49 protein-coding genes and 1 tRNA gene are annotated in these 54,710 nt (G+C 65.6%); 22 read left to right on the top strand and 28 right to left on the bottom strand.

The window, feature by feature from the left end:
• Positions 1-758, bottom strand: a 758-nt coding sequence (locus CHB74_RS16865) for an amidohydrolase family protein (RefSeq protein ID WP_144033834.1), incomplete at its 3' end; no start/stop codon positions are given.
• 128 nt (positions 759-886) lie between these two features.
• Here CHB74_RS16865 and CHB74_RS16860 point away from each other — a divergent pair.
• The 4 genes from CHB74_RS16860 to CHB74_RS16845 all read left to right on the top strand — a co-directional run bounded on the left by CHB74_RS16860 (position 887) and on the right by CHB74_RS16845 (position 7,051).
• Entirely contained in the window at positions 887-1,567 is a 681-nt protein-coding gene (locus CHB74_RS16860; protein WP_245842990.1) for a TetR/AcrR family transcriptional regulator, read from the top strand.
• Between the two features lie 99 nt (positions 1,568-1,666).
• Positions 1,667-2,857 carry a molybdopterin molybdotransferase MoeA gene (locus CHB74_RS16855; protein ID WP_089220768.1) on the top strand — a complete coding sequence of 397 codons (1,191 nt, stop codon included), beginning with the start codon at positions 1,667-1,669 and terminating at the stop codon, positions 2,855-2,857.
• A gap of 57 nt (positions 2,858-2,914) precedes the next feature.
• A complete protein-coding gene (lexA, locus tag CHB74_RS16850) occupies positions 2,915-3,595 on the top strand; it encodes a transcriptional repressor LexA (protein WP_089220767.1) in 681 nt (226 codons plus the stop codon).
• Between the two features lie 447 nt (positions 3,596-4,042).
• Complete coding sequence (locus CHB74_RS16845; RefSeq protein ID WP_089220766.1) at positions 4,043-7,051, top strand: TonB-dependent receptor plug domain-containing protein; 3,009 nt, start codon at positions 4,043-4,045, stop codon at positions 7,049-7,051.
• 47 nt (positions 7,052-7,098) lie between these two features.
• Here CHB74_RS16845 and CHB74_RS16840 read toward each other — a convergent pair whose 3' ends face one another.
• On the bottom strand, positions 7,099-8,019 hold the full coding sequence (locus CHB74_RS16840; RefSeq protein ID WP_089220765.1) for a LysR substrate-binding domain-containing protein: 921 nt from the start codon (positions 8,017-8,019) through the stop codon (positions 7,099-7,101).
• A gap of 115 nt (positions 8,020-8,134) precedes the next feature.
• Here CHB74_RS16840 and CHB74_RS16835 point away from each other — a divergent pair, with 115 nt between their 5' ends.
• The 8 genes from CHB74_RS16835 (at position 8,135) to CHB74_RS16800 (ending at position 17,550) form a co-directional block, all read left to right on the top strand.
• Positions 8,135-9,001 carry a pirin family protein gene (locus CHB74_RS16835; protein WP_089220764.1) on the top strand — a complete coding sequence of 289 codons (867 nt, stop codon included), beginning with the start codon at positions 8,135-8,137 and terminating at the stop codon, positions 8,999-9,001.
• 108 nt (positions 9,002-9,109) lie between these two features.
• Complete coding sequence (locus tag CHB74_RS16830) at positions 9,110-9,751, top strand: hydrolase (RefSeq protein WP_089220763.1); 642 nt, start codon at positions 9,110-9,112, stop codon at positions 9,749-9,751.
• 1,041 nt (positions 9,752-10,792) lie between these two features.
• On the top strand, positions 10,793-11,410 hold the full coding sequence (locus CHB74_RS16825) for a LuxR C-terminal-related transcriptional regulator (protein ID WP_245842989.1): 618 nt from the start codon (positions 10,793-10,795) through the stop codon (positions 11,408-11,410).
• A gap of 246 nt (positions 11,411-11,656) precedes the next feature.
• The gene (locus tag CHB74_RS16820) at positions 11,657-12,658 is read left to right on the top strand and encodes an esterase-like activity of phytase family protein (protein ID WP_089220761.1); all 1,002 of its coding nucleotides are present in this window, start codon (positions 11,657-11,659) and stop codon (positions 12,656-12,658) included.
• Positions 12,651-13,946, top strand: coding sequence for a hypothetical protein (locus tag CHB74_RS16815; RefSeq protein ID WP_144033833.1), 1,296 nt, complete (start codon positions 12,651-12,653; stop codon positions 13,944-13,946). The genes CHB74_RS16820 and CHB74_RS16815 overlap by 8 nt, the downstream gene beginning before the upstream one ends.
• A gap of 58 nt (positions 13,947-14,004) precedes the next feature.
• Positions 14,005-15,510 carry a lipopolysaccharide biosynthesis protein gene (locus CHB74_RS16810; protein WP_089220759.1) on the top strand — a complete coding sequence of 502 codons (1,506 nt, stop codon included), beginning with the start codon at positions 14,005-14,007 and terminating at the stop codon, positions 15,508-15,510.
• Positions 15,511-15,601: 91 nt separating this feature from the next.
• Positions 15,602-16,690, top strand: coding sequence for a GNAT family N-acetyltransferase (locus CHB74_RS16805; protein ID WP_089220758.1), 1,089 nt, complete (start codon positions 15,602-15,604; stop codon positions 16,688-16,690).
• Positions 16,687-17,550 carry a hypothetical protein gene (locus tag CHB74_RS16800; protein ID WP_089220757.1) on the top strand — a complete coding sequence of 288 codons (864 nt, stop codon included), beginning with the start codon at positions 16,687-16,689 and terminating at the stop codon, positions 17,548-17,550. Before CHB74_RS16805 ends, CHB74_RS16800 begins: the two co-directional genes overlap by 4 nt.
• Here CHB74_RS16800 and CHB74_RS16795 read toward each other — a convergent pair.
• The 7 genes from CHB74_RS16795 to CHB74_RS16765 all read right to left on the bottom strand — a co-directional run bounded on the left by CHB74_RS16795 (position 17,543) and on the right by CHB74_RS16765 (position 25,376).
• Complete coding sequence (locus CHB74_RS16795) at positions 17,543-18,652, bottom strand: glycosyltransferase family 8 protein (RefSeq protein ID WP_089220756.1); 1,110 nt, start codon at positions 18,650-18,652, stop codon at positions 17,543-17,545. The genes CHB74_RS16800 and CHB74_RS16795 overlap by 8 nt on opposite strands.
• Positions 18,649-19,746, bottom strand: coding sequence for a glycosyltransferase family 4 protein (locus CHB74_RS16790; RefSeq protein ID WP_089220755.1), 1,098 nt, complete (start codon positions 19,744-19,746; stop codon positions 18,649-18,651). The genes CHB74_RS16795 and CHB74_RS16790 overlap by 4 nt, the downstream gene beginning before the upstream one ends.
• Entirely contained in the window at positions 19,743-20,606 is an 864-nt protein-coding gene (locus CHB74_RS16785) for a glycosyltransferase family 2 protein (protein ID WP_089220754.1), read from the bottom strand. Before CHB74_RS16785 ends, CHB74_RS16790 begins: the two co-directional genes overlap by 4 nt.
• Complete coding sequence (locus tag CHB74_RS16780) at positions 20,606-21,907, bottom strand: glycosyltransferase family 4 protein (RefSeq protein ID WP_089220753.1); 1,302 nt, start codon at positions 21,905-21,907, stop codon at positions 20,606-20,608. The genes CHB74_RS16785 and CHB74_RS16780 overlap by 1 nt, the downstream gene beginning before the upstream one ends.
• 117 nt (positions 21,908-22,024) lie before the next feature.
• A complete protein-coding gene (locus CHB74_RS16775) occupies positions 22,025-23,113 on the bottom strand; it encodes a GNAT family N-acetyltransferase (protein WP_089220752.1) in 1,089 nt (362 codons plus the stop codon).
• Positions 23,110-24,690 carry a glucosamine inositolphosphorylceramide transferase family protein gene (locus tag CHB74_RS16770; RefSeq protein ID WP_089220751.1) on the bottom strand — a complete coding sequence of 527 codons (1,581 nt, stop codon included), beginning with the start codon at positions 24,688-24,690 and terminating at the stop codon, positions 23,110-23,112. The genes CHB74_RS16775 and CHB74_RS16770 overlap by 4 nt, the downstream gene beginning before the upstream one ends.
• 77 nt (positions 24,691-24,767) lie before the next feature.
• A complete protein-coding gene (locus CHB74_RS16765; protein ID WP_089220750.1) occupies positions 24,768-25,376 on the bottom strand; it encodes a polysaccharide biosynthesis/export family protein in 609 nt (202 codons plus the stop codon).
• Positions 25,377-25,685: 309 nt separating this feature from the next.
• Here CHB74_RS16765 and CHB74_RS16760 point away from each other — a divergent pair, with 309 nt between their 5' ends.
• Complete coding sequence (locus CHB74_RS16760; RefSeq protein ID WP_245842988.1) at positions 25,686-26,432, top strand: sugar transferase; 747 nt, start codon at positions 25,686-25,688, stop codon at positions 26,430-26,432.
• Positions 26,433-26,453: 21 nt separating this feature from the next.
• Here CHB74_RS16760 and CHB74_RS22075 read toward each other — a convergent pair whose 3' ends face one another.
• The gene (locus CHB74_RS22075; protein WP_218821453.1) at positions 26,454-26,612 is read right to left on the bottom strand and encodes a hypothetical protein; all 159 of its coding nucleotides are present in this window, start codon (positions 26,610-26,612) and stop codon (positions 26,454-26,456) included.
• 166 nt (positions 26,613-26,778) lie between these two features.
• On the opposite strand from CHB74_RS22075, the gene CHB74_RS16755 reads away from it, so the two are divergent.
• From CHB74_RS16755 to CHB74_RS16740, 4 genes are all read left to right on the top strand, one after another.
• Entirely contained in the window at positions 26,779-27,984 is a 1,206-nt protein-coding gene (locus CHB74_RS16755; RefSeq protein ID WP_179220885.1) for an outer membrane beta-barrel protein, read from the top strand.
• A gap of 5 nt (positions 27,985-27,989) precedes the next feature.
• A complete protein-coding gene (locus tag CHB74_RS16750; protein WP_179220884.1) occupies positions 27,990-30,119 on the top strand; it encodes a GumC family protein in 2,130 nt (709 codons plus the stop codon).
• A 92-nt stretch (positions 30,120-30,211) separates the two neighbouring features.
• Entirely contained in the window at positions 30,212-31,252 is a 1,041-nt protein-coding gene (locus tag CHB74_RS16745) for a glycosyltransferase (RefSeq protein WP_089220773.1), read from the top strand.
• Between the two features lie 67 nt (positions 31,253-31,319).
• Complete coding sequence (locus CHB74_RS16740) at positions 31,320-32,789, top strand: hypothetical protein (protein ID WP_089220747.1); 1,470 nt, start codon at positions 31,320-31,322, stop codon at positions 32,787-32,789.
• Here the strand turns inward: CHB74_RS16740 and CHB74_RS16735 are convergent.
• Genes CHB74_RS16735 through CHB74_RS16710 form a run of 6 tightly spaced genes read right to left on the bottom strand, consistent with a single transcriptional unit; the run spans position 32,767 to position 39,259 of the window.
• Positions 32,767-33,936, bottom strand: a complete 1,170-nt coding sequence (locus CHB74_RS16735; RefSeq protein WP_144033832.1) for a glycosyltransferase family 4 protein — start codon at positions 33,934-33,936, stop codon at positions 32,767-32,769. The two genes, CHB74_RS16740 and CHB74_RS16735, sit on opposite strands and share 23 nt — an antisense overlap.
• Before the next feature lie 21 nt (positions 33,937-33,957).
• Positions 33,958-35,187: a class I SAM-dependent methyltransferase gene (locus tag CHB74_RS16730; protein ID WP_089220745.1), complete on the bottom strand. Its 1,230-nt coding sequence runs from the start codon at positions 35,185-35,187 to the stop codon at positions 33,958-33,960.
• A complete protein-coding gene (locus CHB74_RS16725) occupies positions 35,184-36,449 on the bottom strand; it encodes a class I SAM-dependent methyltransferase (protein WP_089220744.1) in 1,266 nt (421 codons plus the stop codon). Before CHB74_RS16725 ends, CHB74_RS16730 begins: the two co-directional genes overlap by 4 nt.
• A gap of 10 nt (positions 36,450-36,459) precedes the next feature.
• The gene (locus tag CHB74_RS16720) at positions 36,460-37,515 is read right to left on the bottom strand and encodes an NAD-dependent epimerase/dehydratase family protein (protein ID WP_089220743.1); all 1,056 of its coding nucleotides are present in this window, start codon (positions 37,513-37,515) and stop codon (positions 36,460-36,462) included.
• Positions 37,439-38,317, bottom strand: a complete 879-nt coding sequence (gene rfbF / locus CHB74_RS16715; RefSeq protein ID WP_089220742.1) for a glucose-1-phosphate cytidylyltransferase — start codon at positions 38,315-38,317, stop codon at positions 37,439-37,441. The genes CHB74_RS16720 and rfbF overlap by 77 nt, the downstream gene beginning before the upstream one ends.
• A gap of 3 nt (positions 38,318-38,320) precedes the next feature.
• Complete coding sequence (locus tag CHB74_RS16710) at positions 38,321-39,259, bottom strand: glycosyltransferase family 2 protein (protein WP_089220741.1); 939 nt, start codon at positions 39,257-39,259, stop codon at positions 38,321-38,323.
• Positions 39,260-39,486: 227 nt separating this feature from the next.
• Between CHB74_RS16710 and CHB74_RS16705 the strand changes: the two genes are divergently transcribed.
• Positions 39,487-40,602: an NAD(P)/FAD-dependent oxidoreductase gene (locus CHB74_RS16705; protein ID WP_089220740.1), complete on the top strand. Its 1,116-nt coding sequence runs from the start codon at positions 39,487-39,489 to the stop codon at positions 40,600-40,602.
• A gap of 63 nt (positions 40,603-40,665) precedes the next feature.
• Here CHB74_RS16705 and CHB74_RS16700 read toward each other — a convergent pair.
• The 5 genes from CHB74_RS16700 to CHB74_RS16680 form a co-directional block, all read right to left on the bottom strand.
• Positions 40,666-40,742: transfer RNA gene (locus tag CHB74_RS16700), tRNA-Arg, on the bottom strand.
• An 85-nt stretch (positions 40,743-40,827) separates the two neighbouring features.
• A complete protein-coding gene (locus tag CHB74_RS16695; protein WP_179220883.1) occupies positions 40,828-41,217 on the bottom strand; it encodes a hypothetical protein in 390 nt (129 codons plus the stop codon).
• Positions 41,218-41,268: 51 nt separating this feature from the next.
• Positions 41,269-41,928, bottom strand: a complete 660-nt coding sequence (nth, locus tag CHB74_RS16690; RefSeq protein ID WP_089220739.1) for an endonuclease III — start codon at positions 41,926-41,928, stop codon at positions 41,269-41,271.
• A gap of 7 nt (positions 41,929-41,935) precedes the next feature.
• Positions 41,936-42,703, bottom strand: a complete 768-nt coding sequence (dapB, locus tag CHB74_RS16685) for a 4-hydroxy-tetrahydrodipicolinate reductase (protein ID WP_089220738.1) — start codon at positions 42,701-42,703, stop codon at positions 41,936-41,938.
• A 92-nt stretch (positions 42,704-42,795) separates the two neighbouring features.
• Positions 42,796-44,934, bottom strand: a complete 2,139-nt coding sequence (locus CHB74_RS16680) for a ComEC/Rec2 family competence protein (protein ID WP_245842987.1) — start codon at positions 44,932-44,934, stop codon at positions 42,796-42,798.
• Between the two features lie 27 nt (positions 44,935-44,961).
• On the opposite strand from CHB74_RS16680, the gene gltX reads away from it, so the two are divergent.
• On the top strand, positions 44,962-46,410 hold the full coding sequence (gene gltX, locus CHB74_RS16675) for a glutamate--tRNA ligase (protein WP_089220770.1): 1,449 nt from the start codon (positions 44,962-44,964) through the stop codon (positions 46,408-46,410).
• A gap of 22 nt (positions 46,411-46,432) precedes the next feature.
• On the top strand, positions 46,433-47,719 hold the full coding sequence (gene gltA / locus CHB74_RS16670; RefSeq protein WP_089220737.1) for a citrate synthase: 1,287 nt from the start codon (positions 46,433-46,435) through the stop codon (positions 47,717-47,719).
• A gap of 57 nt (positions 47,720-47,776) precedes the next feature.
• Here the strand turns inward: gltA and CHB74_RS16665 are convergent, their stop codons facing one another.
• The 6 genes from CHB74_RS16665 to ctrA form a co-directional block, all read right to left on the bottom strand.
• A complete protein-coding gene (locus tag CHB74_RS16665) occupies positions 47,777-48,532 on the bottom strand; it encodes a proteasome-type protease (protein ID WP_089220736.1) in 756 nt (251 codons plus the stop codon).
• Between the two features lie 78 nt (positions 48,533-48,610).
• Positions 48,611-49,432, bottom strand: a complete 822-nt coding sequence (locus CHB74_RS16660) for a transglutaminase family protein (RefSeq protein WP_089220735.1) — start codon at positions 49,430-49,432, stop codon at positions 48,611-48,613.
• A gap of 1 nt (position 49,433) precedes the next feature.
• Entirely contained in the window at positions 49,434-50,369 is a 936-nt protein-coding gene (locus tag CHB74_RS16655) for an alpha-E domain-containing protein (RefSeq protein WP_089220734.1), read from the bottom strand.
• Positions 50,369-51,817, bottom strand: coding sequence for a circularly permuted type 2 ATP-grasp protein (locus CHB74_RS16650; protein WP_089220733.1), 1,449 nt, complete (start codon positions 51,815-51,817; stop codon positions 50,369-50,371). The genes CHB74_RS16655 and CHB74_RS16650 overlap by 1 nt, the downstream gene beginning before the upstream one ends.
• Positions 51,818-51,907: 90 nt before the next feature.
• A complete protein-coding gene (locus CHB74_RS16645) occupies positions 51,908-52,333 on the bottom strand; it encodes a hypothetical protein (protein ID WP_089220732.1) in 426 nt (141 codons plus the stop codon).
• Positions 52,334-52,459: 126 nt separating this feature from the next.
• Positions 52,460-53,161, bottom strand: coding sequence for a response regulator transcription factor CtrA (ctrA, locus tag CHB74_RS16640; RefSeq protein WP_089220731.1), 702 nt, complete (start codon positions 53,159-53,161; stop codon positions 52,460-52,462).
• A 205-nt stretch (positions 53,162-53,366) separates the two neighbouring features.
• Here ctrA and CHB74_RS22070 point away from each other — a divergent pair, with 205 nt between their 5' ends.
• Together CHB74_RS22070 and CHB74_RS16635 are read left to right on the top strand one after the other, a co-directional pair.
• On the top strand, positions 53,367-53,534 hold the full coding sequence (locus CHB74_RS22070; RefSeq protein ID WP_179220881.1) for a hypothetical protein: 168 nt from the start codon (positions 53,367-53,369) through the stop codon (positions 53,532-53,534).
• Between the two features lie 92 nt (positions 53,535-53,626).
• Positions 53,627-54,268 (top strand): PEPxxWA-CTERM sorting domain-containing protein, encoded by a 642-nt coding sequence (locus CHB74_RS16635; protein WP_245842986.1) that lies wholly within the window; start codon positions 53,627-53,629, stop codon positions 54,266-54,268.
• On the opposite strand, the gene CHB74_RS21705 is transcribed toward CHB74_RS16635, so the two are convergent.
• The gene (locus tag CHB74_RS21705; protein ID WP_144033831.1) at positions 54,228-54,593 is read right to left on the bottom strand and encodes a hypothetical protein; all 366 of its coding nucleotides are present in this window, start codon (positions 54,591-54,593) and stop codon (positions 54,228-54,230) included. The two genes, CHB74_RS16635 and CHB74_RS21705, sit on opposite strands and share 41 nt — an antisense overlap.
• Positions 54,594-54,710: the final 117 nt, after the last annotated feature.

Genomic DNA, 54,710 nt, shown 5'->3' with positions numbered 1-54,710 from the left:
CTTCGGGCTACGCCCTCACGCCACTCCCCCCGGCATGTAACACCGTGGCCTGGTTTTACGCCGCCGAATGGCCGACTTTTGCTCCGCCGTTGACATTCGGCATCGTCGGCAAGCTGCGTCGGCACGGGGCGATCGTCGCCGTCATGGTCGAGCAGGTTGGTCGAAAGGCCCAGTGCGCCGGCCTGGAGCGCATCCTCAAGCAGTTCGCACATCCGTTCGACTTCGAGCGGGGTCGCGGTGCGTTCCCACGCGTCGAGGCCCATGGCGGCCAGGCGGATCGCGATGTGGCCGACATAAGCGGCATAATTGAGCGGAATCTTCACCTTGGACGTCATCGACGCCTTATATTCGCTCCACTTGCGCCAATCCCAGGGAAGCTGGTTGACGAAGGGTTCCTCGGCGATGTCCTCGAAGAAGGAGAAGATCTTCACGACCTCGTGGTTGGCGGCCTTGTTGTCGGTGATCGGCGCGGTCGAAAAACCGCAATTGCCCATGATCAGCGTGGTCGCGCCATAGCCGGGCAGCGGGTTGAGGCCGTCGTCCCACCACATCGCCGCATCGAAATGGGTGTGCGCCTCGATGAAGCCGGGCGTGACATAGCAGCCCGATGCATCGACCACCCGCTCGTCAGCGCCGCGCGCGGCAAGATCGGCGCCGATTTCGGCGATCGTGTCGCCGGTCACGCGCACGTCCGCCTTATAGGCCGGCGTCAGCTTGCCATCGACGACGGTGCCGCCCTTGATCAGAAAATTCGCCATGGTCCTCTCCTCGATTGTCATCCCGCTCGTTGTCGCTTATCGCGGGGCCGAATCTTAGTTTCTGTTATTTAGTAATTGGCGTAAACTAACTCATGACAAGCAGCAAGGGGCGCAAGGGGATGGTGGCCATGGCGAATGAGGCGGCCGTTATCCCGGTCCGTGGCCGCCCGGCGGTGCTTTCGGCCGAAGCGATCGTCGAAGTCGCGCTGCGGCTGCTCGACGCGCATCCGACCGCGGAGCTTTCGATGGCGAAGATCGCGCGCGAACTTTCGGTCTCGCCGCCCGCGCTCTACCGCTATTTCCCGACACGCACGGCGCTGCTCAACGCCATGTCGGCCGAGATGTTCGCCGATTTCCCGGCCCTGCCCGCCGACCTGCCCTGGCGCGATCAGCTGATCCGCTGGCAGAATGATGTCGCCCATCTTTATGAACGCCACCATGGCGTGATGATGCTGATGGGCTGGGACGATCAGCTGGCCGGGCCATGGCTGCGCGTGCAGATGCCGGTGCTCTCGCTGTTCCACAGCCTTGGCTTCACCAAACTGGCGCTGGTGGAAACGACCAGTTGGTTCCTCGCTGCCACGGTCGGCCTGATCCGCACCTATCTGGCCACCGATTCCGAAGGGCTCAGCCGATCGGACATGATCGAATTCGGCGACGGGCTGGACCATCTGACCCCGGAACAGCGCGCGCTGACCGAGGAAACCCGCCAGTGGATCGCGCAGGGCGACGCCAACCGCATCCTCAATCTCGGCTTTGAGGCTCTGGTTGATGGGGTCGAGCGGGAACTGGCCCGGCTGAAGCGGTAATCCCGCCGCCGCATGATTGCGGGGCTTCAAATGGAGCGGCGGCGCTGCCATGCTGGTCGCCGTGAACCAGACCCCATCGATCGCCGAACATCGCCCCTGATGGCCGATCTCATCCCACTCTCGGAAGCGCAGGCCCGCCTGCTCGCACTGGGCGTGCCGCTGCCCGAGGAAAATGCGGCGCTGGCCGACGCGCTGGGCCGCTGGGCCGCGCGTGACATCAAGGCGATCCGCACCCAGCCCGCCGCCGATCTTTCGGCGATGGACGGCTATGCGATCCGTTTCGCCGAAATGCCGGGGCCGTGGCGCGTGGTCGGCGAAAGCGCCGCAGGATCGGGCAGCGCGCCGGCACTGGCGCCGCATGAGGCCGTCCGCATCTTCACCGGCGCGCCCGTGCCCGCCGGCGCCGACGCGATCCTTGTGCAGGAAGAGGCCGCCCGCGAAGGCGATCGGCTGGTGCTTGCCGGCGGGGGCCCGCCGCGCGTGGGCGCGCATATCCGCCGCGCCGGCGGAGATTTCACGACCGGCGACACGCTGATCCCGGCGGCGGCGCGGATCACGCCCGCACGGATCGCGCTTGCCGCCACCGGCGGCCATGGCGCCCTGCCGGTCCGGCGTCGCCCCCGGATCGCATTGCTATCCACCGGCGACGAACTGGTGCCCGCCGGCGCGGCCACGCCCGGTGTGTGCCTGCCATCCTCCAACGCGCCGATGCTGGCCGCGATGATCGCAGGCGAAACCCCCGCCATCGTCGAGGATCGTGGCATCGTGCCCGACGACCTTGCCGCCACCACCGCCGCCATCGCTGCAACGGCGGGCGTCGACATCCTCGTCACCACCGGCGGCGCTTCGGTCGGCGATCGCGATTTCGTGCGGCCTGCGCTGGAAGCCGCCGGCGCGGCGATCGATTTCTGGCGGGTCGCGCTCAAGCCCGGCAAGCCGATCATGGCCGGGCGGATCGGCGACACCATCGTGCTCGGCCTGCCCGGCAACCCCGTGTCCGCCTTCGTGACTGCCCGGCTGTTCCTGCTGCCGCTGATCCGCCACCTCGGCGGCGCGGGCACCCCCTTCGATCGCGCCCGGCCGATGCGACTGGCGGCCCCCCTGCCCGCCACCGGCAAGCGCGCCGAATATCTGCGCGGCCAGCGCGTTGGCGCACGCATCCGCCCGGTAGGTTCGCAAGACAGCGCGGCGCTCGCCGCGCTGGCGACGTCAGAAGCGCTGATCGTCCGCCCGCCGCATGCGCCGCCAGCCCAGCCGGGCGACGTCGTCATGATACTGCCCATCGCTTGACAAGAAGCGTTCCGTTTCCTACACGTTCCCCGTTCGTTCCTTGACCCGGGGTTCGCGATGCTGACGCGCAAGCAACATGAACTGCTCTCCTTCATCCATGATCGGCTGGCCGAAACCGGGGTTTCGCCGTCGTTCGAGGAGATGAAGGATGCGCTCGATCTGAAATCGAAGTCCGGCGTCCACCGGCTGATCAGCGCGCTCGAGGAACGCGGCTTCATCCGCCGCCTGCCCAATCGCGCCCGCGCGCTCGAAGTGCTGAAGGTTCCCGAGCGGACGACCGCAGCGAAACCCGCGCCCGCGCCGGCCACACCGGCCATCCTCAAGACACCTGCACGCAGCCTGCCGACCGCAGCCAATGACGTGCTCGAAATCCCGCTTCACGGCCGCATCGCCGCCGGCCTGCCGATCGAGGCGCTGGAAGGGCAAAGTTCGCTGTCCGTGCCTGCCGCGCTGCTCGGCCCGGGCGATCATTATGCGCTGGAAGTGTCCGGGGATTCGATGGTCGAAGCCGGCATTCTCGACGGCGATTTCGCGCTGATCCGCCGCACCGACACCGCCCGCGATGGCGAAATCGTGGTGGCGCTGATCGACGACGCGGAAGCGACGCTCAAATATTTCCGGCGCGAAGGCGCCATGGTCCGCCTCGATCCAGCCAACCGCGCTTATGATCCGATGCGCTACCGCCCCAACCAGGTCCGCGTTCAGGGCCGCCTCGCGGGGCTCATCCGGCGCTACTGAGCGCATCGCGGCGTTCGCCATGCGGTCGGCCATATCGTCCGTCAGCATGGTGAGCGAGCGGCGTGGCCGCAGACGGGCTCGGGCGAGCGCGCCCTGGCCCCGGCCATCGCCGGCAAGATCGAGCAAATGACCACTTACATCGGCAGTCGAATGGGCCGCCACGCGACATGTGAAGAATATCTCCCAAGACCCTCTGCAATAACGAACCAGACCGGGCAAATAGCCCTCCGGTATCGCCCCAGATATGGCCCGCCATGTCGTTTGCCGAAATATTTCGGCCGTTCGTCGTCCACATGATTCCCAACCGCAACGATCGGCGCAACCTGTTGCACGAAAACATCGGGCGCAGGGACAAATCACCGCCAGCGCCGCTTGGGCCGGACAGAACGGATCGAAACGACCGCTCCGGCGTCATTGCGGACACGGACGCCGAAGGGAGCGACCGACATGACCTGTTCGACCATGAAGCCGCGTCTGCTGCGCGGCCTTTCGCAAATGGCCCTGATGATGCTGGCCTTGCCGGCCTTCGCACAGGAACAGACCGCCGATAGCGACAATGCACCGGCAGAGGACATCATCGTCACGGGATCGCGCATCGCGCGGCCACAAACGGATTTCCCCAACCCGATCACATCGGTGACGGCCGCCAATATCCAGGAATCCGGCCGAACCAACCTCACGGATTTCCTGATCCAGACCCCGGCGCTGGTCGGATCGCAAACCAGCAATGCGAATGCCGGCTCCAATGCGGCGATCGGCACCAGCGGCCTTAACCTGCTCAATCTTCGCAATCTGGGCGAGGCCCGGACATTGGTGCTGGTCGATGGCCGGCGCCATGTTTCATCGCTGCCGGGCACGGCTGCGGTCGATATCAACACCATCCCGCTCGATCTTGTCGAACGGGTCGATGTGGTGACGGGCGGCGCATCCGCCGTTTACGGCGCGGACGGCGTGACCGGCGTGGTCAACTTCATCACCAAGAAGGATTTCGAAGGCCTGCTGGCGCGCGGCCAGGTTGGCATTTCCGGGCATGGCGACGCCGGCAACCGCTTCTTTTCGGTAACCGGCGGCAAGAACTTCGGCGATGGCCGTGGCAACATCACGCTCAACTATGAATATGACAGCGAGGATCGGCTGGAAGCCTATGATCGATCGCGGAACTTCTCGCGCAATCGCACGACCTTCCAGAACAACCCGGATGACCCCGATGACGATCCCAATATCCCCGACAACATCCCGCTGAAGGACATCCGTTTCTTCGACAGCGCACGCGGTGGTGGCATCGACGTGGATTTCGATGGGGTGCCGGACTTCCGGGCAGACGGATCACCCTGGGATCCGGGCAGCTTCGTGCCGCCCTTCTACCAGCAGGGCGGCGATGGCACGCCGCGATCGGATTATATCGGCGATCTTTTGCCCGATATCGAACGGCATAATGTGAATGCGCTGTTCCGCTACGAGATTTTCGACGGGATCGATTTCTTCGCGCAGGGCAAATATGTGAAGACCAAGACCTTCACGATCAGCCAGCCGACATTCGATTTCTATTCCTGGATCCAGCCGGACAACCCCTATCTTCCGGCCAGTCTGCGCCAGCTGGCGCTCGACAATGCGAGCAACCCGGACAATCCCGTGCCCGGTCAGGCAGGGGTGCTGCTCAATCGCGACAATTTCGACCTGGGCACGCGGGGCGAAGATGTCGATCGCGAGACGATCCGCACCGTCGCGGGCTTCAATGGCGACATCAACGAACACGCCAAGTTCGAATTCAGCTATGTCTATGGCCAGACGAAGGTGAAGAACCGGCAGATCGGCAATCGCTATAATGACCGCTTCTACGCGGCCATGGATGCGGTGGACGAAGGCCAGTTCCTGACCGGCACGCCCAATGGCAATATCGTCTGCCGATCGAACCTCGATCCCACGGCGCTGCCGTTCCAGCCGATCGCCAGCCCCGGCATCACGAATTTCGGATCGTTCACGCCCGGCGCGGCCAGCGGCTGCGTGCCGCTGAACCCGTTCGGCGAAGGATCGCCCAGCCAGCAGGCGATCGATTGGGTGACGCTGACCAGCGTATCGCACGACAAATTGACCCAGCATGTCGTGTCGGGTTCGATCAGCGGCGATTTTGGCGACCTGTTCTCGCTTCCCGGCGGCGACGTGGCCTTTGCCCTGGGCGCCGAATATCGTCGCGAAAGCAGCAAATCGACCCCCGACCCGGCGGACACCGCCGGCTTCACGTTCAACAATGTGCTGCTGCCGTCCAAGGGCCATTATGACGTGACCGAGGTCTTCGGCGAGCTCAACGTGCCCGTGCTGAAGAACGTGCCTTTTGCCGAGGAACTCAGCTTTGGCGCGGCCATCCGCTTTTCGGATTACAGCACGATCGGCAAGACGACGACGTGGAAGGTGGACGGCGTCTACGCCCCCATCCGCGACATCACCTTCCGCGCGACATATGCGGAAGCGGTGCGGGCGCCCAATATCTCGGAACTGTTCGACCCGTCGAACCAGACGTTCGAGTTCATCGACGACCCTTGCGACATCGCCAATGTCAACAACGGCTCAAGTTCCCGCGCGGCGAATTGCGCGGCCTTGTTGACGGCGGCCGGGGCCGATCCCGCGGATTTCCAGGATCCCAATTCCGCGTCGATCCCGGGCACCGTGGCGGGCAATAGCAACCTGACCGAGGAAACCGCGAAGACCACCACGGCGGGCGTCGTGCTCCAGCCGACTTTCCTGCCGGGGTTCACCGCGTCGGTCGACTGGTACAATATCAAGATCAAGAGCGCGATCACCACCGTGACGGCGCAGCGACTGGCCGATCTGTGCGTCGATCAGGCGACGATCGACAACCAGTTCTGCGCGGCGATCACCCGGCAGGTTGGCGGCGCCAATGCCGGCGCGATCGATTCCTTCGCGCTGTTCCCCCAGAATGTCGCGAACTTCCACACCCGTGGCGTCGATTTCATGGTCAATTATCAGTTCGACACCAGCGACACCGGGCGGATGAGCCTCAACCTCGTCGGCGGCTATCTCGACAAGCTGACCTTCATCGGATCGCCCGGCGCCGACCCGTCCGACGATCGCAATGTTTCCGACAGCGTGAATGGCGGCCCGGCGCCGAAGTGGCTGTTCAACTTCGACGCGACGTGGAAGGAAGGCCCGCTGACAATCAATTACGGCTTCAACTATTTCGGCAAGACGCTGCGCTTCCTGCGCAGCACGACCGCCGGCGACGACGATTATGTCGAAGGGAAATATTTCAAGATCAAATCCAAGCAGGAACATGAAATCCAGCTCGGATACGACGTGACCGAAGAGTTCAACATTTACGCGGGCGTCAACAATCTGTTCGACGAGAAACCGGATTTCGCGAGCACCTTCTACCCGGTGTCGGCCGTCGGCCGCTATTTCTACGCCGGCGCCCGCGTGAAGCTGGGGAGCGTATTCTGATGGCGGCAACGCGGCGCACGCCGCCTGCCGTTTGAGGCCGCCGCCGTTCAGGGCTGCAGCGCATCATCCGCGATATTGCGCTGGGTGGCGCATTCCTGCGCAAAGAAATCCAGCAGGGCGCGGACCGAAGGCAGCAGCCCCCGGCGCGACGGGAACACCGCATGGACGATGCCGGCGGGCGGCTGCCATCCGGGCAGAAGCTGCACGAGCCGCCCCGCCTTAACGTCCGGCCAGATCAGCAAAGTCGGCAGTTGCACCACGCCAAGGCCCGCCAATGCGGCGGCCCGCAGGACGGTCATGTCGTCGGTAACGAGGCGCGGCATGTGTGGAACGCTGGCCCGCTGGCCGCCCGCGCTTTCCAGATCCCAATGATAGTCCGCGCGAACCGGCCCGAGATCGAGGCTGGGCAGGCCATGAAGGTCGGCAGGCGATGCCAGGGCGCCCGACACCAGATCGGGGCTCGCCACCAGGCATTGCCGGCTGTCGTCCAGCTTGCGCATCACCAGCCCGGTATCGTCGAGCGGCGGGAAGCGGACGCGGATCGCCAGATCGAAGCCCTCGGCGATCAGATCGACCGGGCGGTTGAGACTCTTGAGATGCACCTCCACCGCCGGGTTCGCCTTCAGGAAGCGCGCGATCAGATCGCTGAACTGGAACTGGAGCAGCCCGGCCGGGCACGCCATGCGGATCACCCCGCGCGGTTCGGCGCGCAATTCCGCGATCACCTGTTCGGCCGCCTGCGCCTCGACCAGCATGGCGACGCAGTGGCGGTAGAATTCCTGGCCGACCTCGGTGACCGAGAAACGGCGCGACGATCGGTTGAGCAGGCGAACGCCGAGCCGGTCTTCAAGCGCGAGGATGCGGCGGCTGAGCTTTGACTTCGGCTGCCCGATCGCCCGGGCCGCGGGTGCGAAGCCGCGATGATCAACGACTTGGACGAAATAATAGAGGTCGTTCAGGTCCTGCATCGTCCTACCAGTAGGACGCTGCGTCCGCATTGGCAATCTTTCGGCCGCAGCGTTGCAGGGGCATCTTCATCTCAAGGCCGGGGCAGGCATTTCAGGCCCCGCAAGGAGACGAACGATGAGCAAGGCTGTTCTTGGCCGCTACGGCAACAATCATGGCCATTGGGTGGGCGATGGCTTCCCGGTCCGCTCGCTCTTTTCCTACAATTCTCTGGGCCAGCATATCAGCCCGTTCCTGCTGCTCGATTATGCGGGGCCGCATTATTTCGCGCCCACGACCGATCGGCGCGGCGTCGGCCAGCATCCGCATCGCGGCTTCGAAACCGTGACGATCGTCTATGACGGTGAAGTCGAACACAAGGACTCCACCGGCAATGGCGGCGTGATCGGGCCGGGCGACGTGCAGTGGATGACGGCCGCCGGCGGCATCCTGCACGAGGAATATCATTCGCCGGCCTTCGCCAAGACCGGCGGGCCGTTCCGCATGGTGCAGCTGTGGGTCAACCTGCCGGCCAAGGACAAGATGGCCCCGGGTGGTTATCAGGGGATCGTCAGCGCCGACATTCCGGTGGTCGACCTGCCCAATGGCGCGGGCGTGGCACGCGTGATCGCGGGCGCGTTCGGCGGAGCCAGGGGGCCGGCACGGACCTTCACGCCGGTCAACGTCTGGGACATGCGGATGAGCCGCGATGCGGAACTGACGCTGCCGCTGCCGGAAGGCCACACCGCGATGCTGGTCGTGCTCGGCGGGCACCTGACGGTGGAGGGCGAGCATCAGGTCGGCGAGGCCGAGATGCTGCTGCTCGACCGCAAGGGCGAAGGGGCTCGCGTGCGCGCCGATGGCGATACCACGCTGCTCGTCCTGACCGGCGAGCCGATCGACGAGCCCGTGGTCGGCCATGGCCCGTTCGTGATGAACAGCGAGGCGGAGATCCGCCAGGCGATCGACGACTTCAACAGCGGCAAGTTCGCGCAGGCCGCCTGACCTTTCGACCCGCCCCTCCCCCTTCGGAGGTGCCGGGTCTGTTTCGGGGACGGCAGGCGCCCGGCCGATCCCCACCCCCACAGAGGGCGCAAGCGAAAGGAGCGAACCATGACCAGCGAAGCCATCCGCGATCCCAAGGCCGATCATCTGCTGACGCCGCAGAATTCCGCCTTCGTCATCATCGATTATCAACCCGTGCAGGTGAACTCGATCGCCTCGATGGACCGGCAATTGCTGATCAACAACATCGTCGGCTGCGCCAGGGCCGCGGTCGCTTACGGCCTGCCGATCATCCATTCGACGGTGAATGTCGAAACGGGGCTCAACAAGCCGCCGGTGCCGCAGGTGCGCAAGGTGCTGGCCGATTATCCGACCTATGATCGAACCAGCATCAACAGCTGGGAGGATGTGGAGTTTCGCAAGGCCGTGGAGGCAACCGGCCGCAAGAAGCTGATCATGACCGCGCTGTGGACCGAAGCCTGCCTGACCTTCCCCGCGCTCGACGCGCTGGAGGCCGGCTATGAAGTCTATGTCCCGGTCGACGCCGTTGGCGGCACCTCGCTCGCCGCGCACGATGCCGCGCTGCGGCGCATCGAGCAGGCCGGCGGCAAGATGATCTCCGTGCCCCAGCTCTTCTGCGAATTGCAGCGCGACTGGAAGCGCAGCGAGACCGTTCCCGCCTTCATGAACCTGTTCATCGAAACCGGCGGCACGGCCGGCATCCAGTTCGCTTACGACAAGGCCGAGTGACGGGTTGGGCGGTCCGCATCACCAATGGGCGCGGACCGCCGCCACTCGCGGCAACGGCCAGGCCAGCCCCTCCCCCGAATAGGCTAGATGGCAGTGCCGCATCATTGAGCCGCATCGGTCAGGCGGCATGATCGCTGATCGAGCGGCCATCCTGATGCACTGCCGCGAGTCGCGGGCCAGGCGCGCGCGGGTGCGCGCTTCCATTCGGCCGGGCGAGATTCCAAAGAAGTCGGCGCCACTACCTACACCATAAATCCGTTTATAACAGGATGATGACACCCATCCCCTGCCATGACGATCACAAGCGAAACAATTTTCGATCAATATTTTTTGCATCGCCTGGAAGTCAGCCGGCGAATTTTAAGCCTGCGCACTTCGCGATGCACAAAATCAGTCCTGCCACGGAGCGACAGTGAAGCCACCGACACAAGCGAACCCAATGTCTTACGCATCAACTGACACGAATATCAGCGACACAGAACGGCGCCCCTATAACCATGACAGTATGAGACACCATCACCAACGCCAGCACGCAAAGCGCCTGCGAATGCGCGCGACCCGAAACCTAGTTACGCCGAGAGTTTCAAATCGCGGAATCGTCCTAACATCACACGATAGAACCAATTTTATGGCCATCTGTACTATACCAAAAGGCACACACACCTGAAAAAACCTATAGAATCCTAAAGAGAGACAGATCGTGACTCCCCACCCATCTTGATTAATCGCGAACGTTAAGCGTATAATAACAATCAGCCTCGCTCCCCCTTCTCCACCGACCTGCCGAGTGAATTCGGCTGGCGAGGAGAAGTTTAGCCGAGTGTGAAAACAGCCGGGTGGCCGCTACGCGAACCAAAGGGGATATTAGTAAAATCGGCTGGGAGAACAGGTATGGGCCACCACTTGTGCCTCATCGGATCGAACGACATTTCTCGTGAAGGTCTATCGCACATTCTTCGGTCCGAGGGGTTCGATATTATCGGATCCTTTCAAGATGTCCGCGACATCAAAGACCTCGATCCAGACGCGCCCTTTCTTGCGTTGATCGACTATCCAGAGCCCGAACATCAGGTCGCCGCGCTCGACAAGATGCTCGCGCTGGCCCCTTCGGCCCGGGTGATCGTCCTCGCCGAATGCTTCGATCGCAAGACGGCGGCCCAGTTGTTCCGCTGCGGCGTGCATGGCTACATCACCAAATCGATGAAGTGCGTGCCGCTGATCGCCGCGCTGCGCCTCGCCGCAACCGGCGAACGGATCGTGCCCGCCGGGCTGCTCGAATTGCTCGATCGCCCCGCCGGCGCGCCCGTCGCCGAACATGATCTTGAGGATGCGAGGCTTTCGCCGCGTGAGCTCGACGTATTGTGCTGCCTGCTGGCCGGCCATTCCAACAAGATGATCGGCCGCCGGCTGGGCGTGTGCGAAGCCACCGTCAAGGTCCATGTGAAGGCCATCCTCCGCAAGCTCAACGTCCACAACCGCACCCAGGCGGCAATCTGGGCAAGTTCGCGCGGACTTGCCGGCCCCGATGCGGAAGAGGATGGCCCGGCATCCGCCGAGTGGGAACGCATCACCATGCCCAGCCAGGCCAGCGTGCTGAGCCGGGGGGTGATCACCCCGCAACGCTCAACCGCCGCGATCGGCTTGGGCATGGGCATCTGACCACCGGCGGCTGCGACTTCGCAGCGGGCGGCGCAGTGAAGATCGGTGTTCCGACCACCCCTTCACGGGCGACCGTCCGCAGCCGCTCCGCGCGTGCGGGAGAGGCTGCCGGCCGATGCCGCTGATCACGCTCCGCAGCCGGCGTTGACTATCGGCTGCGGCTGCCCGACCCTCCATCAGAACATGCCGGATCCGGTGCAGGAGGCTTGATTGCCGCAATTGCTACCGACTCATGGTGGACTGCGCGTGGCGGGGACGCTCGTGCTTGGCGCGATGGCAAGCGGCATTCTCCTGCTCGGGCTGATGCTCACGGTGCCGGCGGCCAAGGAAGCTGTCGTCACCCAGGCGCTGACTGTTCACTCCCGATTGTTCGATTCCCCCCATCGGCAGCCACGGGCCAAAGCGACGGTACCGGTCCGCTATCGCGCCATCGCGCTGCCGCCCCTCGCCGCCGGTCCGCTGAAACTGGCCGGCGCGTGGAAGGTGGAGGCGGATGAGCCCCGCTTCGGTGGAATTTCGGCACTGGCACTCGACGGCGCAAGCCTGCTGGCGCTGGCCGACACGGGCGTCGTGATCCGGCTGCCCCGGCCCGGAGCCAAATCCACCGATGCCACCCTGTGGGATCTGCCCGGCGGCCCCGGTTCGCCAAGGATCAAGGAAGATCGCGATTCCGAAGCGATTGCTGCCGATCCGCTCGGCCGCGGCTGGTGGGTGGCATTCGAGAACCGCGACCAATTATGGCTTTACGACCGCACGATCCACCACCCGCTCGCCCGGATCGAGGTGCATGATCCGGCGCTCGCCTTCAACTATGGGATCGAGGCATTGGCGCCCATGGCGAACGGGCTGCTGCTGCTGCCTGAAGCCGGCCAGTCGGCGATCGCTCTGGCCGGCCACCGCCGCATCACGTTTCCGGTGAGCAACGGCTTTGGCGCCGTGTCGGAGGCCGCAGCCCTGCCTGATGGATCACTGCTCCTGCTCGCCCGGATCGTCCGCCTGCGCGGGTTCGAGAACCGCCTTGTCCGGCTCGTCCGTCATGGCGATGGGTTCGAGACAGAGCTTTTGGCCCAACTGCCGATTGGGCGGTATGACAATATCGAGGCGATGGCGGCCGAACCCGCAGGCGATGGCCGAACGCGGATCTGGCTGATGACCGACAATGATCTCAGCCTGTGGCGCAGCACGCTTCTCGTCCTGCTTGAGATGGCGCCCATGCCACCGGCCACCGGCGCACGATCGCATGGCTGAGGGCGGCGCCCTGCCAATGGGCCGCCGGGCCTTTGCGACATCGCTGGTCGCAGCGGGCATGTTCGGCGCGGTTGGCGTGGGCGGCAAGCCACGCGCGACGGAACCCGACAAGGACATCACGCGACGGGCAGCCGACGTCGTCAACAGCTTCGGCGTGGCCACGCATATCGACTATACCGACAGCCAATATGCCGATGTCCGCAAGGTGATCGAAGCGCTGCATTACCTTGGCCTGTCGCGCGTGCGCGATCATGCGCCCGATCCGGCATCGGACCCGGTGGGGCAAAGCCACCTCCATGATGCGGCGGCGGCGGGAATCCGCTTCACCTTCGTTTCGACAGGCCATGACCCGGCCGCGCTCGTCGCGCGGCTGCGCGGATTTGTCGACCGCAGCCCAGGATCAATCCAGGCGATCGAAGGGCCCAATGAGGTGAACAACTTCCCCATCCACTACAGGGGCCTGACCGGCGTGGCGGCGGCGCAGGCCTATCAGGAGGAGATGTTCCGGCTCGTCAGGGCGGATCCGAAGCTGGCCCATATTCCCGTGCTCGCCTACACGAACTGGCCGCCAAGCTCGGCCAAGGCCGACTGGAACACGCTGCACTTCTATCCGCCCGAAGGCCGCCAGCCTTTCTTCACCATGCTGCGTGACAAGCAGGGGCAGGATCGCATCGATCCCGGACGCGATTTCGCGATCACCGAGGGCGGCTATCATACGCTGGTGTCCGCTGCCCAGGTCGGCGGCTGGGAAGGTGTCAGCAACGCGGTGCACGCCCGGCTGATGGTCAATTTCTACCTGGCGGCCGCCAAGCTCGGCGCGCGGCTCGTCTTCCCCTATCAGTTGCTGGATAGCTATGCCGATCCGGGCCTGTCCGATCAGGAAAAGCATTTCGGGCTGTTCGATTTCGCATTCCGGCCGAAGCCGGCGGCGATGGCCGTTCGCAATCTGGTGCGCATCCTCGACGATCGCCATCGCGACGCCACAACCTTCCCGATCGCGCCGCTGGATTACCGGATCGCCGGCCTGCCCCCCACCGCCCATGTCCTGCCGCTCCAGAAGGCCAGCGGCCAGCATATGATCGCGATCTGGAACGAACCGGATATCTGGGATGCCGCCGCGAACTGGCCCATCGCCGCGGCTGCCGTGCCGATCACGGCCGATTTCGGCCGGCAGGTGCAAATGGCACGGGTCCATCGCCCCGTCGCCGGGACGGTACAGGACATGCGTGCCGGGCAGCCGATCCGCCTGCTCCTCGCCGACGAACCGCTGCTGATCGAGCTCGGCTGACCCCTCCCCCAAAGGAGTAAGCTGCCGGAGCAGCTTGCCGCGCCGGCGCGGGGCGAAGATGGTCAGCCTTGTGCAGCAGCAGCCGGTGAACGTGAAACTTGGCGTGGCCCGCGGCGCGGCCGCGCTGGCGGTTACGCGGATGATCGTCAACGCCGCCGGCCTGCTGAGCCTGATCGTCCTTGCCTGGTTCCTGACACCGGAGGATTTCGGCGTCGCGGCTATCGCCATCGCGCTCGTCCAGCTCATCGTCACCATGACCGAGGTGTCGATGGAATCGGCCCTTATCCAGCGGCAGGAAATCACCACCGACCATATCGACACCGCCTGGACGCTCGCGCTGTTCCGATCGCTGCTGATCGCCGGCGGCTTCGCGCTGGCGGCCTGGCCATTGGCCCATGCCTATGGCGATCAGCGGCTGGCGGCTGTGTTCCTTGTCGTCGGCATCAGCAGCGCGATCGGCAGCCTGCCCAATCCACGCCTGGCGCTGGAAACGCGGTGGCTGCGCTTCGGCCCGCTTACGACCATCCAGATCACCGCCAAGGTCGCAAGCCTCGTGGCGTCGATCGGCCTCGCCATCTGGCTCCACAATTATTGGGCGATCGTGGCCGGCAGCGCGATCGGAACCGTGGCGGCAACCGCGCTTGGCTATGCCATCCTGCCCTATCGCCCCCGCTTCAGCCTGGGCAAGACGGGCGACATCCTGGGTTTCTCGACCTGGCTGTTCCTCAGCCAGACCTGCCGGGCGCTCAACTGGCGGCTCGATCAGCTGCTGGCCGGCATGGTTCTGTCGAAGAGCGACCTGGGCGCTTATTCGATGGCGGACAATCTGGCGATGCTGCCGACCCGCGAAGCGACCGCCCCGTTGGCGCAGGCGCTGTTTCCCGGGCTCGCCAATGTTCGCACCGATCCCGATCGGCTGCGCAAGGCCTATCTGATCGCGCAAAGCTCGATCGCGATGATCGCCTTGCCCTGCGCGATCGGGTTCGTGCTGGTGGCGGAGCCGATCGTGCGCATCGCGCTGGGTGAAAAATGGCTGATGATCGTGCCGCTGGTCGAGGTGATCGCCGGTTGTTACGCCATCCTGAGCCTGACGATCGGCACCGGCCCGCTGGCGACGGCCGTCGGCCAGACCCGCATGCTTTTCGTGCGCGACGCGATCAGCCTGGGCGTCCGCATTCCCTGCGTTGCCGCCGGCCTGATGCTGTGGGGGCTGCATGGCGTGGTCTGGGCCCGCGTGGTGGTGGCCGCGATCGACGTCTGCGTCGCGCTGGTACTGGTGCGCCAACTGGCGGGCGCCGGCATAATCGAGCAGCTTGCAAGCTATTGGCGGATTTTCGCGTCGACCACCGCCATGGTGGTCGCGGTGCTGGCGGTGGAGCGCCTGATCCCGCCGGGCTTGCACGAAACGCTGGCGGGGCTGTTCCTGCTGATCGCAGCGGGGGGCGGCGCCTATGCGGTGTCGCTCCTGCTGCTTTGGCTGGCCACCGGCCGGCGGCCCGGCACGGAAACCGAGCTGCTGAAGCTCGCCCGGATGCTGATCGCGCGGCGGCCCGCATCGACCTGACTACTCCTTGGGGGGGACCCCTCCAATGTGTCCTTCGCCGGCAGGCGCAACACCCCTAGGCTGCCCACCGGGACCTCTGATGGCGGAACCGATGACGACGATTGCGCAAGTCGAGGCGGGATGGCCGCCCCAGGCGGCACCCGCGGAGGGCATGCCGGCCCGGTTGCACTGGGACGGGCTGAAGCCGCCCCTGCGCACGCCGATGCATCATTTCATCTGGAGCCAGGCCTGTCTCGACACCATCTACCCGACGGCCCGGCCGCATATCTTGATGACGCGCGGCGGCATCGGCCCCTTCGTGCGGACGCGCGCCATCCCGACGCTCGTACTCGCCGGGGCCGAGGAACTGGCCGAGCCGATCGAGCCCGTCTACGAGGATGACGCCGCGGCCGCCGCGCTGGCCGACGCGGTGCTGGCAGAAGGCCTGCCGGTCCGCCTTGGCCACCCACCGGCAGAGACGCCGTTCGCCCATGCGTTCGCGGCGAAGGCAAAAGCCACCGGCATCGTCATCAGCCTGCCGACCGCCGGATCACCTTTCATCGATCTCGATCCCAGTTGGTGCGACGGGCTGGCGCGGTTCAGTTCGCGCCGCAGATCGGACTTCCGCCGGATGCGGGCACGCGCCGAAGCCGCCGGGCCGGTCAGCTTCCATTTCCACCGGCCGTCGCCTGCCGAGGCGGGCGCGCTGCTCGACAAGGCGATCGCGGTCGAGGAGAAGGGCTGGAAGGCGCGTGCAGGCACGGCGCTTGCTTATGATCCGGTCCAGCGCCGCTTCTTCCGCCGCTATGCCGAACTCGCCGCCGCCGATGGCATCTTGCGGATCAATTTCCTGACGATCGGACCGGCCATCGCGGCCATGCAGATCGCGGCCGAATGCGATGGCCGCTATTGGCTGTTCAAGATCGGCTATGACGAGCAATTCGCTCATTGTTCGCCGGGGCAGTTGCTGATGCTGGAAAGCATCGCCCGCGCGGCCGAAAGCGGACTTCAGGGCTTCGAATTTCTTGGCAAGGCAGCCGCATGGACCGGCTTCTGGGCCCAAACGGAACGGCCACGGGTGCGGATGAACTATTACCCGCGCAATGCTGTTGGCCTTGCCGCCTTCACCCGCGACGCGGCCGTCATCGGCCAGCGGCGGGTGCGCCGGTGGATCGCCGGAAGCGGGAAGCAAGGCGCGTGAAGGGGCTGGTCCGGCCATTGCTGAAGGCCGCCGCCCGGTCCTACGCCGCTGGCGAGACGATCGACGAGGCACTGGCCGTCGCCCGCATGGCCCACGCGCGCGGCTATGCGACCACATTATGCTACTGGCACGATCAGGCGGCGCCGGCCGAACAGGTGGCGGCCGAATATCTGCGGCTGATCGATCGGCTGGATGGCGGGCGCCTCTCGGCTCATCTGTCGGTCAAGATCCCCGGCCTCGGCAACCGCGCGGATCTTGTGCAGCGCGTGATCGCCGCTGCCCGCGACCGCAATATCCCGGTCGATCTCGATTCCCACGCGCCCGAACAGGCAGACGATGTCATCGCCGCGATCGAGGCCGTCGGCAGCGATGATCTGGGGATCGCCATCCCCGGCCGCTGGCGCAAGTCCGTCGATATGGCGCGATGGGCGGCCGGCAAGGGGTTGCGGGTGCGGATCGTCAAAGGCGAATGGCCCGATCCCGGCGCGCCCGATATCGATCCGGGTGCGGGTTATCGCGCGGTGATGGAGGCGCTTGCCGGCCATAGCCGTGAGGTTTCGGTCGCGACCCACAACCCGCTTCTGGCGCGCGACTGCTTCGCCCGGCTGGCCGCCACCGGCACGCCCCATGTGCAGGAACTGCTTTACGGCTACCCCATGGATGCCGCCGTGGCCGAGGCCCGCCAGGCCGGCGTCGCGACGCGCATCTACATCGCTTATGGCCATGCGTGGGTGCCCTACGCAATCAAGCGCGTCCTGAAGCAGCCGAAGGTCGCCTGGTGGCTGGCGCGCGATCTGGCCAGCGGCCGCCGCGACGGGCTTCCCGCGCCCGCGCTGTCCACCGGCAAGGCCGTCAGCTAAGGCCGATCAACCGGCCGGACGCATATCCCTGCAGCACCGATTCCGGCGGGCGGATGGGATCGCGCTCGCCAGCCGCCTCGGCCACCAGCGCCCGCACCATATCCTCCACATCGCGGCGGTTTCGGGGCGCCCAGGGCAGTTCCTTGTCGTCGGACCGCCGGCGCGGCACGTCGATCGCGTCGAGCAGAACGGGCGCATAAGCGGCGATGGTATCGCGGATCTTGGGCTTGAACCGGAATTTGAGGAAATCGAGCCGCGCGCGCACCCGATCCAGCGATGTCTGGCTGGCGACGAAGCCGGACCAGATCGTGTCCTGCAACTCATCCTGATACCAGCTGGCGGCATCGCGCCACCGTGGCGGCCGCCGCTTCGACCAGGGCTTGGTGGAGGTGTAATGTTCGAGGAAGGGCGGCAGGACGCCGCCGAAATTCAGATAGGTTTCGTGCAGGTTCCAGCGCGGATCGAGCGGCGTCCAGCGGCCTTCGAAGGCGTGGTTCAGCGCATCCTGATCGGGCGCTTCCTGGCAGCGATCGGGATGATCGGCAAGGAACCGGCGCGCCCGCGCCAGCGCGCCATCGGCAAGCGTGGCCGGCCAGTCGAACACCATCACGCCCGATTGCAGATAAGGCGCATCGCCCGACAGGAACAGTTCGCGGCGGCGCCGGCGGATATTGCCCGTCAGATAATAGATGAAATCATGGACCGCGCCGACTGGCATGCCCTTGAGATCGGTGCCGAACAAGCGATCGAGCGGAGCACGGATGCGGGTATCGGCATCGAAATAGACGAGGCGATCGAACTCCGCCCCGAACAGCTGGTCGAAATAGAGCCGCAGATAGGCCGCGCGGGGCCAGCGGCGGTTGATCGGCTGGGCCATGCGTTCGACGAATTCGGGCACGATGATCGCGACCGGAACGTCGAGCTGCCGGAAGAAACGCTCCCCCGCGTCGATATCATCCATGCTGACATCGCAGCAGACGAGATGGAGCCGGGCGTCGACATCGGGCGGCAGATGCTCCGCGACCGATTTGAGCTGGCAGCAGGCCGCCGGGAAGTAGCCATGGTCGGTGGTGGTCGCAATCGCGATCGTCCTGCGTGTCATCGCTGCCCCGCGACCTCCATGACGACATCCATCAACTGCTCGCCCGCTGCACGCCAGGTGAAGCGGCTGGCCCTCTGGCGGCCCTTGACGATCTTGCATTCGCGCAGCCAGGGATCGGACCGCAGCGTCCGAAACGCGTCCCGCCAGCCGGCCGGATCGTCGACGCCGGCATAGAGCGCGGCATCGCCACATACTTCGGGAATGGCGCCGGCGGGGCTGGCGACCACCGGGCAGCCGCTCAGCATCGCTTCGACCAGCGGCAACCCGAAGCCTTCGGTTCGTGATGGAAAAGCGAGCGCCAATGCGCCGGCCATCAACCCGCGCAGTTCGCCGTCGGTGGGCCGGCCCGCATGCACCGCGCCTTCGGGAACCGGCAGGCCAGCCGCCTTCAACTGCTCCAGCTCCGGCCCGACGATTACCAGCCGGGTCGGGTCCATCGCGCCGTCGGCAAAGGCCTTGAGCACGACCTGGATATTCTTGTGCGGATTGGTGGGACCGAACAGCAGCACATAGGAACGATCTTCCAGCCCGAGCCGGGTGCGCAGGGCCGGGCTTGCCGTTACCGAGAGGATGTGATCGCCGCCATTGGGCACCACCCGCGTATGCTCCTCATCAGCGATGCCGAACAGGTGGAGCATCCGCCGCGAATATTCCGACACCGTGAGGACGGCGCGGCTGGAACGCGCCATCGCCGGGACGAGCCAGCGATAACCGAGGCGCAGGCGCAACGAATAGCCGCAATCGGGGAAGCGGAACTGCGCGTCATGCACCATCATCACCTTGCGCCGATGCGCGACCGGGGCAAGGTTGGCGAGGTTGATCAGCACGCCATCGGCCGCCTTCGTCGGCAGGATGAACTGTTCCCACAGCTGGCTGGTGCGGGGCTGGTTGCGCCGCTCGATGATTTCCAGCGGCGGCACCCAATCGGCATCCTCGGGCGCCAGCAGCACCGCCTTCGGGCGATCCCGATCCGGCATGGCGGCCAGCAGCGCATCGCATTCGCGGATCAGCCGATCGGCAACGCGGTGGACACCGCAGTGGATGCCACCGCTGTAGAATTTGCCGTTGAAATAGAGTGGCAGAGGCTGCGTCATAGCTGTTCCGCCCGCTGCGGATCGAGCCTGCCGCGCATCAGATCGGCCACGGCGAGCAGGTTGCCCGCCAGACGGCCGCGCCGGTCGATATGCGCCTCCGGCCAAAGGCTCCGCACGAGGTTGGCGGCGAGATTGCGGGTGAGCATCCGGCGGCCGTGCTGCAACGGCATCGTGCCCTTGCCGCACAGATAGACGATGTTCGCGACCTGCGAATAACCGAGCTGGCGCCCGGGCGATCGGGCGCTGCGCACGCCAAGATGGATGCCCGCCACCTGCGGCCCGCTGACCAGCCGGCCGCGACGGGCAAGCTGGCTGGTGAAATCGATATCCTCCTGCCAGCCATAAAGCGGCAACCGTTCGTCAAAGCGCAGGCCAATGGCGGCGGCCATGCTGATCGCCATGTTGCAGCCATAGAGGGATTCGCGTTCCCAGATGCCGCATACCGGGCGTTCGCCGCGATCGAGCCGCGCCACGGCATCCTCGAACGGGATCGGATCGCCAAGGATGCCATCGGCGACGAGCGTGCCGCCGATGCCGGCAATCGCGGGATCGGCGCTCATCCAGCGTTCCACCTGTTCCAGATAATCCCGCGCGGGCACGAAATCGTCGTCGAGCAGCACCGCCACATCGGCGCCGTCCGCCAGATGATCGAGGGCGACATTGCGCTGAACGCACGAGCCCCGGCGCGAGAACAGGATTTCCGGCCGCAGCCGCGATTGCTCCATCCCGGCAATGTCGTCGCTGCCGGTGACGACCACGACCACCCCGTCGGGCGGGCGCGTCTGATCGGCAAGGCGATCCACCGCCTTGGCGAGGATCGCGGCGCGGCCAACCGACGGGATCACGACATGGATACGCATCATGATGCTCCGACACTGGCGAGCACGGGGCCGGCATCCGGCGCCGTATCCGCCGTCACGGCTTCCACCGCAGCCGCCACCGCCCCCGGCCCCCCGGCGAGAAGCCCGGAATAGGCGGCCAGCAAGCCATCGATCCAACGATCGAACGGCAGGCCGAGATGGCGGGTGTCGCGATAGGCCGCGACGCTCATCGCCTGCGTTCGCGCGGGATCATCCGCAATCGCCCTAATCGCGGCGGCGAAGGCGTCGATCGCGCGCGGATCGACGGCCAGGCCCGCGCCGGCGGTTTCGATATCGCCGGCCAGGAAAGAGGTTTTCGACGCGATGACCGGCAGGCCGCTCCACAACGCCTCCACCGCCGAAAGCCCGAACGGTTCGGTGGCGAGGCTGGGCATCACCAGCATGCGCGACGCCCGTGCATAAGGTGCGATGTCCTCATGCGGCAGCCAGCCAACGAAGTTCATTTCAGGATAGCCGGCCTTCAGCGGCGCCAGCCGCTCGCCCCCGCCAATGGCGGTCAGCCGCACACCCGCGCGGCGGCACGCTTCGGCCGCCAGTTCGATCCCCTTGGTCGTTTCCATCCGGCCGACGTAGAGCACGTTATGATTGGCCTCCGCTGCGATGCGATCGGGCGTATAGGGCACAACCGGGTTGGCCAGCGTCACCATGCGATCGTCATTCACGCCCACGGCGCGCAGCGACGGGCGCATACCGCCGTTGATGAGAAGCTGGACCGGCGCCTGGCCCGCACCGATAAGCCGCCACTGCAGCATGTGCCGGGCCGATCGCCAGATCTTGTGGGCATGGCTGCGGCGATCGCAGCGTGCGGCAAGGCAAGCGCCGCTCATCGGCGTTCGCGGGCACGGCGTATCGGCGACATAATCGTAGATCGAGATATTGGGGCAGGCGAGCGAGAAGTCGTGCGCGGTCATCAGCACCCGATCGCGCACCGGCGCCAGCGCGGCGAAGACCGACGGCGACAGGATCTGCAACCAGCCGTGGAGGTGATAGATCGTGCGCGGCGTGTCATTCGCGCGGATCCATTCCGCCGTGCGGCGCACCGTCGCGCGGTTGTAGAGGCCGCGCACGCTGTTGGTCAGCGGGCTGTCGAGCAATCGCCTGTGGCCGAGCGCCACGCTCTCCACGCCCACTGCCGCGCCGGGGCCGTCGCCATCGTCGCCACAGACCATCGTCACCGCATAGCCCCGGCGCCGGAAGGCGAGCGCGGATTCCACTGCGAGCAGCGAAGCACCACCCTGCGGGTGGCTCTGGTCGGTGAGAATGACAATGCGTTCGATCATTCGAGCATCGCAGCCGCTGGCGCTCCCCCGGTTCGCATCGCCATGATAGGCAGACCGGGCGGCGGGCACGAAGGGCGCTTAGGGAGGCCTACTAAGGGAGTAGCAGCGCCACCCGGATCAGGGCCGGCTGGGGAGCGCAACGCCCGAGATCAGGCGTGCCACGGCCCGCTGGGGATAGCTTTCCATGCGGCCCAGCGGCAGCTTTCCGGCCAGCGAAACCAGCGCCTGCGACGCGTGTCGCACGCCGGCAGCAAGACTGCCGGCGCGCGTCATTGAACCCTCGCACAGGGTGACCGCCTGGTTCGCGAACAGTTCCTTGTAATGATTGTCACCACGCCCGAAATCGAAGGTGGCAATGCCCTCCCCCTGCGCCGCGCGCGCGCACTGGTCGATCAGGTTGATGCCGGGCGAAAGGTTGTGCGCTTCGAGATCGTAAGACGGATACCACCAGTGCCACACGCCGGCGGAACGCATGCCGAAATGCGCGGCGACCAGCCTGTCGCCGGCATGCATGGTGCTGAACACCCCGGCCAGATCGGGCTCATCGGTCGCCCGTATCCACTCCAGCACGGTGCGTATCCATCCATAGCTGAAATCGGGACGGACACGGAGCCGGGCATGGAGCGCGCGCCGCATCGCCCAATGTTGGGCAAAGGCGTTGTCGCATGGATCGTGGGTGGTGAAGCGGATCGGCCCGAGCTCCGCTTCCGTCTTGCGCCATCGCCGTCGCATCTGGGCCTGGGCCTTGGTCCAGGATGGCGACGCCTTGCGGCCATTATACGCATCGTATCCGTCCCCAAGATCCATCTGCGGCGAATTGGAGAAGGCCCATGCCCCCTCCCCCGTCACGCCGATCGACACCGGCAAGTGATTGAAGTCATACGCCGCGATCTTCGCCGCCTGCAGAAGCAGTTTTGACGAAAAGGCCCGCCCCGCCTGAAGGATCGGCCCATGATAATCGTTGATGTGCCCGCCAATCGGCTTGCCGACATCGCTGCGGGTTCGATGGAAGGGTAGGAAGCCGACGACCTCGCCAGCATCCTCGATCACCGCGACGCGCGCATCGTCACGCGCAAGGCCGACCGCGCGGGTGAAGCTCGCCGCGTAAAAGGGGCTGCGATAGACCGGGTTCGATGCGCGCAGGACATTCCAGCGCGCGATGAGGCCGGCATCGAGTTCGCCCGGATGGATCAACCGCGCCTTCATCGCCTCGGTCTCCGTGATCGCGGCCCCTTACCGGGCCATCCGCCATGCCGCTTGCGGACATCGATGACGATCGTGCCGGATCGCACGTCGAGATGATGGCAGCCGGTGATGCCCGGTTCGAAATCCGGCTCGATCCGCCGCACCAGCGTTTCCGCATAGTCGTCCGGCGTGAGGCGATCGATCCGCATCAGGTTCAGGCCGTGGCCGTAGGTGCCGTGCGAATTATCCTGCGACGGCCGATAGCGGATGCCGTGCCGCTCGAAGATCCGGCCACCGTTTCGCGCCGTGCGGGAATCGAACACGACGGGATTCAGCGGATGAGGGACGAGCGTTTCGAGCCCCGGGCCGCTGGCCATGAACAAATGGAGCTCGCTGTTCATCTCCTCGAACGGATCGGTCGAGATGTTGGTGAACAGCCACCACCGGCCGTCGATCCGGGTCAGCGTCGAATCCGACGCCGCCGTCCCTTCCAGCGCGGTCGCCTGACGTTCCCACCGATCGGGGAAGGCGACGCAGCGCCAGATTTCGATCCGCCGGGCAGCACAGCTTTCCGGCATCATGAACAGCGACCCGCCGTCTTCGAACAGGAAGGGAAAGGACAGATGATAATCGGTGCGCAGCGCAACGCGAACATCAAGCAGCCGGCCATCCACAAGGCGGCCGACGCCGATATGCCCCCTATGGGTGGCATAATCATAAACCTCGAAGAAGCAGTGCAACTGGCCGTCGCGATCCCACAGGAAGGGATCGGCATAATAAGCGTTCCCCTCCGGTAGATGGTCGATCGCGGCCGATGGGTCGAAACCGAGCGGATCGCCGCCGATGGTTTTCAGGAAGAACATCTCCGGGCGCAGCCGAAGCCGTGCGCGCGCCCCTTCGGCAACGCGGTTGAGCGCGAGGGCAGACAGGCGGTGCGCATAATGCAGCGCATCCCCGCCGCTGACCGGCGCAGGCTCTGCTGGCACCGGTCCATCATGACGGTGGATGGCGCCGGCTCGCTGCACACGCATCAACTCGCGGACAATCAACACGCCCGCCTTCTCACGGATGAAGAGGTCACTGCGCGTGGCCGCCGCCTTGGGATTGAGCGTGCCGGTGGCGATCACCACCGGTTCCGCCTGACCGGCCATATGCGCGCACAGGCACATCGGGATGACCGGCTGGCGATCGACCAGCGCCCGGAGGCCCCTCTGTCCCGGATCGGCGCGCCACGCATCGACGAACCACAGGCCATGGCGCGCCAGTTCCGGCGGGCAGGAACGCCCGCCACCCGTGGACAGATCAAGGATCACGTCGAGCCCGAGCGCGGCGATTTCCGCCCGGTCCGCCAGCGCGAAGATGGGAAGCCGATCGCGCAGCGCCGCATAAGCGGGGCAATGAGCGGGTTCCGGCCGCGCCGCGACCGCCTGCTCCAGCGCATGCCACGCGCGCGCCAGTGGATGATTGCGGCGGCACGTTACGGCGGGCTCGATCGCCACGCACAATGCAAGCTCGGGCACTTTGCATATCCGCTCCAGCAACCGCTCGGCCCAGGGTTCGGGCGTAACCGGCGTGTCGAGGATGACGCCGATCCGCATGGGCGGCCGGTCGCGCGGCGCGGGGCGCAGGTCCGCCGCCGGTTCGGCGACGGCTGCCCCGTGCAGGCCGTCTCGCTTCAGAAAAACGCCTCCTTGACGATGATGGTATCGCCCGGGAGGATGACGAGCGGCTCGCCATTCAGCTTGATGGTGCGGCTGGCGGCCCAGCCCGAACGCTGAAGAACGATCGTGCCACGGCTGGCACGCGGGGTGAACCCGCCCGCCTTCGCGATTGCCTGGTGGAAGGTAAGGCCGCCTTCATAAGGATATTCGCCCGGCTTGTTGACCTCACCCAGCAGATAGACCGGCCGATGCGAAAGCACGTCGACCGCGACCTTGGGGGCCAGCACGAAGCCGCCTTGTTCAAGCCGGGTCGAAATGGCGCTGGCCAGTTGCGTCGGCGTCTGCCCTGCCGCCGGCACTTCGGAGATCAGCGGCAGCGTGACCGTGCCGCCGACCCCCACCTCATATTCGGCGGTGAGCGTGGGTTCGCCAAACACGGTCACCCGCAGATGATCGCCCGAAGCCAGCCGGAATTCCTGCCCGACCATGCGGTTTGCATCGGCGACCGAGGCGACGCTGCTGTCGGACGACGCGCAGCCAGCTATGGCGAGGCACATCAGCGCGCCAAGCAGCGCAGAAAATAAGCGGGCGATCGGGTTGGTTGCGCCAGACTGGAGCAGCATCGGTCCACTCTCCGTTGCTCGGTCACGCCGGCGGCCCAGTCAGGCCGGCCCCCCGGGAGTCCCATTCCGTACGGGACGACCATACGCCGTCACCCGGGAGCGAAAAATTACCATTGAGTGGCGGGTGCGAGCAGACGACCTAGCTCCTTGGGGTAGGCGCGACCCTAGTCCGATGCCCGATTGCCCCGACGGGCCCGTTAGCGAACTCTAACCGTCTCACGCGGCTTGCCACCCATCGTGGTGCGGCGGCGGGTTTAGTAGCTCCACCGGACTGGATTTTCGATGGCATCCGCGAATTCAGACCCTCAGGTGCTGGCCATTACCAGCTCTCCGAATGGAGAGAGGCTCTGCGCCGGACCGCGTATCGTTGACCGGACGGTCGACGACCTGGTGATTATCGACTTCTGCAGGCATCGCGGTGACCGTGCCTTCGCGGAAGGGCCGGGTGGCGGGCGCGCCAGCCGCATATTCGATGTCATAGTGGCGGTTGCGTTGCTGGTCCTGCTGCTGCCGGTGCTGCTGCTGCTCGCGGCCGTCATCTACCTGACGGATCGGGGGCCGGTGACATTCGCGCACACCCGCGTCGGCCGTGGCGGCCGGCCGTTCGCCTGCTACAAGTTCCGGTCGATGCACATCGGCGCGGAGGAGCGCCTCCAGTCCGTGCTTGCCGCCTGCCCCGAACTGAGGGAGCAGTGGGAACGCACCCACAAGTTGCAGCGCGATCCACGCATAACGGCCATCGGCGCATTGCTGCGGGTGACCTGCCTCGACGAGCTTCCGCAACTGTTCAACGTCATCCGCGGCGACATGAGCCTGGTCGGCCCCCGGCCGATCATTCGCAGCGAGATTGTCCGTTATGGCCGCTGGATCGACTACTACTATCGGGTTAGGCCGGGCCTGACCGGGGTGTGGCAGGTGACCCGCGACGAACATACCAGCTACCGGCGCCGGGTCGCAGCCGATGTCGTCTATGTCCGCTCGCGGAGCTTCTGGTTCGATTTGCGGATATTGCTGGCGACCATTCCGGCCGTGATGCTCGGCCGGGGCGCATGTTGACCGGTGGGCGACGGTGACCGGCTACGCCACCGCCCATGCCAGCAGAAGCCACAGGAGCGCGGCGAGGGGCAGCGCGACAAGCAAGCCACGGCCAAAACTGCGCCGTTCGCCCGACGCGAGCGCGCGGGCCTGCTCGCGCTCCTCACTCGACCTTGACCAGAACTCCTTCATCGAAACCACCAATCCGTTGCCACAGCGCCTCGCCGGGAAAGCGAGGCCGCTCCCGTTGGCCCTCGCCGCCTATCTGCACCGCTGTTCACCGGATTGGAACCCCCCCGCCGTCTGCAATGACAAAGCGGTCCGGGTTCCACGGCGCGCATCGGCGTGGATTACGGCAACTGCCATCTTGTTCATTCCTGGCACGTCCAACGCACAGCCATGGCAACTGGGTCCACCCGAAAGCCTGCTGGCCCCCGCCACCCCCACCGGCATCCGCGTGGGCACGCTGATCGCGCTTCCCCAGATCGGCGTGGACGGCCGGTATGACACCAACATCTTCAACAGCACCGAAGACAAGGCCGACGATCTTGTCGTGGTCGTCGATCCCTCACTCACGCTCAACAGTGATTGGGCGCGCCACGCCGCATCGCTCTGGCTGGCGGCGGAGATCCGCAGCTATGCCGACAATACCGGTGAGAACAGCACCCAGCTGTTCGGCGCCCTTTCCGGCCGGATCGACCTGGGCGACCGGCTGACGGCCGCGCCGGCCGTCTCCATCGCCCGCCGGATCGAGGGGCGTGGCACGTTCGGCGACGAACTGACCGACGAGCCGATCTCCTATGTCCACAAGCAGGCCCAGTTCCGCCTGGCGCGCACCGGCGGCCGGCTGGAGGTGGCGCTGACCGCGCAGGCCGCCGATTATGACTATGAGGATTCGTCGCTGAACGGCGTGCCCATCGACCTGTCCTATCGCGATCTGGGCTATTATGCCGGCAGCGCGCGCGCCGATTTTCGCGTGTCATCCCGCGTCGGTTTCTTCGTGTCCGGCACGGTGGACAAGTTCGATTACCGCCTCCAGACCGCGCAACCGCGCGATTCCAAGGGCTACTCCCTGCTCGGTGGGGCGACCATGCGAGTCAGCGGCCTGCTCGAACTGGAGGCCGCGGTCGGGTTCGTCCACCAGAATTTCGATGATCCGCTGGCCAAGGATTTCAGTGGGTTCGATTTCCATGTGGCGGGCAAGTGGACGCCCTATCCGCGGATCGCCGTCGCGGTCGAAGGCCGCCGCAGCGTCGAACGCAGCCCGACGATCGAAGCGGCCGGCGTGATCGAGACGCGCGTCGCGGTCGGCGGCCAATATGCGCTTGGCAACCGAATCCTGCTGGGGCTTCAGGCGGGCTATGTGAGCGACGATTTTCGCGGCGTCGATCGCCACGACCGCCGGCTGACGGGCGAGGCGACGGTTGAATATCGCATGTCGGCGGCCAGCGCCTTCGCCGGCGTCGGATATCGCAAGCAATGGTCGAGTGGCGTCGACGGCATTCCTTACAGCGGAGCATCCTTCCGGCTGGGCGTGAAGCTCCATTCGCCGTCGCGGCTCTTTCGAGGATAGCGGCCATGAACTCCAACCAGATCGTCAGCACGTCCGGCGGCCAGAGCCGCGAGGTCAGCACCGCCGCCCCCACCCTTCTCGTCCAGTCCGACCGGCTGGACCTGAGCGGCACGGTTTCCTTCTTCCGGCGAAGGCTTCGGCTGATGGCCGCGATCGTCGCGCTTGCCGTGCTGGCAGGCGCGGCCATCACCTTCACCCGCCCGACGCTCTACACCGCCAGTTCGGTGGTCAGCGTCGAAACGCCACAGGACGATCTTGAAACCGTGGCGGCGGCAACCGCGACGCCAACGCCGACCGACGGCTATATCGGCACCCAGGTGGAGATCATCGAATCCCGCCAGCTCGCGACACAGGTCGCGCAGGATCTTGGCCTGTTGAAGGGCCGCAGCGAGGCGGAGCAGCGCGCGGCGATCGACGAGTTGCAGCGCAACGTCACGGCCTTTCGTCGCGGCGAAAGCTACACGATCGAAATCCTCGCCAGCTCCGCCGATCCGCGCCATGCCGCGCTGGTCGGCAACGCTTATGCCGAACAGTTCACCCGGTGGGAGCAAAGGGCCGAACGCAATCGCAAGCGAAAGACGATCGACCAGATCGCCGTGCGGCTGAGGGATCTGCGCGCGCAGGCGCATGCCGATACCGAAAAGCTGCAGCATTATCGCATCGCCACCAACATGCTGAGCACCTCCGGCGCGTCGCTCGCCGAGCAGGAAATCTCCGGCTACAACCAGGCGGTCACGACCGCGCGGGCCGAAGCCGCCGAGGATCAGGCGCGGCTGACGACGGCGCAGGCGCAACTGCGCTCGGGCTCCACCGGCGACGATGTCGGCGAGGCGCTCGGTTCGGTCGTCATCTCCGCCCTGCGCGCCCGCGAGAGCGAGGTCGGCGGCGAGGTTGCGCGGCTGCGCGCGCGCTACGGCCCCAACCATCCCGATCTGATCCGGGCATCGGGCGAGCTGACCGAGATCGAGCGGCAGATCGACGCCGAAATCGGCCGCGTCATCTCCAACCTGCAGGCGCGGCAGCGGGTATCGCAGCAACGGCTGGCATCGCTGACCGGCAGCCTGTCGGCCGCCCGCCAGAAGCTGTCGCACAATAATCAGGCGATGGTGGGGCTGAGCGAGTTCGAGCGGCAGGCGCAAGCCTCGCAGGAATTGTACGAGGCCTATCTGAACAGCTACAAAAAGCTGCTCGCGAACGAGGATCTCGGCCGCCCCAACGCCCGCATCATCAGCATGGCGGTCGTGCCGACAGTGCCGAGTTCGCCCAATGTGCCAATGAACATGATCCTGTCTGTCGTGATCGGCATCGGCCTTGCGCTGGTGGCGGCGATCATCGCGGAATCGCTGTTCAACGGGGTCACATCGTCGGACGATGTTCAGCACAAGCTGGGGCTGCACTTCCTTGGTTCGATCCCGCTGCTGGAATCGGTCAGCAAAATGCGTCAGCCGGTGGCCGCGATCATCGCCGAGCCGCGATCGGCCTTCACCGAATCCTTCCGCTCGCTCCGCACGTCGATCGAACATGCGATAGCGTGGCGGCCGCAAGTGATCGCCGTCACCTCGGCACTGCCAAGGGAAGGCAAGAGCACCATTTCCGCCTGCCTGGCCGAAGTGCTGGCGATGGGTGGAGCGCGGACGGTGGTGGTGGACTGCGACTGGCTGGCACGCGGCACCAGCCGGCTGCTGGATCTGGCCCCGGATCGCCCCGGACTGATCGAACTGCTCGACGGCCGATCCACATTGTCCGACGTGCTGGTAGAGGGTGCGTCGAACCTGTCGATCCTGCCGGTGGGGGCCGCCAGCGGCGACCCCGAACCCCTGCTGACGGGCAACGAGTTCGAGCGGCTGATCCAGGAACTTCGCGGGCGCTTCGAATATGTCGTGCTCGATCTGCCGCCGATCCTGCCGCTGGCCGCAACCCGGATCATGGCCGGCCGGGCGGATGCCACCATCATGGCGGTGCGCTGGCGGGAAACCCCGATGTCGGCAGTGCGCGCGGCGATCGACCAGATGCCGTTCGACCGGGTCAACCTGATCGGCATCACGATGAGCCACGTCGATATGCGCCGCGCCCGCCAATATGGCAGCAACGATGTCGTCGGCTATTATTATCAGCGCGGGGTGCAGGCGCAGTGACCGTGCAGCTCGCCGGTCAGCAGGAACGCCACCCCTGGCCCCCGCCCCGATCGCGCCGCCGGGTGGCGATCGTCCATTACTGGCTGGTCGCGATGCGCGGGGGCGAGCGGGTGCTCGAACGGCTGCTGCGCCTCTATCCCGACGCCGATCTGTTCACCCATGTTTATGATCCCTCGAAGATGTCGGCGGACATCCGCAATGCGCGGGTAACGACCAGCTTCATCGATCGCCTGCCGATGTCGCGCCGTTTCTATCAATATTATCTGCCGCTGATGCCGATGGCGCTCGAAGGGCTCGATCTGCGCGGCTATGATTTGGTGATCAGCAGCGAGGCCGGACCGGCCAAGGGGGTCATCACCGACCCGTCGAGCCTGCACGTCTGCTACTGCCATTCGCCGATGCGATATCTGTGGGACCAGTATCACACATATCGCGAGCATGCCGGCATGCTGAACCGCCTCGCCATGCCGTGGCTATGCCACCGGCTCCGGCAGTGGGACATCGGCTCGAGCGCGCGGGTCGATCGCTTCGCGGCCAACTCCACCTTCGTCCATGATCGCATCCGCAAGGTCTGGCGCAGGGAGGCCGAGGTGATCCATCCCCCGGTCGAAACATCGCTGTTCACGCCGTCGGTCGAGATCGACGATTATTATCTGTGGGTCGGGCAATTGGTGCCCTACAAGCGCCCGGATCTGGCGGTCGAGGCATTCAGCAAGGCGGGCCTGCCGCTGCTGATGGTGGGCGACGGCCCGATGGCGAAGCGGCTTCGCGCCAGCGCCGGGCCCAATGTGCGCTTCATCGACCGGATGGACTTCGCCGCGTTGCGCCGCGCTTATGCCCGCGCCCGGGCGCTCGTCTTCACCGCCGAGGAGGATTTCGGGATCGTGCCGGTGGAGGCCATGGCATCCGGCCGGCCGGTGCTGGCTTTTGGCCGGGGCGGCGTTCTGGACAGCATCGTGCCCGACCAGACCGGCATCTTGTTCGACCAGCAGGACACGCCATCGCTGCTCGACGGTATCGCCCGGCTCGAAGCATGGCTGCCGGATTTCGATCCCCGCCGGGCGATTGCCCGCGCCAGCCTGTTCGCCCCCGAACATTTCGACGCCAAGATCCTCGCATTGACGGGGGAGTGACGCCGATGCCCGCCCTCCCCCCGGCCATGGTGCGCGGCCCGGACGGGCCATCCGGGGGAGCGGCGCGATGAGCCTGACCATCATCGGCATCATCCAGCTGGCGATCGGCGTCCTGTTGCTGCTCTTCGGGCAGCTGCGCTCGATGTTCCTGTTCCTTCTGCTTTCGGGGCTGTTCGGTGGATCGGCGTCATTGCTGCTTCCGGCGCTGGGCGGATCATCCATGCCGCCGGTGCAGTTTGCGCTGATGTTCGTCTATGCCCGGCTGCTGCTGCCCGGCGGAGGACAGCTGAGCAAGATCAGCGATGCGTTCCGCGCCAATGTCGTCCTTGCCCTTTTCACCCTCTATGGCGTCGCGGCGGCCTTCGTCGCGCCGCGCATCTTCGCCGGTGCGATCAACGTCACGCCGCTCCGGCCTGCCCAATGGGTTGGCGGGCTATTCTATGTCGAGCCGCTGCAACCATCGTCCCAGAACATCACTTCCGCCGTCTATCTGGTGACGACGCTGCTCGGCGCGGTTGCCGCTTATGTCGTCTGTCGTGGCCGTGGCGGCGCGGACATGCTGGTGCGCGGGGGCGTGATCTGCGCCTGGATCCATGGCGCATCGGGCGTCATCGAAGCGGCCACGCGGGGCACGCCGGTTTCGGCCGTCTTCGAATTCGTCCGCAACGCCAATTACTCGCAGGTCCAGCAAACGGTGGGCCAGTTTATCCGGATCAACGGCTTCCTGCCCGAGCCGGCGGCCTATGCGGCGGTGGGCTTTACCTGGTTCGTCTTCACCAGCGAATGCTGGTACCGATCGATCCGGCCGCGTTCTACCGGCGCGGCGGCGATGATGCTCGGGCTGATCCTGTTCTTCAGCACATCATCGAGCGCCTATGTCGCCCTTGCGGCCTATGCCGCCTTCTTCGTGCTCCGCCTGATCATCAGCCCCCATCAGCTCGATTCCCGTCGGCTGGGTCAGGTGGGCATGATCGCGCTGGCCGGCGTGCTCGCCACGGCGCTGGCCATGGCGATGAGCCCGCAGGTGATGGCCGCCATCGGCGACATGGTGAGCGACATGACGGTGGGCAAAGGGCAAAGCGAATCCGGCGAACAGCGCCTGTTCTGGGCGATGCAGGGCTGGCACGCCTTTCTGGCGTCGGGCGGGCTGGGTGTCGGGCCGGGCAGCTTCCGTTCTTCGAGCCTGCTGATGGCGATCCTGGGCAGCATGGGCGTGATCGGCATTGGCAGCTTCGCCTTCTATCTCGGCGTGGTGCTGCAGCCGATGCGCGCCTCGACCTGGAAACCGGTGACCGACCCGGCGACCGCGATCAGCGCGGCGGCCGGCTGCACGGCCGTGCTCACCCTGATCCCGCCCATGTTCACCTCGCTGACCGCCGTACCGGGGATGGATTTCGCGATCTTCGCGGGCGCCGCACTGGCGCTGAGACCCGCGCTTGAAGCGCACAGGCGGCATCCGAGGATCGTCAGGAGGGCGGCCATCAGCGAAGCGGGTGCAAGCCCCGATGGGACGCTCAGTTCAGCATCGCCGCGATAAAGTCCTTCAGTTTCCGCCGATCACCTGCTTCAAGAAAGCGTGCATGATAATCGCGCGCGGCCCTGGACGCCGCCGCCAATGCTTCCGGGTCGTCGAGCAGCTTCTCGACGGTTTCGCGGTCGAGCGGCAGGACGCAATGTTCGAAACCCGGCGGCAGGCCATCCCGCGAATGCGTCGACGCCAGCACCGGCCGGCCATGCGCCAGCGCGTCGACCATCTTGATCTTGAGCCCCGTCCCTTCCACCGGCGATAGAACGGCCCTGGCGCCGGCATAGACGGGCGCGAGATCGTCGACGAAGCCGAGCAGGTCCAGCCCCGGCCATGATCTCGCCAGTACCACCACCTCCGGCGTTGCGCAGACGCGCCCGGCGATCGCGATCCGCCGCCTTTTCAGCCAGACGCGGTTATCGGCGAGGTAAGTGCAGATACCCGTCACATTGAAGATGTTGTCAGACCCCACGAACAGCAGGTCGTGGTCATAGACGTGGGATGCAGCGGCCGGGGCAGCATCGTCGGGCTCGTCATAGCTGGGCACCCAGAAGGTGGGCGTTTCCGTCACCAGCGTCCGGAAGATCGATGCATCGACCGGGGAGATCGCGATAATGCCGCAAGCCCGTTCGAGCACCGCCACTTCGCTGCGCAGCTTGCCGACCGCCCGCAGCCCTGCGGCCGACCGCCCGGCCCGCCGGCAATAATTCGCGAACTTGATGTCATGGGTTTCGACCAGCGAATTGAAACGAAAGCCGTTCAGTGCCGCATAGGTATCGACGGTGTTCATGACGAACAGATAGCGATCCGCCTCCTTCGCCATCTTCCGGTAGTTCGCCGTCGCCGATCCGACCGTCCATCGCAGGATCGCCGGTGCCGCCGCCGGCGCGAAGGCAAGCGCCGCATTCTTGAGCCGGCCAAGCAGCCGCACGGCGCGCGGCGCGTGATCGAGAATGAGGTCGACGCCGGGGAAACGCACCTCGAAGCGGGCGATCGCCTCGTCCGTCCACGGATCGACCGGATGTTCGTAATGGCTGTAGACGGCGGTGCCCGGAAAACACCCCGCAAGGAAAGCGACCAGATCAGCGGTCCGCCGGTGGTATCCACAATTCAGCGGCGTGAAATCGCCCCGGACGGCGACCACGAGCTTTCGGCTCACGAATGCCTTGCCTCGCGTCCGCTATAGGCAGCGAACGTCACAGGACACCCCGATGCCGGCCAGATCGCGGCGGATCTCGTCCTCGTAGATGCCGTTCATCACGATCACCAGCCCCGGATCCAGCTCGGCAATCCGCGCGGGCGAGATGATCGGCTGTCCGGTTCCCGGCATGAAATGATCGTGCCGGTTGGGGTTGATATCGGTCACGGCATCGATCGCATCGGCAAGCCCCAGCGATGTCAGGAAGGACACGGCCTTCGAGCCGGAACCCCAGAGCAGGATCCGCCGGCCATCGCTCCGCGTCTGCCGGACGATCGAGCGCCAATGCTCCTTGGCGAGCCGCGCTCGTTCCGCGAATGTGCGCACCAGGCCGGTCCATTCGTCCGAAGGGTGTTTGTCGGCCCTTTCGGCACGGCGCGCGGATGGCACCGCCTCCAGCGTCAGATATTGCCCGTCATATTCGACGGTCGTGCGGATCACGTCGAACCCGCAATGGCGGAACAGGCGCGATAGCGAAGCCTCGGTAAAATAGGAGCAATGCTCGTAATAGATATCCTCATAGGCACAAGCGCGCAGGATCCGCCCTGCATCCGGCACCTGGAAGAAGATTGTCGCCCGCCGCTCCGCATCGAGCCCGGCGCGGATCGTTTCAAGGAACCGCGCGGTCTGCGGAATATGCTCCAGCGTCATCTTGCAGCAGAGCAGATCGGGCTGGACCGTGCAGTGGCGTGGCTCGAAATATTCGGGGATCAGCGTCACCAGTTCGGCACCGGCGACACCGGCCAGCCGCTCCGGAATGGCGCTGGGATCGACGCCAATGCCACGGTTGCGCCCAAGCTGCGAAAGGAGGACCAGGAACTCGCCCTTGCCGCAGCCGATCTCCATCACGTCGCGATCGTACAGGCCGTGGCGCTGCACGATTTCCTGCGCAAGCTGATGATGGAACCGATTGAACGTGGGCGAGAAACCCTGCGTCTCTTCGTAACGGTCGGAATATTCCGTCAGCGCCTGTTCGAAGCGGCTGTTGAACACGAAGCCGCAGCCGCGGCAATGATGGAGCAGGATGCTACCCCTGATGCAGCCGATCGCCTCCGCGCGGGTGCGGAACAGGATGCAGGAATTGGTCGGAACGTCGTCCACCTGATAGAAGGGCTCCGTCCGTCCCGTGCCGCAGCTCGGGCACAGACCGGCGACGCCCTGCCCCCAGGCCTCCTCGCCCCTCCCGGCGAGATCGCGATCGACGACGTTCACCGGAGCAGCCTCGGTTCGGGCACGGGAATGATGAAGCAGCCCCCCGCGTCCCGATATTCGCTTTGCTGGACCAATATCTCGTCGGCAAAATTCCACGAGAGCATCAGCACATAATCCGGCTTCATCTCGATCAGGGCCTCGGTGCCCAGGATCGGCAGATGCGCGCCCGGCATTAACCAGCCATGCTTGTTGACGTTGCGATCGACCACGAAGTCGAGATGATCGGTGCCGAGCCCGCAATAGTTGAGCAAGGTCGCGCCCTTGGCGGCGGCGCCATAAGCGGCGATGGAATGCCCTTCGGCCTTCAGCCGCCCGATCAGCCCGACCAGACTTTCCCGCAGGGCTTCGACCCGATCGGCAAACCGGGCGAAGAAATCCACCCGATCGAGCCCGATCATCTTTTCCCGGCCCAACATCGCTTCGACCGACGGGCCGACCGCTTCGAAAGGCTCAACGAAGATGCGTAGCGAGCCGCCATGGATGGACAGTTCCTCCACCCGATTGACGAACAGGCCGTGCCGGCGGAACAGCCGGTCGAGCGCCGTCAGCGAGAAATAGCAGAGATGCTCATGATAGATGGTGTCGAATTCGACATGCTCGATCAGCCGCAGCAGATAGGGCATCTCCAGCACTGCGACGCCATCGGGCTTGAGGATGGTCCGGATGCCCGCGACGAAGCCGTTGGTATCGGCAACATGCGCCAGCACATTGTTGCCGTGGACGATATCGGCCTGGCCATGGGTGTCGACGATCTGCGCCGCCAGCGTTTCGGTGAAGAAATCGCACAGCGTCGGCACGCCAACCGAATGGGCGGCCGCCGCCGGCCCCTCGGCCGGGTCGATCCCCAGCACCGGCACGCCCTGTTCGACATAGTTGCGCAGCAGATAGCCGTCATTGCTGGCCAGTTCGATCACCAGGCTGGACGGCCCGACCCCGCGCTCCGCAATCCGCTGCGCCACATTCGCGCGGGAATGCTCCATCAGCGCCGGCGAGAAGGAGGAATAATAAGGATAGGAATCGGCGAACAGGATTTCAGGCGCCACCGTCTCCAATATCTGGACGAGCGCGCAATCGTGGCAAAAGGCGACGAGCAACGGGAAGGCCGGCTCGGGCGCATCATGCGCTTCCGGCCGGACCAGCCGATCCGCCAGCGGCGTCGATCCAAGGTCGAGGATCGCCTCCAGCGAGTCACCGCCGCAGGAACGGCACTCGGTTTCGATGCGGGAGGGCGCGCAGGCCCGCTTGACGAAATGATAGTTCATGCTGATCCCCTCACACCGCGATCCGGCGCTGGATCGGATACAGGTCCTCGTGGAGCGTCCCCTCGGCGATGCGCTGCTGGATATGGGCAATGCGCTTGAACCGGGGGCCTTCGAAATCCTCGACGCTGAGGCCGCGCGCATCGAACGCGTCGAACAGTTGCTCGATGCCGCGCCGGCAGGTCCATTGCGGCTTGAAGCCATGGAGCCGCCGGGCGATGTAGTCGCAGTCCACACGATAATTGCGCAGGTCCGGGCTGGCTTCGGCCGCAAAGCCGATCTTCGCGCCGGGCACGATCTGGCGGACAAGTTCGGCAATTTCGCGGATCTGATAATTTTCCGTGGTCTGGCCGACGTTGAACACCTCGCCATGCACGTCCGCCCGGGGCGCTTCGACCGCGGCGATGTAGGCCAGCGCGATATCCTCGACATGCACGATCGGCCGCCAGGGCGAACCATCGCTCTTGAGGTGCACCTCGCCCGTGGCGCAGGCCCAGGCGGTCAGGTTGTTGACGACAAGATCGAAACGCAGGCGCGGCGACACGCCATAAGCGGTGGATGCGCGCAGGAAGGTCGGGCTGAACCCGTCATCGGCCAGCGCGATGATCGCCGCTTCGGATTCGACCTTGGATTCGGCATAGGGCGTCACCGGGCAGAGCCGGCCGTCCTCGGCCACGAACTCGTCATTCGACGCGCCATAATTGGAACAGGAGGACGCATAGACGAACCGCCCCACGCCGGCGGCCCGCGCCAGCCTGGCCAGCGCGATCGAGGCCGTCGCGTTGATCGCACGCGTCAGGCCGGGCCGATAATCGCCAAGCGGATCGTTGGACAGGCCGGCAAGGTGGATCACCGCGTCGAAGCCACGGAGCCGCTCCACCGCGGCGGAATCGGACACGAAGTCGCGAATGTCACCGCCAATCGAGTGCAATTCGGGCACGCCATCGGCAAAGCTGCAATCCGCGAACAGATCGCTGTCGAGCCCTACGACGTCATGATCGCGTTCCAGCAGGCGCCAGGCCAGGATGGATCCGATGTAACCAAGATGCCCGGTCAGCAGAATCTTCACCGTCCCGTTCCTCCCAGATTTTCCAGGGGGCGTTGCCCGACTCCCAATAATCATTGAGGATTTTCTTCTCGCGCATCGTGTCCATGCACTGCCAGAAGGACTCGTGGCGGTAGGCCATCAACTGGCCATCCTCGGCGAGCCGGGCCAAGGCACCCTGCTCGAACATCTCTTCATCATGCTCGATATAATCCATCACCTGCGGCTCGAGCACGAAGAACGCCCCGTTGATCCAGCCTTCGCCGATCTGGGGTTTTTCGGAAAAGCAGGTGATCGCATCGCCTTCGAATTCGAGATGGCCGTAGCGCGCCGGCGGGCGCACCGCGGTGAGCGTGGCGAGGCGGCCGTGCGAGCGATGGAAGGCCAGCAGGCGCTGGAGGTCGATGTCCGCCACGCCATCGCACCAGGTCACCATGGCGGTGCTGGGCCCGAGCCACGGGGCGAGCTTCTTGATCCGGCCGCCGGTGCCGGCGCTGACACCGGTTTCGACCAGATGGACATCCCAGTCGGGCACGTCATCCGGCGAATGCTGGATCAGCTGGCCGCTGCGGGTGCGCAGCGTGACCGAACCGGAGACATTGCAATAGTCGCGGAACCACCGCTTGATCAGTTCGCCCTTATAGCCGAGCGCGATGCTGAAATCGTTGAAGCCATAATGCGAATAGAGATTCATGATGTGCCAGATGATCGGCATTCCGCCGATCTCCACCATGGGCTTGGGGCGGATCTCGGTCTCTTCGGACAGGCGTGAACCGAGGCCGCCGGCCAGAATGCCGACTTTGACGCGGGGAAGGTGCTGGCTCATCGTTCAAACTCGCTGCGAAACGGGGTTGCCGACGACCAGGCCCTTGATCGCTCCGGCCGCCGCCGGCGATACGAGGCTGGTCATTTCGAGGCAGTAGCGGCCCAGTTCGCGCGGGCGCAGGCTCCTGCGGAGTAGCCGGGCGCGCAGCCGCGATGCCGAGACGAGATCGGGATGTCGGCCGGCGATTTCGAACAGATGGCGGGCGAGCTGGAAATGCTCCGCCGCCGCCCCGCGGCTCTTCCGGCCGGTCTGCCACAGGCTGCGCTGCACCTTATCGGCGATGTTGATCGATCGCTCGGGATGCTCGCGATTGTAGAAGATCGCATCCTCGGCGATCCGGAACTTTCCGATGATCGCCGCTTCGGCCAGCAAGGCGCGATCCGAACTATAATAAGGCCGGTGCAGGGTCGATCGCTCGACCGCGCTCCGGCGGAACAGGCCGAAGATCGGGAAACATGTGCCCGACAGCTCCAGCGCCTGCCAGAAACGCTCGGCCGCGTCCTCCGCCTCGATGGCGGGTGTCTCGGCACCGACCGGCGGCATGATCTCGTTGGCCGGGCCGATACGCAGCGTCGGCGCGAAAGCGAGGGCGGTATCGGCGTGGGATCGCAACACGCGGACGCAGGCATCGAGGAAATTCGGGCTGAGCCGATCATCGTGCGCGCACCATTTGAAATAGGTGCCCGTCGCGTGGGTGAAACCCAGATTATAATTGGCCGCGGCGCCGATATTGACCAGGTTGCGCACCAGCCGGATCCGCCGGTCGCCTGCGGCGCGTTCGGCCACGATATCTGGCGTGCCATCGCTCGATGCGTTGTCGGTGACGGTCAGCTCGAAATCGCCGAACGTCTGCTCCTGAATCGACCGGATCGTCTCGTCGAGATAATCCCCGCCGTTGAACACCGGCAAGGCCAAGCTCACAGCTGGCGATCGAAGGGCCATGCACCTATCCCTGGTTCAAGTTCGGCGGAGCATGACAGCTTTGTTCGTGCCCGTGGAATGCGCGCATTCAGCCTAGCTCCATCGGGTTCGGCGGCCGCGCCGGGCTAACCCCAACGGGGCAGTCCCCCTCCCCCCGCCGCCGGGCAGCCCCCATGGTCCGTCGGGACTATTGTTGCCGGGGCCAAGCTGCCGCAGTGTCGGCACCTTCATGGACCGGCGGGGCTGAAATGACGCAGGTGGACGCGGTGGTGGTGGGCGCCGGCGTGATCGGGCTGGCCGTCGGCCGCGCGCTGGCCCGCGCCGGGCTGGAAACGCTGATCCTCGACAGCGAACCGCATTTCGGCAGCGCGACAAGCGCGCGCAACAGCGAGGTGATCCACGCCGGGCTCTATTATCGCACGACACCGCTCAAGGCGGCGCTTTGCACGCGCGGGCGGCAGTTGCTTTACGCATATTGCCGGGATCGCGGTGTCCCGCACAGCAGGCTCGGCAAGCTGATCTTCGCGGCCGAACCGGCGCAATCGACGGTGCTCGACGAAATCGCGGGCGCCGGCGCGGCTGCCGGTGTCGACGATCTCGTCCGGCTCGGCGCCAGCGAGGCCAAGCGGATCGAGCCACAGCTGCGCTGCCACGAAGCGATCCTGTCGCCATCGACCGGCATCATCGATTCCCACGCTTATATGCAGGCGCTGCTCGGCGACGCCGAAGACCATGGCGCCCGCTTCGTCGCGCGAACCCGCGTGACCGCATTGTCGCGCACGCCCGCCGGCTGGGGCGTGCATATCGAAGGCGAAGCGGCGCCGGCGGTCGTAGCAGGACGCGTCGTCAATGCGGCCGGGCTCGAAGCGCACAAGCTCGCGGCGGCCACCGACGGAATGGCCGGCCATGTGCCGATCGTCCGCTATGCGCGCGGCGTCTATTTCGATTATGGCCGCGTGCCGTTCGATCGGCTGATCTATCCGGTCCCCGTCCCCGGCGGCCTTGGCACGCACCTGACGCTGGATCTGGCCGGGCGGGCGCGGTTCGGCCCCGATGTCGAATGGATCGACACGGTCGACTATACCGTCGATCCCGCCCGTGGCGCCGCCTTCCTTGCCGCCGCCCGGCGCATCTGGCCCGAAATCGATCCTGCCCGGCTCGTCCCCGGCTATGCCGGCATCCGCCCCAAGCTCAGCGGCCCCGGCGAACCAGCGGCCGACTTCGCCATCATCGGCCCCGAACAGCACGGACAAGACGGATTGGTCGCCCTGTTCGGCATCGAATCCCCCGGCCTGACGGCATCGCTGGCCATCGCCGAACATGTGACGACACAACTGGACGTAACGATTGCCAGAAACGACTGAACGTCCGCCCAAGGCCATGCCGCGCATCCCATCCGGGCAGCGGCGACCGACGATGTAGGGAGATGGCGCACCCGAGAGGATTCGAACCTCTGGCCTCTGCCTTCGGAGGGCAGCGCTCTATCCAGCTGAGCTACGGGTGCCAGGCGAGGGCGCTTAGCAAAGGCCGGAACGCGGGGCCAGCCCAAATCGGCAGCCCCGCGCGAAAATCCGCGGGCGGGGTTATGTTTACTTCTTCGCTTCCATTTCCTGGAACTGACCAAGGCCGCAACTGGCGCCCCGGTTGAGCCCCGGCCCGCCCATGGTGGTGAGCACGGTGATGATGTCGGTGGAGCAGAGCTGGCTCAGCGACGTCTTGTAGGCGAAGCGTTCTTCGAACCCCAGCTGCGGGCAGCGCCCCGGCAAGCTGTTCCGGTAGATCTTGCCGCCGTTCATGTGGAAGTCGATCGTGCTGTCGTTCAGCACCTTGGTTTCGCGTATCTGGCGCAGGTTGACGCAGTTGAGCGGCTGCGCGCCCGCCTTGACCACCAGATTGTCGGCCTTCTCCTTCGCCGACGCCGCCCCGGGCAACGCCGCCACCGCGACGAACCCGAGCGCAATGATCGCTGTCATCTTCATGATCGATCTCCTGTCCGGCCCATCCGGTCCTACCCTATCGTGACGGACCCGTCAGGCTGAAACCTTGGCCCCGGCGGGTGCCGGCGTCTTGGGCTTGAAGGCGCACAGATCCGCCACCGGGCAGCGCCAGCATTCCGGCCGCCGGGCCTTGCAGATATATCGGCCATGCAGGATTAACCAGTGGTGAGCGCCGCGCCGAAACGGCCCGGGCGTCACCTTGTCCAGCTTCAGTTCGACGGCGAGCGGCGTCTTGCCCTTGGCGAGCCCCGTGCGGTTCCCGACACGGAAAATATGCGTGTCGACGGCGAAGGTTTCTTCGCCAAAGGCGGTGTTGAGCACGACATTGGCGGTCTTGCGGCCAACCCCCGGCAATTCCTCCAGCGCGGCGCGATCGCGCGGCACTTCGCCGTCATATTTGTCGACGAGGATGCGCGCGGCGGCGATGACATTCTTCGCCTTGGTGTTGAACAGGCCGATCGTCTTGATGTGTTCGCGCAGCCCCTCTTCCCCAAGGTCGAGCATCGTCTGCGGCGTATCCACCTCCGCGAACAGCCGGCGCGTCGCCTTGTTGACGCCCACGTCCGTCGCCTGCGCGGAAAGCGCGACGGCGACGAGAAGCGTATAGGCGTTGGTATATTCAAGCTCGGTTTCCGGCGACGGATTGGCCTCCGCCAGCCGCCGGTAGAATTCAAAGACGTCGTCGCGCTTCATCGCCCGCTCAGAGGCCGAGAACGTCGTTCATCGAATAGCGGCCGGCGGGCTTACCGGCGAGCCAGAGCGCGGCCTTGACCGCGCCACGGGCGAAAATCGCCCGGCTTTCCGCGCGGTGGCCCAGTTCGATCCGCTCGCCTTCGCCGGCGAATATGACCTCATGGTCCCCGGCAACCGATCCGCCGCGCAGCACCGCGAAGCCGATCGCGCCTTCGGGCCGTTCGCCGGTGATCCCGTCGCGGCCGCGCACCGACACGTCGGCCAGCGCCACCTGCCGCCCGGCTGCCGCGGCCTCGCCCAGCAGGATACCCGTGCCCGACGGCGCATCCACCTTGTGGCGATGGTGCATCTCGACGATCTCGATATCCCAGTCGCTGCCCAGCCGCGCCGCAGCCTCGCGAACGAGATGGGCGAGCAGGTTCACGCCCAGCGAGGTGTTGAACGCCTGCAGCACCGCGACCGACTTTGCCGCCGCGTCGATCGCGGCATGATGCTCCGCTGCAAGGCCGGTCGTGCCGATGACGATCGGCGTGCCATTGGCGATGGCGGCGTCGAGATGGGCCTGAAGCGCCGATGGCGAAGAGAAATCGACCATCACGTCGCTCGCCCCGGCCAGCGCGGCGGCATCCGCCAACAGGGCGACCCCGCCCAGCGCCTGCGGATCGGTTCCGGGCCGGTCGATGCCACCCGCGACGCTGGCATCGACATCGCCGATCGCTGCCGCGATCGCACGGCCCATCCGTCCACCCGCGCCGATGATGCCGATCCGTGTCATGCGTGGCCTCCCGCCATAGCCTGTCTGTTGCTCGCGCGCCTATTGGGCGAGGCGCAGCGCGCTGGCAATGCCGAAGCCACTGCCCGCCTGCCCTATTCCGCCCAGGGCTTGCCGCGACGCATGTCCTGCACCGTCCGCACGCCGCCGGTGTCGAGGTGGATCGCGATGCCACCCGTACGCGCCAGCAACGACCGATCCGCCTTCAGCCAGCGCGGACGGCAGCTTCGTGGCAGGCGACGATCGCTGATCACGATATCGGCGGTGGCGCAGGCGCGGTTCATCGCCGCGATATCGACCAGATAGGGCGATCGGGTGGCGAGCACCGTCCAGTCGCGGCCATCGCGCCGCAGCGTGGCGCGGCACAGATCCGGGCCGCAGGCCATGTTCGGCCGATCGTCGAAGGCCAGTGCATCCGCTTCGGTGCCGGCGGCTTCGCCCAGCATGTCGCGCACATAATCGCCGGCGCGGGGCCGCAGCAGCGCGATCCGGCCGTCGGCTTCACGGATCGCCACATGGCGGCCATCGCCGGTGATCAGCAGATCGGGTGCCGGCGTCGCCACCGCCCAGATCGCCCCGGCCGCCAGCGGCAGGATACCCATCCGGCGCGCACGGGTGCGCCATAGCGCGATCCACAGCCCGCCGCCGACCATCAGCGCGAACGCGCCGGTGGCAAGCGAAGGCAGCGCCGCCACCGCCCCCGGCAGCCCCGCGACCAGATGGGCAAGCCAAAGCAGCAGCGCCAGTGCCTTCCCCACAATCCACCATGCCGGCGCGCCCAGCCCCGCCAGATCGAGCAGCAAGGCCAGCGCCTCGAACGGCATGATGACGAAGGTGGTCAGCGGAATGGCGACGACATTGGCGAGCGCGCCATAGAGGCCCGCTTTGTGGAAATGGAACAGCGCGATCGGCGCAAGCGCCACTTCCACCGCCAAGCCGGTCAGCACCAGCGCCCCCAGCGCACGCGCCCAGCGCGCCATCGCCCCCTCCTCCCGCCGGGCGAGCAAGGCGCGCAGGCCGGGATGTTCGTGGATCGCCACGATCGCGGTGACGGCCGCGAAGCTCAGCTGGAAGCTCGCCCCCACCAGCGCCTCGGGCCATAGCAGCAGCACGATCAACGCGCCCGCCGCGACCAGCCGCAGGGTGATCGCGTCGCGCCCCATCGCGATCCCGATCAGCACCAGCAGCGCGGCGATGCAGGATCGCACCGTCGGCACCTCGGCCCCGGCCAGCAGCGTATAGCCGATGCCGGCCACCGCCCCGGCCGCGGCGGCGATCAACGGCAGCGGCAGGCGCAGCGCGAGCGCCGGGCTGAGAGCCAGCAGCCGGAGCACCAGCAGCATCGTCGCCCCGATGACCGCCGTGACATGAAGGCCGCTGATCGACAGGAGGTGCGCAAGGCCGGAGCGCCGCATCGCTTCGGCATCGGCTTCGGCGATCCCGCCCTGATCGCCGGTGGCAAGCGCGGCGGCAATCCCGCCCTCGCTGCCGGCCAGCTGGCCCTGCACATGGCCCGAAAGGTTTGCGCGCCACCCCATGATCGTCGGCCAGATCCCGGCCGCTTCCCCTGCCCCGGCCAGCGCCACCGGCCCGATCGCGCGGCCGGTGGCGCCCAGCCCCTGAAACCACGCGACACGGGCAAAATCATAGCTGCCCGGCACCGCCGGCCCCGGCGGCGGCATCAGCCGGGCGCGCAGCGCAACGCGCGATCCCGGCGAAACATCGTCCGGCATGTCCGCTGTCGCCACATTGACCCGGATGCGCGTCGGCAAATCCGCCGGGGCGGCGGGTTCGATGGTCAGCCGGACCAGATCGCGCGCGGCAAGGCGATCGACGGCGACGACTCGGCCTTCGACCGCCGTCACCACCGGCCGATCGAGACGCGGTGCAGCGACTCGTTCGGCCCGCGCCCAGATCAAGGCGCAGCCCAGCGCCATCGCGATGGTGGCGACGATGCCCGCCCGGCGCAGCCGCCCGCCCGCCGGCAGCAGCGCGAATCCGGCCGCGATGCCGAGGGCGGTGAAGATGAAGGCCAGCCATCGTGCCGCATCCGGCAGCAGGAACCAGGCCGCGACCCCCGCGCCCAGCGCCACCGGCAGCCACAGGAACAGCTGATCGCGCTCGCCATCCAGCCAGCTTTCCAGCCCATCCAAAGCGCCGACGAAAAGGCGACCGCGCGCGGTTTGTCGCGCCGGGGAAGCCATGCTAGGGGCGGTGCCGAATTCGCTGGCCATGCCCAGCCATCCTTGGAGAAAGCGCGCGTGGGCGCAAGCACTGACAATTCCGCAGAAACCCGGCCCGTCGTCACCCGTTTCGCGCCATCCCCAACCGGATTCCTGCATATCGGCGGCGCGCGCACAGCGTTGTTCAACTATCTCTTCGCCCGCCACCATGGCGGCCGCTTCCTGTTGCGGATCGAAGATACGGACCGCGCGCGTTCCACCCAGCCGGCGATCGACGCGATTCTCGACGGCCTCGCCTGGCTCGGTCTCGAAGGCGATGAGGAGCCAGTTTTCCAGTTCGCCCGCGCCGCGCGCCATGCCGAAGTGGCGAACCAGATGCTCAGCACGGGCCATGCCTATAAGTGCTTCGCCACGCCCGAGGAGCTGGCCGAATTGCGCGAGCAGCAGCGCGCCGCCAAGCAGCCGCTGCGCTATGACGGCCGCTGGCGCGACCGCGATCCGGCCGAAGCGCCGGCCGGCGCCCCCTTCGTCATCCGCCTGAAGGCGGAGCGTGAGGGCGAAACGACGATCCATGATCGCGTGCAGGGATCGGTGACGGTGAAGAATGCCGAGCTGGACGACATGATCCTGCTCCGTTCCGACGGCACCCCCACTTATATGCTGGCCGTCGTCGTTGACGATCACGACATGGGCGTCACCCACGTCATTCGTGGCGACGATCACCTCAACAACGCCTTCCGCCAGCTCGGCATCATTCGGGCGATGGACTGGCCGGAACCGGTCTATGCCCATGTCCCGCTGATCCACGGCGCGGACGGGGCCAAGCTGTCCAAGCGCCACGGCGCGCTTGGTGTCGACGCCTATCGCGACGAACTCGGTATCCTGCCCGAGGCGCTCAACAATTATCTGCTGCGGCTCGGCTGGGGCCATGGCGACGCGGAAATCATCAGCCGCGACGAAGCGGTGGAATGGTTCGATCTTGCCGGTGTCGGCCGCTCGCCCTCGCGCTTCGATCTCAAGAAGCTCGAAAACCTCAACGGGCATTATATCCGCGAGGCCGATGCCGCCCGGCTGGCGGGACTCGCGCAGAGCCGCGTCGAGGGCCTGATCGGTCGCGAACTCGCCGACGCGGACATGCAATTGCTGCAACGCGCCATGCCGTTTTTGCAACCGCGCGCTAAGGATTTGGGCGATCTTGCAGATGCCGCAACATTCCTGTTTCGCACTCGCCCTATAGACATGGACGAACGCGCCGCGAGCCTGCTAGACGCTGCCGCGATCACCGTCCTGGCCTCGGCCGAGCGTGCGATCGCGTCCGTATCCGAATGGACCGCTCCTGCTCTGGAGGCGGCGGTCCGCGAAGTTGCGGAGGCTGCCGGCCTGGGGCTCGGCAAGGTGGCGCAGCCGCTGCGTGCGGCGCTCACCGGCCGGTCCACATCCCCCGGTATTTTCGACGTTCTGGTTCTGCTCGGTCGCGAGGAGAGCCTGGGCCGGTTGGCCGATCAATTGGCGCGCCCGCGCGCCTGAGTGGATAGAAGGAGAAAGCCCGATGGGCGATAGCAGCGCCAAAGTTGAACTCGGCGGCAAGGCGTCGGAATATAAGATTCTTTCCGGCAGCGTCGGCCCCGACGTGATCGACATCCGCAAGCTCTATGGCAACACGGGCGCGTTCACCTACGATCCCGGCTTCACCTCCACCGCAAGCTGCGAATCGAAGATCACCTTCATCGATGGCGATCAGGGCGTTCTGCTGCACCGCGGCTATCCGATCGATCAGCTGGCCGAACAGTCGAACTTCATGGAATTGAGCTATCTGCTGCTGAACGGCGAACTGCCGTCGAAGGCGGAGCTGGAGAAGTTCAGCGGCACGATCACGCGCCACACCATGGTGCACGAGCAGCTGGCCCAGTTCTATCGCGGTTTCCGCCGCGACGCGCACCCGATGGCGGTGATGTGCGGCGTGGTCGGCGCGCTTTCGGCCTTCTACCACGACTCGACCGACATCGCCGATCCGCACCAGCGGCTCGTCGCCAGCCACCGCCTGATCGCCAAGATCCCGACGATCGCGGCCATGGCCTACAAATATTCGGTCGGTCAGCCCTTCGTCTATCCGAAGAACAACCTGTCCTACACCGGCAACTTCCTCAACATGACCTTCTCGGTTCCGGCCGAGGAATATGAGATCGATCCGGTCGTCGAAGCGGCGATGGACAAGATCTTCATCCTGCACGCCGATCACGAGCAGAACGCGTCGACATCGACCGTCCGTCTCGCCGGTTCGTCGGGCGCCAACCCGTTCGCCTGCATCGCGGCCGGCATCGCCTGCCTGTGGGGCCCGGCGCACGGTGGCGCGAACGAAGCCGCGCTCAACATGCTGCGCGAAATCGGCCATATCGATCGCATCCCGGAATATATCGCCCGCGCCAAGAACAAGGACGATCCGTTCCGCCTGATGGGCTTCGGCCACCGCGTCTACAAGAACTACGATCCGCGCGCGAAGGTGCTCGGCAAGGCTGCGACGGAAGTGCTCGCTAAGCTCGGCAAGAACGATCCGATCCTCGACGTCGCCCGCAAGCTCGAAGAGATCGCGCTGACCGATCCCTATTTCGTCGAGAAGAAGCTCTACCCGAATGTCGACTTCTATTCGGGCGTGATTCTGTCGGCGATCGGCTTCCCGACCACGATGTTCACCGTGCTCTTCGCCCTTGCCCGCACCGTCGGCTGGGTTGCGCAGTGGAACGAAATGATCGCCGATCCCGAGCAGAAGATCGGCCGTCCGCGTCAGCTTTACACGGGCCACACGCAGCGCGATTACGTGCCGCTGACCCAGCGCTGATCGCGGCGACAGCCCCGGCAGAATTGGCCCGGTTTCCGCAAGGGAGCCGGGCTTTTTCTATGTGGCGGCGCCGTTCAGGAAAGGTGGATCGGGAATGGTCGCGCGGCTTTCATTCAGCAGCATCGACCAGCGGCGCGACAGATCGGCGAAATAGGCATCGTCGCTTTCGATCCGGCGACGGATCACCGGCCGGGCCGGGTCCGCCGGCATCACCACCATGTCGAACGGCAGGCCCACCGACAGGTCCGACCGGATGGTGCCGTCGAACGACAGCAACGCCACCTTCACCGCTTCGTCCAGCGGCGAATCATAGGTCATCGCGCGATCGAGGATCGGCTTGCCATAGGCCGTAGCGCCGATTTGCAGGAACGGCGTGTCCGCCCCGCATTCGATGAAATTGCCCGCATCGTAAACGAGGAACAGCTTGAGCGGCCCATCGCCGATGCGCCCGCCAACCAGCAGCGAAATGCCGGACGAGACGCCGGCCTCCTCCAGCGCGGGCTTCAATTCGCGCCCGGCCACCATCACCGCTTCGCCAACCAGCTGGGCCGCGCGGAACATGCTGGGCACATGATGGATCTTGCGTGGCTGCTCATCCGCCAGCAGCGGCGGCAGTCCTTCGGCCAACTGCCCCAGAACATGCTGGGTGACGGAAAGGTTGCCGGCGCTCATGCACAGGATCAGGCGATCGTCGGCATCGGCCAGAACATGCATCTTGCGATAGGTGGAGATGTTGTCGATCCCCGCATTGGTGCGGGTATCCGACATCAGGATCAGGCCGTCGCGCAACAGGATGCCCACGCAATAGGTCATGGCCACTTCCCCGGACCGAGAGACGCCTGAAGCTGAATCACCCGCCGGCGCGAATCAAGTGGCTTGAGCGGAGCGCCTTCAAGCCTGCGACTGATCCATGCCGACGCGCACGCCGACATCCAGCACCTCGCTGCCACCGCCGGTGCGCGTGCCCGAAACCGGCGCCGCATCGCGATAATCGAGGCCGATGGCGACGCGGACATAATGATCGTCAGGGCAGCGATTGGCGGTCGCATCGAAGCCGATCCAGCCATAATCGGGCACATGCACCTCCGCCCAGGCATGGGCGGCCTCGTGCCATTCATGCTGGTGGCCGGGGCGCAGGATATGCCCTGAAACATAGCGGGCGGGCAGCCCGAGCAACCGCGCGGCGCAGACCATCACCTGCGCGAAATCGGTCGCGCCGCCCTGCCCGTCCGCGAAGCTCGCGCCCGCCGGCCGCACCTCGCTGCGCTTCTGGGGCAGAAAGCGCATCCGCCGGTGGATCGTCGCCATCAGCTGGTGCACCTGATCGAGCGGCGGGCCACCATCGCCCGCCACCTCGGTGGCCAGCGCGCGTAATGCCTCATCCGGCGCGGTCAACGGGGTCGATCGGGCGAACAGTTCGGGCGGCAAGGGCTCGGCCGCGCCCGCGACCATGCCGGCGCGATCCTCAGTCAGCACCTCGCCGGTCACCGCCAGGCTAACCGACGACAACGGCCCGTCGACATACAGCATCGCGGTTTCGTTGCCATAACCGTCCCTGCCGGGCCGCAGCCGCGCGTTGCAATCCACGTCGATCCGCCAGTCGATGACATTCTGGCCGACATGGCTGCCCGGCGTCAGCCGCAGCATCTGGATCACCCGATCCTGCGGCTCGCTGAACCGATAGACGGTGCGGTGATGAACAAAGAGTCGCATGTCAGGCGAAACGGAACTGCTTTCCGATCGCCTGGTCAAGCCGCGCATTCTCCTTGATGAAGGCGGAGAGATATTCGTGCAGGCCGCCGGTGATGATCGCGCCGATCGTCGTGCGGCCCAGAGCGGATTGGCGATGGCGCGCCAGCCGGTCGGCCTCCCCCTGCAAGCCGGTGCGCTTGCCCAGCAGGTTGAGGTGGCCGACCACCTCGTCGGTCGACGCGGCCAGCGATCGCGGCAGTTCGCGTCGATGGATCAGCAATTCGGCCACCTGCACGGGCCGCAAGCCATCGCGATAGAGCCAGCGATAGGCGGTGACGGCGGAAACCGTGTGGAGGATCGTCGTCCACTGATCCCGATCGATCACGCCGCCCACCGTTTCGCCTTCGGGCAGCAGCAGATGATATTTGACGTCGATCAGCCGCGCCGTGTTGTCCGCCCGTTCGATCGCCGCGCCGAGGCCGATGAACCAGGACGGCTCGTTGCGCAGCATGCGGTGCTGTGCCCCCTCGAACCCCCGCGTCTCGGCCTTGACCGCATCGACCAGCGCCAGCGTCGCCTGGGTGCCGCCGGTCGACGAACGATCGCGCAGCCCCAGCCAGGCGCGGTTGATCGCTTCCCACGCTTCCCGCGACAAGGCCGTGCGCACCGCGCGCGCATTGCTGCGGGCGCGATCGAGGCAGGACCGGATGGAACTGGGATTATCGGCGGCAAGAGTGAGGTAACGCGCCACATTCTGAGGCGTCCGCGTTTCGCCGGTATCGACGAAACCTTCATCAGCGGCCGCCACGGCGAGCGCGCTTTCCCACGCGCCCTTGCCCGCCGGCCGGGGTGACAGGGCATCGAGCCGGATCGTCGCCTCGATCAATCGGGCGGTGAATTCGGCCCGTTCGACATAGCGGCCCAGCCAGTAGAGCGATGCGGCGGTGCGGCTCAGCATCAGTGCGCCTCCGCCGGGTTGTCGAGCAGGATCAGGCTGTCCTTGGTGCCGCCGCCCTGGCTCGAATTGACGACCAGCGATCCTTCGCGCAGCGCCACGCGGGTCAGCCCGCCCGGAACGATGGTGACGCCATCCGCGCCCGACAGCACGAATGGGCGGAAATCGACATGCCGGGGCGCGATGCCCATGTCGGTCAGCGTCGGCACGGTCGAAAGCGCCAGCGTCGGCTGCGCGATATAGCGATGCGGCTCCGCCACCAGCGCCGCGCGGAAATTCTCGATCTCGGCCCGCGTCGCCGTGGGGCCGACCAGCATGCCATAGCCGCCCGAGCCGTCGACCAGCTTCACCACCAGATCGGGCAGATTTTCCAGCACATATTTCAGGCAATCGGGTTCGCGGCAGCGCCACGTCTCCACATTGGGAAGCCGCGCCTCCCGCCCGGTATAATATTTCACGATCTCCGGCATGTAGCTGTAGATCGCCTTGTCATCCGCGATGCCCGTGCCCGGCGCGTTCACCAGCGTCACATTGCCGGCCATATAAGCCGCGATCAGCCCCGGCACGCCCAGCACCGATTCCGCCAGGAACACCAGCGGATCGATATAATCGTCGTCGATGCGGCGGTAGATAACGTCGACGCGGACCAGCCCTTCGATCGTCTTCATCCAGACGATATCGTCGTCGACCACAAGGTCCGCCGCCTCGACCAGTTCGATCCCCATCGAATCGGCAAGGAAGCTGTGTTCGTAGAAGGCCGAGTTGAAATGGCCGGGCGTCAGCAGCACGCAGACGGGATTGCTCGACCGGCCATTGGGCGCGACCGAGCGCAGCGTATCGTGCAGCGCATCGGGATAATTGTCGACCGCCGCGACCGGAAACATCTCGAACAATTCAGGGCAGAGCCGCAGCATCGCCTCGCGATTTTCGAGCATGTAGGACACGCCCGATGGCGTGCGGGCATTGTCCTCCAGCACGTAAAAGGCATCCGGCCCGGTGCGGACAAGATCGATGCCGCAGATATGCGCGAAAATGCCGTGCGCCGGCCGCGCACCCGCCAGCATCGGCCGGAATTGCGGATTGCCCAGGATCAGTTCTGGCGGCACGACGCCATCGGCGATGATCCGGCGCGCACCATAGACATCGTCCAGAAAGGCGTTGAGCGCCTCGACTCGCTGCACCAGCCCCGCCGACAGCCCGGCCCATTCCCGCGCTGTGAAGATGCGCGGCACGATATCGAACGGGATGATCCGTTCGGCCGCCTCCTCCTCGCCATAGACGGCGAAGGTAATGCCCAATTGTCGGAAAGCCGCTTCGGCTGCTTGCTGTCGCCGGTTCAGTTCGGATGCGGGCGTCTCGCGTATCCAGTCGCCCAGCGCATTGAACTCGGGCCGTGCGGTCTCGCCCGCGTCATGCCCCCTGATCTCGTCGAAAGCGGCTCGTTTCCCCATCGGCTCCGTCGCGCATCTCTTCTGTTACAAGGAGACTGCAACGCTTTGCTGCGCCGCACAAGAGTCTTGTGCGGCGCAAGCCAACTTCGTTCAAACGCTCATGAAATCGGGGTATCGGGCCAGCAGCTCGCCAAATTCATTGTCCGAAACATTGAATTCGAAATGCTGCGAATCCGGCGTCTGGCGCAGGCCATAGACGTTCGACCAGCTCCAGCCGGCCGCACCGTTCTTCGGGTGGATTTCCCAATCGAGGTGGCAGAGCGCCGCCCCGCCCGAAACCGGCTCCACACGGTAATTGGCCAGGCGGATGTCGATGCCAATGCCGCTCCGTTCGAAGCGGTCGAGATGCGCCTGCACCATCGCATCCGCCTCGTCCCGATCGTCGAAGCGCGAGATGTGGCCGCCCGTGAAGGAGACATAGGGAAAGCCATAATGATCGGCGAGCGCCTGCGCGCGCCCGTTCACCATCGCTTCGCCATAGCTGCGACAGAACTGGCCGGCCCGTTCAATGTCCATGAATCACCTCTCCATTTAGTTATGATCATTCACTAAATTGGAAAGGCCGGAACGCCAAGATGCAAGAAGGCCGGCGGAGCCCCCACTCCACCGGCCTTCGAGCCACCCTTGCGGGAGACCTGTTCGTCAGGCGACCTGGGCGATGCCCTCGTCATCGGCATCGCGCAGCACATAGCCACGGCCCCAGACCGTCTCGATATAATTCTCGCCACCGCACGCCAGGCTGAGCTTCTTGCGAAGCTTGCAGATGAAGACGTCGATGATCTTGAGCTCCGGCTCGTCCATCCCGCCATAAAGGTGGTTGAGGAACATTTCCTTGGTGAGCGTGGTGCCCTTGCGGAGCGAAAGCAGCTCCAGCATCGCATATTCCTTGCCCGTCAGGTGGACGCGGGCACCATCGACCTCGACGGTCTTGGCGTCCAGGTTCACCGCCAGCTTGCCGGTGCGGATCACCGACTGGCTGTGGCCCTTGGAACGACGGACGACCGCATGGATGCGGGCGACCAGTTCTTCGCGATGGAAAGGCTTGGTCACATAATCGTCGGCGCCGAAGCCCAGCGCGCGGACCTTGGAGTCCATCTCGGAAATGCCGGACAGGATGAGCACCGGCGTCTGGACGCGCGAAGCACGCAGCTTCTTGAGCACGTCATAGCCGTGCATATCCGGCAAATTGAGATCGAGCGCGATCAAATCATAATCATAGAGCTTGCCGAGATCGAGACCTTCCTCGCCAAGATCCGTGGTGTAGACATTGAAGCCCTCGGCATTGAGCATCAGTTCGATGCTCTTCGCCGTCGTCGGTTCGTCCTCGATCAGCAGCACACGCATAGCGATCCGTCCCCCTCGTCACTTCCGGACCCCTGATCCGGATGCGGGAATAGATGATTAACCAATAGCTAGATGAACGCAAAAGGTTAAAGGTCGGTAAACTGTTTTCGGCTGAAAACGGTGTCCGTTCACCGCATGTTCCGAAAAACCGCGCCCTTTTGCATCAAAAGGTTAGCCGGCGCACGGAAAACCGCGCGGTGTCCGCATGACCCCCACCACCTTCACCCTCTACGCCGCCCTGCTCGCCATCGCGCTCGGCCTGTGGTTCAAGTTCAGCGAACCGGGCACGCCTCCCCCGCCCTACCCGCCCGACTGCGACGACGGCGCTTGTGGCAAGTGCGCCGCGTGCGAGTATGACGGACGCCAGTGGTAGCTTGACCGTCCCGCGCTGGCACGCACCGATTCGCGCTATTGGAGAGAATCGCCCCCGCATGATCCAACCCCCGCAGAATGGGGAGAAAGATCATGCGGAAGGCGTTGGTGGCGTTGGCGGGTGCGTGCGCGATGTGGGCAGGGAGCGCGCAGGCGGCGTATATCGTGACCATCACGGGGACCTTTAATGAGGTCGTTTTGGCCGGCGTTGCGACTGAAGACTTCACACCCGTTCCGCTTACTTTCGAGGCGTCGTTCACCTTTGACAAATACAAGATCGACGCTCCTGAACTGGATATGCTGGCATCGAGCTTTGACCTTAAAATCAACGATGCTTTCGCGACCAAAAGCTCCGGAGCGCAGGGCTGGTATCGGATCACAGATGACACACAGACTGGAACAGACCGCGACCTTAATTGGGTAGGCTTCAATTCCGGATCCACCTACCCCCACTGGTTCTTTGCGTTTGGCTTTCTCGCCGACGAACGGGCATTGCCATTGGCAGACTTTACCCTTGATCCATCACAATTCGTGTTTGTGCATTTGAGCAACGAGCTAGGCGCTGGCAAATCCGCCTCTTACCGCAATCCATCGGCGTTCAAGATATCGATCGAGGGCGAGGCGGAAGGCGTTGTTCCGGAGCCGGCAACATGGGCCATGATGCTCGCCGGATTCGGCTTCGTCGGCGGATCGATCAGGCGGCAAGCGCGGCGCGGACTTCTTCCAGCATCTTGAAGGTCCAGTTCGTGCCGGCCATGCCATCATCCTGAGTGTCGCGCTCGCTATATTGTGCGCCCCAGCCAGACAGCCTGCCTATCGCCGCATTGGTGGCTGGCTTGGTGCGATATGGATAATGCCCATCGAAATACATATACTCACGGATACCTGTGGCGGCATTGCCCAATATGCTCGCCCGGTTCAGCTCTGCCAGTTCCGGCGACCTTCGGAGAAGCTCCATCCCCCGCTGACAGGTGCGCAACGTGCCGGCTGAGCGGTGCGTCGTTGTGGTGTCGTCATCCCAATACTCGACCCACCATGGCGAGCCAGACACCGGATCCATCGTGATCGGCGAGGTTGTGGTGTGTCAACGGCGGAGCAAAAGTCGGCCATTCGGCGGCGTAAAACCAGGCCACGGTGTTACATGCCGGGGGGAGTGGCGTGAGGGCGTAGCCCGAAG

The sequence above is a fragment of the Edaphosphingomonas laterariae genome (genome assembly GCF_900188165.1).
Lineage (GTDB): Bacteria > Pseudomonadota > Alphaproteobacteria > Sphingomonadales > Sphingomonadaceae > Sphingomonas_E > Sphingomonas_E laterariae.
The sequence above is the reverse complement of the archived record's forward strand: the minus strand, read 5'-3'. Positions and strand labels throughout refer to the sequence as shown.

Coding starts and splice junctions, on each gene's coding strand:
- CHB74_RS16860 (WP_245842990.1), top strand. CDS start 887: ATGGCGAATGAGGCGGCCGTTATCCCGGTCCGTGGCCGCCCGGCGGTG.
- CHB74_RS16855 (WP_089220768.1), top strand. CDS start 1,667: ATGGCCGATCTCATCCCACTCTCGGAAGCGCAGGCCCGCCTGCTCGCA.
- lexA (WP_089220767.1), top strand. CDS start 2,915: ATGCTGACGCGCAAGCAACATGAACTGCTCTCCTTCATCCATGATCGG.
- CHB74_RS16845 (WP_089220766.1), top strand. CDS start 4,043: ATGACCTGTTCGACCATGAAGCCGCGTCTGCTGCGCGGCCTTTCGCAA.
- CHB74_RS16840 (WP_089220765.1), bottom strand. CDS start 8,019: ATGCAGGACCTGAACGACCTCTATTATTTCGTCCAAGTCGTTGATCAT.
- CHB74_RS16835 (WP_089220764.1), top strand. CDS start 8,135: ATGAGCAAGGCTGTTCTTGGCCGCTACGGCAACAATCATGGCCATTGG.
- CHB74_RS16830 (WP_089220763.1), top strand. CDS start 9,110: ATGACCAGCGAAGCCATCCGCGATCCCAAGGCCGATCATCTGCTGACG.
- CHB74_RS16815 (WP_144033833.1), top strand. CDS start 12,651: ATGGCTGAGGGCGGCGCCCTGCCAATGGGCCGCCGGGCCTTTGCGACA.
- CHB74_RS16810 (WP_089220759.1), top strand. CDS start 14,005: ATGGTCAGCCTTGTGCAGCAGCAGCCGGTGAACGTGAAACTTGGCGTG.
- CHB74_RS16805 (WP_089220758.1), top strand. CDS start 15,602: ATGACGACGATTGCGCAAGTCGAGGCGGGATGGCCGCCCCAGGCGGCA.
- CHB74_RS16795 (WP_089220756.1), bottom strand. CDS start 18,652: ATGACACGCAGGACGATCGCGATTGCGACCACCACCGACCATGGCTAC.
- CHB74_RS16790 (WP_089220755.1), bottom strand. CDS start 19,746: ATGACGCAGCCTCTGCCACTCTATTTCAACGGCAAATTCTACAGCGGT.
- CHB74_RS16785 (WP_089220754.1), bottom strand. CDS start 20,606: ATGCGTATCCATGTCGTGATCCCGTCGGTTGGCCGCGCCGCGATCCTC.
- CHB74_RS16780 (WP_089220753.1), bottom strand. CDS start 21,907: ATGATCGAACGCATTGTCATTCTCACCGACCAGAGCCACCCGCAGGGT.
- CHB74_RS16775 (WP_089220752.1), bottom strand. CDS start 23,113: ATGAAGGCGCGGTTGATCCATCCGGGCGAACTCGATGCCGGCCTCATC.
- CHB74_RS16770 (WP_089220751.1), bottom strand. CDS start 24,690: ATGCGGATCGGCGTCATCCTCGACACGCCGGTTACGCCCGAACCCTGG.
- CHB74_RS16765 (WP_089220750.1), bottom strand. CDS start 25,376: ATGCTGCTCCAGTCTGGCGCAACCAACCCGATCGCCCGCTTATTTTCT.
- CHB74_RS16750 (WP_179220884.1), top strand. CDS start 27,990: ATGAACTCCAACCAGATCGTCAGCACGTCCGGCGGCCAGAGCCGCGAG.
- CHB74_RS16745 (WP_089220773.1), top strand. CDS start 30,212: ATGCGCGGGGGCGAGCGGGTGCTCGAACGGCTGCTGCGCCTCTATCCC.
- CHB74_RS16740 (WP_089220747.1), top strand. CDS start 31,320: ATGAGCCTGACCATCATCGGCATCATCCAGCTGGCGATCGGCGTCCTG.
- CHB74_RS16725 (WP_089220744.1), bottom strand. CDS start 36,449: ATGAACTATCATTTCGTCAAGCGGGCCTGCGCGCCCTCCCGCATCGAA.
- rfbF (WP_089220742.1), bottom strand. CDS start 38,317: ATGAGCCAGCACCTTCCCCGCGTCAAAGTCGGCATTCTGGCCGGCGGC.
- CHB74_RS16710 (WP_089220741.1), bottom strand. CDS start 39,259: ATGGCCCTTCGATCGCCAGCTGTGAGCTTGGCCTTGCCGGTGTTCAAC.
- CHB74_RS16705 (WP_089220740.1), top strand. CDS start 39,487: ATGACGCAGGTGGACGCGGTGGTGGTGGGCGCCGGCGTGATCGGGCTG.
- CHB74_RS16695 (WP_179220883.1), bottom strand. CDS start 41,217: ATGAAGATGACAGCGATCATTGCGCTCGGGTTCGTCGCGGTGGCGGCG.
- nth (WP_089220739.1), bottom strand. CDS start 41,928: ATGAAGCGCGACGACGTCTTTGAATTCTACCGGCGGCTGGCGGAGGCC.
- dapB (WP_089220738.1), bottom strand. CDS start 42,703: ATGACACGGATCGGCATCATCGGCGCGGGTGGACGGATGGGCCGTGCG.
- CHB74_RS16680 (WP_245842987.1), bottom strand. CDS start 44,934: ATGGCCAGCGAATTCGGCACCGCCCCTAGCATGGCTTCCCCGGCGCGA.
- gltA (WP_089220737.1), top strand. CDS start 46,433: ATGGGCGATAGCAGCGCCAAAGTTGAACTCGGCGGCAAGGCGTCGGAA.
- CHB74_RS16665 (WP_089220736.1), bottom strand. CDS start 48,532: ATGACCTATTGCGTGGGCATCCTGTTGCGCGACGGCCTGATCCTGATG.
- CHB74_RS16660 (WP_089220735.1), bottom strand. CDS start 49,432: ATGCGACTCTTTGTTCATCACCGCACCGTCTATCGGTTCAGCGAGCCG.
- CHB74_RS16655 (WP_089220734.1), bottom strand. CDS start 50,369: ATGCTGAGCCGCACCGCCGCATCGCTCTACTGGCTGGGCCGCTATGTC.
- CHB74_RS16650 (WP_089220733.1), bottom strand. CDS start 51,817: ATGGGGAAACGAGCCGCTTTCGACGAGATCAGGGGGCATGACGCGGGC.
- CHB74_RS16645 (WP_089220732.1), bottom strand. CDS start 52,333: ATGGACATTGAACGGGCCGGCCAGTTCTGTCGCAGCTATGGCGAAGCG.
- ctrA (WP_089220731.1), bottom strand. CDS start 53,161: ATGCGTGTGCTGCTGATCGAGGACGAACCGACGACGGCGAAGAGCATC.
- CHB74_RS22070 (WP_179220881.1), top strand. CDS start 53,367: ATGACCCCCACCACCTTCACCCTCTACGCCGCCCTGCTCGCCATCGCG.
- CHB74_RS16635 (WP_245842986.1), top strand. CDS start 53,627: ATGCGGAAGGCGTTGGTGGCGTTGGCGGGTGCGTGCGCGATGTGGGCA.
- CHB74_RS21705 (WP_144033831.1), bottom strand. CDS start 54,593: ATGGATCCGGTGTCTGGCTCGCCATGGTGGGTCGAGTATTGGGATGAC.